Source organism: Microbulbifer maximicatervae (SeqCode), from assembly GCF_052467305.1.
The window spans coordinates 3,228,917-3,277,500 of the sequence record NZ_CP174306.1 but is presented as its reverse complement, the minus strand read 5'-3'; the positions used below and the strand labels follow the sequence as shown (position 1 = coordinate 3,277,500).

Below are 48,584 nucleotides of genomic sequence, written 5' to 3'. Positions count from 1 at the left end.
CCCTCGGGGGTAGAGCACTGTTTGGGCTAGGGGGTCATCCCGACTTACCAACCCCATGCAAACTCCGAATACCGAGGAGTGCAATCGCGGGAGACACACGGCGGGTGCTAACGTCCGTCGTGGAAAGGGAAACAACCCAGACCGCCAGCTAAGGTCCCAAATATCAGTTAAGTGGGAAACGATGTGGGAAGGCCCAGACAGCTAGGAGGTTGGCTTAGAAGCAGCCATCCTTTAAAGAAAGCGTAATAGCTCACTAGTCGAGTCGGCCTGCGCGGAAGATATACCGGGGCTCAAACTGATAACCGAAGCTGCGGATGCTCTTAGGAGCATGGTAGAGGAGCGTTGTGTAAGCCGTTGAAGGTGGATCGGGAGGTCTGCTGGAGGTATCACAAGTGCGAATGCTGACATGAGTAACGATAAGGGAGGTGAAAAACCTCCCCGCCGGAAGACCAAGGGTTCCTGTCCAACGCTAATCGGGACAGGGTTAGTCGACCCCTAAGGCGAGGGCGAAAGCCGTAGTCGATGGGAAACAGGTTAATATTCCTGTACTCGCTATTACTGCGACGGAGTGACGGAGAAGGCTAGGCCAGCATGGCGATTGGTTGTCCATGTTTAAGGTTGTAGGCTGGGGACTTAGGCAAATCCGGGTCCCTAAGGCTGAGAACTGATGACGAAGCCCACTTAGTGGGTGAAGTGGTTGATGCCCTGCTTCCAGGAAAAACTTCTAAGCTTCAGGTAATAGTGAATCGTACTCTAAACCGACACAGGTGGTCAGGTAGAGAATACCAAGGCGCTTGAGAGAACTCTGGTGAAGGAACTAGGCAAAATGGTACCGTAACTTCGGGAGAAGGTACGCCGGTTTTGGTGATGGGACTTGCTCCCTAAGCTGAGGCCGGTCGAAGTGACCAGGTGGCTGCGACTGTTTATTAAAAACATAGCACTCTGCAAACTCGTAAGAGGACGTATAGGGTGTGACGCCTGCCCGGTGCCGGAAGGTTAATTGATGGGGTTAGCTTCGGCGAAGCTCTTGATCGAAGCCCCGGTAAACGGCGGCCGTAACTATAACGGTCCTAAGGTAGCGAAATTCCTTGTCGGGTAAGTTCCGACCTGCACGAATGGCGTAACGATGGCCACGCTGTCTCCACCAGAGACTCAGTGAAATTGAAATCGCTGTTAAGATGCAGTGTACCCGCGGCTAGACGGAAAGACCCCGTGAACCTTTACTACAGCTTTGCACTGAACTTTGAGCCTATTTGTGTAGGATAGGTGGGAGGCTTTGAAGCAGCGACGCTAGTTGTTGTGGAGCCGTCCTTGAAATACCACCCTGGTATGTTTGAGGTTCTAACTCTGGTCCGTTATCCGGATCGAGGACAGTGTATGGTGGGTAGTTTGACTGGGGCGGTCTCCTCCCAAAGAGTAACGGAGGAGTACGAAGGTGCACTCAGCATGGTCGGAAATCATGCAATGAGCATAATGGTATAAGTGCGCTTGACTGCGAGACAGACATGTCGAGCAGGTACGAAAGTAGGTCATAGTGATCCGGTGGTTCTGTATGGAAGGGCCATCGCTCAACGGATAAAAGGTACTCCGGGGATAACAGGCTGATACCGCCCAAGAGTTCACATCGACGGCGGTGTTTGGCACCTCGATGTCGGCTCATCACATCCTGGGGCTGAAGCCGGTCCCAAGGGTATGGCTGTTCGCCATTTAAAGTGGTACGCGAGCTGGGTTTAGAACGTCGTGAGACAGTTCGGTCCCTATCTGCCGTGGGCGTTGGAGATTTGAGAAGAGTTGCTCCTAGTACGAGAGGACCGGAGTGAACGAACCTCTGGTGTTCCGGTTGTCACGCCAGTGGCATTGCCGGGTAGCTATGTTCGGACGGGATAACCGCTGAAAGCATCTAAGCGGGAAGCCTCCTTCAAGATAAGATCTCCCTGAGGCCTTGAGCCTCCTGAAGGGCCGTGGAAGACTACCACGTTGATAGGCTGGGTGTGGAAGCGTTGTGAGGCGTTGAGCTAACCAGTACTAATTGCCCGTGCGGCTTGACCATACAACAGAGATGGTTACTAACGACTAGCTAAGCTAGCGGATTGTGAGTTAGAGACATACGATCGCTTGCGGTGTATTACTACAGATTGTTTTACCGACTTATTTGGGGTTATCGCCGGTCACCAACATGACCGAGGCAAACAGCGATAACACGGCAGGCCAAGCACTTTGCTTATAAGACCAACGCCAACCCAAGCCAGTTTGCCTGACGACAATAGAGTTGTGGAACCACCTGATCCCTTGCCGAACTCAGAAGTGAAACGCAACATCGCCGATGGTAGTGTGGGGCTTCCCCATGTGAGAGTAGGTCATCGTCAGGCTTCTAATCCGAAAAGGGCCACCCAATAGGGTGGCCTTTTTTTTATGTTTAAAAAACAAAGAAAATAGAAAATCCCCGCCCACAACGTGCTGAGTTTTACTCGCTATACAACGTAGATCACGGTACATCCATAACTTATTAAAAACTAAAAAACTCTGACCTGTATCAAGAAAAGTCAGGGGAAAAATTTATAAATCATATTGATTTCTTAGCGGTCAATTTTTTATAGAACAATGGTGCAGGATGGATGTAAAAAACTTGATTTTATTCCATTGATTCTGGATAGTCGCCCGTTGCCTCTTCTTGTCCACTGAGATGATGCTTTTTTTGAGCAGCTCTTACGCTAGACACCATAGATGCGATAGTTGACTTCTGGCTTGGGTGAGTAGTCGACGATAGCTAAAGACGCATTAAGCCGTATCGGGAAAACTATAAACACCCGATTAGGAGATGATGGCTACTGCCGCTGGGCGCTAAAAATATTGAAGGAAATTTAGATGCACATTCTTACGCTGTACCAATCAATTTTGCGATGGTTTTTATTGATGACCGTTGCTGTTTCACTGACCGCTTGTGGTGGCGGTGGTAGTGCCGGCGGTGATGATGATGATGGTGGTGGTGGTGGTGGTGGTGGTGGTGGTGGTGAAGCCACTTATAGTATTGATGTAGAGCTGCAAGATCTTGAGACGGGTGAGGTGGTGCAAACCCCAAACCCCGAGGAGCCTGTACGTGTTCAGGTAACTATTAAGCTTGACGGAGATCCTGTTGCCTCTAGCAATATTTTGGTTACAACGACTTTGGGTGAGTTGGTGCCTGGCAGTGGAGTTGTGACGACTGATGACAGTGGCGTTGCATCTCTAGAGTTGGACCTTGAGGGAGAAGAGGTCGGGAATGCTGGTGAAATTATTGTAGCTTATGACGACATCAGTACTGACCAGGATCCTTACTCACCTCTAGTATTTACTGTTGGAGAGCCCTCTTTGCAGTTAGGTTATTTAGATGGTAATCAACAGTTCGTACCTGGTGAGCTGGAAATTACTGCCCAAGATTTGTCCTCTAGAGGCACTACGCCTATTAGTGTCTACGTACAAGGCCCTGATGGAGATCTCTATGCCAAGCGGATGCAAGTGGAGTTTTCCAGTAATTGCAGCTTGAGCGAGCCAGCCGTTGCTACCCTTGATTCCCCGGTTACGACAACAGAGGGAAAAGCGACATCCACCTATACAGCACTGGGCTGTGTAGGTGAGGATAGCATTTCGGCGGTCCTATCTGATTACCCGAGTATATCAGCCACTGGCCAGCTTACCGTAATGCCTCCAGAAATAGGTTCTATAGAGTTTGTGAGTGCAGAGCCTGAAATCATCAATATTCAAGGTTCTGGTGGTAAGGAAACATCAGAAGTGCGTTTTCAGGTTTTCAGTAAAGATGACCTGCCAATGAGTGGAGTAGAAGTTGGCTTCACTTTGGAAGATGGGGATGGAAACGTAAGCCTTGCTAGCAACTCCGGAACGACTGATGCTGAAGGTGAAGTAATAGCTTTAGTTTCTGCAGGAAGCGTATCGCTACCAATTCGGGTAAAAGCCACAGTCACTGATGAAAATGGGACTTCTTATAGTACTGTATCTAGTGATTTAGTCGTCTCGGCAGGCATTCTTGATCAAGACTCTTTTTCTTTGTCCGCTAGCGTTCTTAGAGTGAATGGTGATGCCTATGACGGTGTTAAGTCTGAAATCACTATTAGGGTCGGTGACGATGACAATACGATTCCTGATGGTACGGCTATCTCTTTTAAAACTGAGTATGGGCGTATTGCCGGCTACTGCACTACTGAAGGTGGGGACTGTTCAGTAGATTGGAATAGCCAGAACCCCCGAGCACCTCTGGAGTATAAATTCCTTGGTGATGACGGTGAGATGCATTCGCTTCGGACTATTAATAATACGAAATGTCCAGTGACTGGCCTAATGGGCTACCCGTGTCCACAGCCGCTGGGCCAGCCTTATGGCGGTCGCTCTACTATTCTCGCCTATGCACTAGGGCAGGAAAGTTTTACTGATGCGAACAGTAATGGACAATATGACACTGGAGAAACGTTTGTAGATTTACCGGAAGCATTTTTGGATCACAATGAAGATGGTGCCTTTGGGAATTCCAAAAGTTCCGGTAGTTGCTACCCCGGTTGCCCAGAAGAGGCCGGTGATGAAGAGGTGTTTATTCCATTAAATGACAATGGAAAATACGACAGCGGTAATGGTATTTATAACGGTCTTAGCTGTTCGGAAGCAGCTGAAGCGGATGGCGCTTGCTCTAAAGAGCTTGTTCATGTAAGAGAGGAGCTCGTAATTCTTGTGGCAGGAGAGGCCCCCCACGGAATATTTCAAACTTTGGATGGTAATTATACTACTAGACCTGAAGTTGAAATTGCATTAGGGGGGGCGACCCATTTTGACTTTTATCTTTCTGACAAATACAACGGGCATTTGCCTGAAGGTACGACAGTGAAGACTATTTCAGAGAATTGTCAGGTTAGTTACGGTTCTGCTGAGATTCCGTTTGGCCCAGAATTGGTTGCATTTACTATCACTGCTCCCAGTGATGCTGATTATGGTTCAGAGTACGTGACAGTTGAGGTCAACGTCCCTGCTCCAGGTGGCGATTCGGGTAGTGGCGTTACTAAGGCCTGGCAGATTAAGTGTACCGTTAAATAACGTATCTTAACCTGGTGAGAGTCAGGATTCTGGTAGCGAATTTGATACTTACCGGGCCGTAGTTACGGCCCGGTATATTTTAAAGAGGCAAACACCTAAATTAGTTGGCTATAACTTTTGTTGCGTGTTTAGTTTGATAGTGATTGCCGTAACTAGCTCAAGTGAGGTCTCGTTGATCTATTTCTGGTTTATCCAGAAGGCCAAACTGGTAGCTAGCCCTTCTTTATGGACTAGCGAGCCCCATTCCTAGAGAATCACCAACCACCCAAATCCCCCCCTCGCCCGCATTTACAGGAAATAATTGCTTCTCCTGCCTCTAGATTGTTGCCTCTGGTGCCAAAAAGCATGTCTAGTTCCCATTTTGTGATTGCAGCAGCGACAAGCCTCGATGTAAGAGGCTGAAATGAGAATTGGGCGGTAAGATTGGTCAAAACCGGTAAAAGGAGAATTGCCAGTGAATGGGCTAGGACGCATTTTAATAATTTTAATGGTTTCCGGGAGTTTGGGTGTAATTAATGGTTGCGCCGAGGACACGAAAGCGATTGCAGAGGGTAGGGTAGCTGATCAGCATGCTGTCGCTGCGAGAATAGGAGGGAGGGAAGTTACTGTACAAGAACTGGACAGAGATCTTCAGTTTGTTTTGTACGATATCGCGGAGATGGAACACAAGCTGCGCCTGAATAAGCTTCATGAATTTATTTCTGAAACCTCAGGGGCTGGTACAGATGTTGAAATTCTTCTGCCTGTTCCTAAGCCGCCGCGCATCGAGCTCTCCTATGGGAACAGGGCTGTACGTGGTAATCCTGAAGCGCCTGTAACAGTAGCCGTTTTTTGTTCTTTTCAGTCCCCTCACTGTAAGTCTTTCCAGCCTGTACTGAGGCAGCTACTAAGTGAATATCCTGGTTGGGTGCGACAGGTTAATTTTGATTTCCCCTTAAAGTTTCACCGCGAGGGCGTTAGGGCGGCTGTTTCCGCTCGATGTGCTGGGGATCAAGATACTTTCTGGGAGTACCACGATGCCCTTTATGCAAGAACCCCAAATTTAGGAGATAGCGCATACATTCAGACGGCCAAGCACTTGTCAGTTGATAGCGCTTACTTTGCAAGTTGTGTAGAGGATGAAAGTTATAGGGCGCTAGTCCTCAAGGATCAAGAAACAGCTTTACAGCTGGGGCTCAAAAACGTACCGGTGGTTTTTATCAATGGACTCTACTTAAAGGGGAAGCGATCCTTTGAGCAGTATTCTTATTGGGTAGAAAGGGAGTTGGCGAAACTTAATATAGATCAAAAACAAAAGCATACCTGGGAGCAACAGAGAAATAGTAAAAATAGACTTCCCGTAACGAATCTTCCTCTTGCTCTAGTGGGTATTAGTGAATCGAGCATAGAAAATAAGTCTAGAGCTCTAGTAGAAGTAGAGGGACAGAAGGCTCGATATTATTCCTTGGGACAGCCTCTTCTCAAAGATGTTTCCTTGAGGCGTTTGGAGGGTAACTATGCTGTTATTAACAATCAGGGCACACTGGAGCGTTTATTGCTTCAAGGTGAGGAAGGTAATACGGTGTCTTTAACTTATTCTCATCAGCACACTGAGGAACTGCGCCAGCGCATTGAACAGCCTCATGGTGAGAAAGGAAAAAAATTAATTGAGCCTGCGGGAGTGTTGACTCTTGGACAAGAGTGGCTATCGAAACAGCTTGAGCAGCGCGAATCCTTAGAGGCCAAGTTTACCAAGGCGGAATTAGAAGTTGAAGGGCACCATTTGATACGTCTGGAGGGTGTGGCTGGCAATGAATTTTTTACTGCGTTGGGGTTTGAGGATAATGATGTGCTATTGAGAGTCAACGATAGTTGGGTTCACAGTGGTCAAAATGGGTTGTGGAGTGCCCTTGCCAGTGGAAAGGTAATAGATGTAGCTTTTATGAGGAAAGGTCTGCCACACCGATTACAGTATGTGGTTGAAGAGCTTGGCTACTTTGAAGAAAAGTCAAAATAGCCAGTTGTACGAGGGGGCGTTGGTCATCACTAGGGTTGTATAAATGGTGATAACGTAGCTAGCAGGACAGTTGTTAAAAGCAGTTCCGCAAGGCCAATACCCCCTTGTCCGGCAAGTTGGAGTGTTTATTTTGGGGGCTTTGATGTTAAAAGAACCATTCAATTAAAAAGCTGCCTAGTTTATCAATGTTGCAGGCTTAAATTTCAGGAGGGTAGTCTAAAAGCAGTTGCTAACTCAATTTGTGTAATAGTGAAACATTGGTGATGATGGTTGAAATAGTGAGAAAAGCTAGTTGGTGCATTTTACGCCAACGTTAAAGCTGTAAACAAAAGACATATCACTATTGCCCAGCTCTTCTTCTAAGGCCGGATCAAATATAAACTTACTTTTAAAAAGATCGGGAATTCTTCTCTTTGTAATAAAGTGGCGCATACATAATATACAGTTTTCATTGCCAGCTGAGTGTATTGAGTTTAGTAGGGAAATGAAGTTTTCTTCGTTGAGATAAGCGGAAACGTCAGAAATCGAAAATTTGTCAATCTTGGTTTCTAGTCGATCTAAATATGTTTCTAGTGGTGATGTTACTGTTTCTATGATGGAGTTATTTAATGCATCCTTTATTGCCGGATAATTTTTTTTCTCTAAATATAAAGGTAGTCCATGTTCTGGGTTATATTTTCCTGTTAATAAGAAAGTCATAAAGAAATTTTCAAGGATCAGGTGGTTCATTAGGGAGTGATCCATCCTGCTTATCAAATACTTGGGAATCGATACTTGTTGAGGGATATGCTGGTAGAATCCGGGGTCTTTCAGGAAAAGCCTGAAGATAGACTCGCTGGTTAGAAAGTGCAAAAAGTGTTTCCAGGCTGGGGTATTCCATTTTTGCTCAACAAATTTACGTTGCTCTTCAATGTTCTTGAATGTGACTAACGTTCTTATCTTGCTTGGGCGAATAGTTTTAATGATGGCACTAATCAATTTAAAGTGTTTCTCAAAGGCTCCTTCGAAGATAGCTCCCCTCTTGATTGTTTTTGTATTTTCTGTCCAAAATGATTCTGCTTCTTTTGAGAGGTGATGTTTTACTTTGTTGTAAGTATGCAATCTTTTATTGCATGGAAGAATCCCTATAAATTTCAGGAAATTCTCATAATTTAACTCCTGTATTCCGGCTTTTTTAAGTTCTAAGAGGTGGTTTTGGCAAGGGTTTAGATCGATTGCGGTTATTTTTTTAGGTTTGTCTAACAAGAGGCTTAATACGCGATCTCCGCCGCCAGTAACACATAAAATATTGTCGTTTTCATTTATATTTAAGGCTTTTAATTCGGATCTGGAGTCTTCATTTGGGCCGGAGTAACTGATTCTGTTTGCGTAAGTGGATTGTAATATGTCATTGGGGCTATTCATGATATGTTTGATTGGGGGGTTGTTTCAATAACTTGTTTGGTTTAAAAAGTAGTCCACAATCTTGGTTAGGTAGCTATTGCTATTGCACCATTGGTTTTGTACCGGGTGGCCTAATACTCTTTGGCTATTTTTACTACAAAATCTAAAGTCACTGTTCAAAAAGGGACCGTTTTGCATTCTATTAATGATCTTAAGTAGGCGCTTTTCCAATTCAGACAAGTTATTTAATGCTGTGTGATCATCTTGGAGCTGTCTTAGGTCTAGATTAAAGTAAATCCGATTAAATTGAACAAAATCATCGATTGTCATTGGCTTGGAATCTGCAATGTTAAAATATTGACTTGCTGTGGTTTCATGGTTGTCTGAGATGTTTAATATCGCATCGCAACAAACATCTACAGGGATAATGTTAATGGGTCGACCTGAAAGATATTTTAAATGAATGGGTAGTTTTACATTTTTTTCTTTTAATCGATTTAGCAGCTTCACATATTCATAGTAGCCGGACTGGGAATTTGTATAACCGGTCACTGAGTCACCTAAAACAATCGTAGGCCTGTAAATCGTATACTGTAGGTTTTTGGATGCCGCGATTAAGTTCTCTGCCATATTTTTAGTGTAATCATAGGCGTTAAAAAACTCTTTTGGCTGATAGAGGGTCTCCTCGATTCTCTCCCCGTTGGCGTAGTCTTTACCACCAATAAAGCTAGTCGATATTTGATTGAGTCGACATCTGGTTGTTACCGCGATGTCAATGAGTCGCTTTACACCATTGACGTTAGTATTCATACTTTGCTGCAGATTGCTAAAGCTGTAACGCATATCTGCTGCACAATTCCATATGGAGTCAATGTGTAAGGAGCATAACTGGCTGTAAGATGTAGAAGACAGCCCCAAGCTGGGTTTGTTCAAGTCACCTGATATGATTGTAAGCCGATTGAAGTCATTCTCTGTGAGCTTATAAATAGGATTGACAGCGCTATTTTTTTGCTTGAGTTGTTCGAGTCGATTGTGGATATCACTTCGAGCAATCAAAACTACATTGAAGCCTTTTCTTAATAATCCCCACGTCAAGTATTGGCCTATAAAGCCAAAGCCGCCGACAATGAGCTGTATTCTTTTTAATTCTATTATTTTAGAAAATTGTTTCAAAAAATATTGATCTTGATTTATTAAATTATGCGAATCAGTCATGAGGTTGAAGTAGGATTTTTCTATAGGCTAAGTAGTATTGCTCTTCCATTAAATTATTTTTGGTTGCTGCTTTTTTCATAAAAAAATACAAAAAATGTACTAAAGCAGATTTTTTCACAAGGACGCCTGTTGCTGAAGTAGCGAAATTGTTCATTCGGTTTCAGAGGTTAATAGGCTGTAGGTAAAATTAGAAAGTAGTATTGAGCGGTAGATACAGCACAACGTGATTGTCCATCGTGATAGTTGTACCACTAACTCCAACTATGGAGTTTCAGTTGGGTATCGTTGAATAATTGTAGTAGATTTGAGTAGATCGTTCATATGTTGACTGCATATCCATTTGTCTCAGCAGTCGAGATCAAGAATAATTCAGGTACTTCTCCTTGAGCCTTGAGTGCATTAACTTCTTGTCCCAATTGCTTATGGAAGGCTTGGTGTTTATTGTAAAAGAAACTTTCGCTAAACCAATTTTCATACTTGATTAATTCGGATAAATAATCTTCTAGGCTCATGATGGCCTGAGTGATTTGTCGAGGTTATAGTATGTGCGAGCTAGTAAAATTTGAATAAACTGGTTTTACGAGATCGCTCTCAATTAGCCTAAGGGACTATTTTCTCTTGTGACTGGAATGAGCTTTGGAGTGCTCTTACCAGTGGAAAAGTAATTGATGTCGCCTTTATGAGAAAGGGTTTGCCGCATAGATTGCAGTATGTGGTTGAAGAGAGTGGTTACTTTGATGAGGATTTAGGTAAGTGAATTGATTAGGGCCCGCGCTACTTTATTGCGGGCCCTGAATTTACCGAGCAGTAAAAGTTACTTATTTATCTGGATTTCCTTGCCACAGCAGGTCAGCGACAATATTTTGTCCTTGAATGCTTGGGTGGAAACAGTCTCCACCATCAATATCATCTTTATTAAACTGAAAAGTCCCGGCATTTAACTGATCCTCACCGGTATATTCAGCAACAACTTCTACCCCATTCATACCGTTGTAACTTTCTGCTTCCTCAACAAGGATTTCGTTATAACGTTGTTGGGCTGCGGCTATTCCGTTATATCGAGTAGCAAAGCTCTCTCCATTCATCGAGCCGCCATTTGTTGCAATTCGGCAGATTCCGAAAGTCGACCAGACACTCTCGCAATCTACGCGGGAATTACCGCTTTGCTTATCCAGACCCGCTGCCCGGAGATCGTGTACTCGTGGTACTGAGCCGAGTACTATCGTTGAACCGTTAGGGAGACCATCGACTAATTTGTCCAGTCCAGCTTGAACTGCCGAGCGCCACTCGCTATCGGTGTAGAGTGGATCGTTACAGTTGGCTGGATCGACGCATTCCCGGTTACAGATGTCATTGCCACCCAATACAACCTCGACATGATCAGGTAAATTACTTTGGGATAGAATCCGATCGGCTTGAGTGGAGAAATTGTCGCCTCCACTACGCATCTCAGCACCGGATTCCGCTGCGCTTTTATTGGCAGCCATATTGGGGTAGTTAACTTTATATTTATCGTGAACACTCTCCACTGAATTGTCGTCGCCGTCAAACCAGGAATGCTCGGGTTGGTCCCCGCCGAGAAGACAAAACAGGTCCCAGAAATACTTATTGCGGGTACAGTCTGCACCGAATGCCATGGTAATACTGTCACCCGCAGCAACAGACTTGGAGGGGGCTGCCATTGCTGGCTGTATCGACAAGATGCTCAAACAGAGCGTTACTAGAACTCCATATTTATTCAACATTATATTTTCTCCCACACCGACTTTCGCCGTAAGTTGTTATCATTTTTTTCACTGCTCCGGTAAACGAGAAGGAGTGTAGGACGCACTCAGATATTGTGAGTGATGAATGCTTGAGACCCTTTGGTCAGTTATCAATAAATTGAAGTCTGTTGGAGTTTTGTCGCCAAGAGCATTGATTACATTATTGGCGTTTCAAAGCTTTACTTTTTCTGGAACAGTTTTATGCCATCTGTTCTTCTTCTGATGCTTCCACTATACTGCGCTCTACTTGTCGGAGTGCCTGTGGGCTGAGATCGCTGTTGCGAGATCCGTTGAACCTGATCGGGGTAACCCCCGCGTAGGGAACAAGATCTGAAGTCGCCTGTTTTGTTACAGTTTGGCGTCTTTTCTCTTTGTATGTGCCCTGGATGCTGCGACCTTTAAATTTCCAAGTTTTAAGGTTACGCATGTCTGAGATCATTGAACAATCCGGTAAAGCCGGAAAGTCCTCCCGCGCTACCAGTCGCGATTCCGCTAAAGAATTTCTTGAGAATCTCACGGTTCAGTCTTTTCCCAACTCGAGCAAGGTGTATTTGCCCGGTGAAACTCCCGACATCCAGGTTGGTGCTCGTCAGATCTGTCTGGGAGATAGTTTGGTAGGGGGGGATGCAGAGAACCCGGTGTTTGAACCCAATGAGCCCCTCACCATTTACGACACTTCGGGCCCCTATTCCGAGCCCAATTTTAAAGTGGACGTACGGGAAGGGCTGCCCAAATTGCGCCAGGGCTGGATAGAGGCCCGCAGAGATACTGAACTGCTGGACTCCCGCCAAGCGGCCTACAGCCAGAAGCGTATGGCGGACCAGGGGTTGGATCATATCCGCTTTGAAAACCTTCCCAGCCCTCGCCGGGCCAAACCGGGACAGAATGTATCGCAGATGCACTATGCCCGCTGCGGCATTATTACCCCAGAGATGGAATTTATCGCAGTACGCGAAAATATGGGGCGAGCCAAGTTGGCAGCGGAAATGAGTGAAAGTGAATACCAGAAGGCACGTGATGGTATTTACATCCCCGAGCAAATTACGCCGGAATTTGTGCGCCGGGAAGTTGCAGAAGGGCGGGCAATTATCCCGGCGAATATTAATCACCCGGAAGTGGAGCCGATGATTATCGGGCGCAACTTCCTGTGCAAGGTGAATGCAAATATTGGTAATTCGGCTGTGACTTCTTCCATTGAAGAGGAAGTGGAGAAACTGGTTTGGTCTACCAAGTGGGGCGCGGACACGGTGATGGATCTGTCTACCGGTGCCAATATCCACGAAACCCGCGAGTGGATTCTGCGCAACTCGCCAGTGCCCATTGGTACTGTGCCGATTTACCAGGCGCTGGAGAAAGTAAACGGAATTGCTGAGGACCTTAACTGGGATGTGTTCCGCGATACCTTGATTGAGCAGGCGGAACAGGGGGTGGATTACTTCACGATTCATGCTGGCGTGCTTTTGCGCTATGTGCCGCTCACTGCCAAACGGATGACCGGGATTGTTTCCCGTGGTGGTTCCATTATGGCCAAGTGGTGCCTCGCCCATCACCAAGAGAATTTCCTCTACACCCACTTTGAGGAAATCTGCGAGATTATGAAGGCTTACGATGTGAGCTTTAGTCTCGGTGATGGCCTGCGCCCGGGCTCCATTGCGGATGCTAACGATGAAGCCCAGTTTGGCGAGCTGCACACGCTTGGCGAGCTGACTGAAATTGCCTGGAAGCACGATGTTCAGACGATGATCGAAGGCCCCGGCCATGTGGCTATCCATAAGATTAAAGAAAATATGGATGAGCAGCTGAAGCGCTGCCACGGCGCACCTTTCTACACTCTAGGTCCATTGACCACGGATATTGCTCCCGGCTACGACCACATTACTTCCGGCATCGGCGCTGCACTTATCGGCACCTACGGTTGCGCCATGCTCTGCTATGTGACCCCCAAAGAGCACCTGGGTCTACCCAATAAAGAGGATGTTAAAGAGGGCCTTATGGCATATAAGATTGCGGCTCATGCCGCAGACTTGGCCAAAGGGCATCCGCGGGCACAGAAGCGCGATGACGCCCTGTCAAAAGCCCGCTTTGAATTCCGTTGGGAAGATCAGTTCAACCTCGGCTTGGATCCGGAGCGGGCACGCACCTATCACGATGAAACCTTGCCAAAGGAATCCGGCAAGGTAGCTCACTTCTGCTCCATGTGCGGCCCGAAATTCTGCTCCATGAAAATCACCCAGGATGTGCGCGATTATGCGGCCAAGCAGGAAGCGGCACAGGGCATGGAGGAAATGTCGATTAAATTTAAGGACATGGGTAGCGAGATTTATCACAAGGGCTGATGAGTATTTTGGGGGAGAGTCCTCTCCCCCAAGAATCGGATAGCAAAAGTACGGCGAGTGCATAGCGCATATCGCTGGGTGTCGATTTGGATTTGCGAAGATAGGTGGTCTGTGACAAGCGAAACCAAAGCCAAAGTAGCTATTGCCGGTGGCGGCCTGTTAGGTCGCTTGCTCGCCTGGCGGCTCTGCCAACGGGAACTGGATATTACCCTGTTTGAAGCGGGTGATCTGTCGGCACCAGTCGGGGGAGCTTGCTGGACGGCAGCGGGAATGATCTCACCACTATCGGAATTGGTGCACAGCGATAAACAGGTTTACAACCTGGGGCTGAAAAGCCTTGAGATTTGGTCTGAGTGGGCTCGGCAGCTGGAGGAGCAGAGCGGGCGGAACGTGGAATACCGCCGAGCGGGCTCAGTCCTGGTTGCTCACGGCAAGGATAAAAGTGAGCTGCTGCAATTCCTGCGGGAGCTGCAGGGCAAGTTGGGCGAGTCTGCCAGGGGGCAGGTGCAGCCCCTCGATTGCAATACTTTAGCGAAATTAGAGCCCTCCTTACACGGCTTTGAACAGGGGCTTTACTTACGAGGTGAGGCGGATATCAATAATCACCGCCTACTGCCCGCGTTACTCAGCGTATTGCGCCGAGGTGCAGTCACTCTGCGAGAGCAAAGCAAGGTAAATTGCGAAGCCGGGTATATCTCTGTGAACTCGGAGTGCGAACAATTTGATTGCGTGATCGACTGCCGTGGTCTCGGTGCCAAGGGGCAGATTGAAGGCTTACGCGGTGTCCGTGGTGAGGTGATGGTGGTGGAATCCCGGGAAGTGGTTTTGCAGCGTCCAGTGCGACTGCTCCACCCGCGCTATAAGCTCTACGCTGTACCACGCAGCGATGGGCGCACAGTAATTGGTGCTACGGAAATTGAGAGCGAAGACCAGTCGCCCATTTCCGTGCGCTCCAGTATGGAATTGTCTTCCGCGCTTTACTCCCTCAACCCGGCTTTTGCCGAGGCTCGTATTGTTGAGACCCGCGTAAATTGTCGCCCCGCCACTATGGATAATATGCCTTATATCCACAGCGAGGATGGGCTGATTAGGGTGAATGGCCTTTACCGTCACGGTTATCTTTTAGCGCCGGCAGTAGTGGAGCAAGTGGAGAATCAAGTGGCACAACAACTGTTACAGGTGGTTTGATGCAGGTACTAATTAATGGGGAAACACAGAGCCTTGAATCCCCGCTAAAACTCTCTGCGCTTTTACAGCAGCTCGGCTATCGCGGAGAAACATTTGCCGTTGCGATCAACGGTGGATTTATTCCCCGTACGGAATATAGCAATACACAGATAAATAACGGCGATAGCCTGGATATTGTTGCTCCGGTAGTGGGGGGGTAAAGGTGAGCGATCTATTAACACTTTACGGAAAAACATTTAACAGCCGGCTTTTGGTGGGCACCGCCCTGTATCCCTCCCCAGCGATTATGCGCGAATCCGTGCAAGCCTCAGCTTCAGAAATTATTACTTTGTCTCTTCGCCGGCAAAATCCGGCACAGCAGCAGGACAATCGATTTTGGGATTATATTCGCGAGTCCGGTTGTCAGTTGTTGCCCAATACCGCCGGTTGTAAATCGCCGCAAGAAGCGGTGGAGCTGGCAAAAATGTCCCAGGAAATTTTCCAGACCGATTGGCTCAAGCTGGAAGTGATTGGCGATGATTACAATTTGCAGCCAGACCCCTTTGGTCTGGTAGAAGCTGCGCGGGAATTAATTCAGTTAGGCTTCAAGGTATTGCCTTATTGCACTGATGACCTGGTTCTGTGTCGAAAACTTTTGGATGTGGGTTGCGAGGTATTAATGCCCTGGGGGGCTCCCATCGGTACCGGGCAGGGACTGCTCAATAAATATAACCTGCAAACACTGCGCGAGCGCCTGAGTGATGTACCGCTTATTATTGACGCCGGAATCGGTGCGCCATCACAGGCGGCAGAAGCACTGGAGATGGGCTTTGATGCGGTGTTATTGAATACCGCGATTGCAAAAGCCCAGGATCCGGTACTGATGGCTAATGCTTTTAAACTGGCTGTGGAATCCGGGCGCGCCGCCTTTAATGCCGGCTTGATGCTCAGGCGTCAAACTGCCAGCCCCAGCACCCCCACCCTGGATATGCCTTTCTGGCAGCAGGCAGAGAGCATATTGCAGGATTAGTATTTTTATGCGCGATCAACTCCAATTGAAAAAGCCAATTGTCTGGACCATTGCCGGCAGTGACTCCGGCGGTAGTGCCGGCATTCAGGCGGACCTGCTGACTTTTGCCGACCTCGGCTGCCATGGTTGCAGTGCTATCACGGCCAATACTGCACAGAATACGGTGGAAGTTACTGCAATTAATGCAGTTTCCCTAGAGGTCTTGGCTTCACAATTACAGGCCTTACAGCGGGATCTATTTCCTGCCGCAATTAAAATCGGTCTGCTAGCGAATGCTGAACAAGTTGTTGCGGTGGCAGATTTCCTGCGCCAGCTGCAAGCGGTGCAGCCGGTTCCGGTTATTTACGACCCGGTTGCTGTTGCTACCAACGGAGCCGGGCTCACCGAAGGGAATATTACCGCAACGGTGTTGGCTAAGTTGATGCCACAGTGTGATCTGGTCACTCCCAATTTACATGAATTGGAATGGCTTACCGGAGCCAGTGTCACGGGTGCGGAATCTATTGTGCAAGCTGCGCGTCAGTTGCACGCCCACGGCGGTACCGCAATTTTAGTTACCGGCGGCCATACGCAATTGCGTGCGGGAGAAGTTGCCGACTTACTGTGGGATGGTGAAAAAGCCGATTGGTTTATTGGACGGGAAGTGTCCAGTACAGGCACACATGGCACTGGCTGCACCCTGTCCTCCGCTATTGCCGCTTGCCGCGCTTTGGGCTACCCGTTGCGAGATGCCTGCGTTGTGGGTAAAGCCTATGTACAGCGGGGCTTGCGCCGGGGAAATAATGCACACATCGGCGCTGGTGCTGGACCTGTAGGCCACTGTGGCTGGCCCCTGGATTTAATCGACTTCCCGGAGATTTTAGTGTCGGGAGAAGAGCGTGCGCTGGATTATGGTTTTGGTGTGGCCCAACCTCTTGTTCATGGGTTTGCCCAAACAGACTCTCAAGCATTGGGTTTATATCCGGTTGTGGATACAGTGGAGTGGTTGCAGCGCCTGGCTGAGCTGGGGGTGCGTACTTTACAGCTGCGAATAAAGAATCCGGGTGAGGACCTGCGCGCACAGATTGAGCGCGCAGTGGCTATTGGCAGGACGTATAACCTGCGCCTGTTTATCAATGATTACTGGCAGTTGGCGATTGAGTGCGGCGCCTACGGCGTGCATTTGGGCCAGGAGGATTTGCAGTCTGCTGATCTGAGGGCAATTCAAGCGGCAGGATTGAAGCTGGGTATCAGTACCCACGGCTTCTATGAATTACTGTTGGCCTACCGTTATCGCCCCAGCTACTTGGCCATTGGTGCAATTTATGCGACCAACACCAAGGATATGTCGGATCAGTTGCAGGGTGTGCATAAACTTGCGCGAATGGCAGCACTATTGCCCGATTATCCACTCGTGGCAATTGGTGGTATTAATATGCAGCGAGCCAGTGAGGTTATCGCTAGCGGCGTTGGCAGTATCGCCGTGGTCAGCGCTATTACTAAAGCGGAAGATTACAAGCAGGTGGTTGCCGATTTTAATGTCCTGTTGAAAGGTAAGCGTGCGGAAGTAGAGCCATGTTAAGTAGTAAGGAATTACAGCGTTACAGTCGCCAGATAATGTTGCCCCAGGTGGGTGAAGAGGGGCAGAAAAAACTGTCTTCTGCGCGAATTCTGATTGTTGGCTTAGGTGGGCTCGGCAGCCCGGCAGCGATGTATCTGGCCGCAGCCGGTATTGGAGAGTTGCATCTGGTGGATGGTGATCATATCGATCTCTCCAATTTACAGCGCCAGGTTTTGTACAAAACCAATCACCAGGGAAAATCCAAAGCCATGGTGGCTGCACAACAATTGGCTGCGGCCAATCCAACTATTCGCATTCACCCCCACAGCCAAATGGCGAATGAATCCTGGCTGCGTGAGCAGGTAAAACAGGTGGATCTGGTGTTGGACTGCACCGATAACCTGGAAATCCGCCATACGATCAACCGGGTTTGTTATCAGGTAGGGTGTCCGGTGGTAATGGCATCGGTGCAGGGGTTTTCCGGCCAGCTGATTAGTTTTGATTTTTCTGAAGGTAAAGGTCCCTGTTATGCCTGCCTGTTTCCGCCCCAGGAGCAGGCTGAAGTCCAGAACTGCTCTACAGTAGGTGTGATCGGTCCGGCGCTGGGTGTGGTTGGCAGCATGCAGGCTCTGGAGGCCATGAAATACCTGATGGATTTGCCGGTATCGAGCTTGAATAAATTGCACTTAATCGAGACGGAAACCTTAGCTCTGCAAACTTTGCAGCTGCCGAGCCATAGTAATTGCCCGGTTTGTAGTGCCTGACTTCTTGTGTTTTCAGCGGGGGTCTCGATAAATAGTTTTATTTGGAGAGTCCCTTATTGGCAATGTCTTGTCGCAAAATTTTCTTTCAATAGCCGGGTTAAAATTCACGCCATTTTTGTACCTTATAAATCTTACTTGTCTATATAAATAAGCTATTGGCTCGATAGCTTGTGAGAAGTGAATAAAGGTACCAAAATGGCCTTATAACCATTTCGGTGACAACAGTTTTTGGAAGAGGGATTTGTATTATGAAAAAAATCGATATTGGTATCAGTGAAAAGGATCGGGAAAAGATTGCTGCCGGTTTGAAACATTTGTTGGCAGATAGCTACACCCTTTACCTGCAAACCCACAACTTCCACTGGAATGTTACTGGGCCTCTGTTCCGCGAATTACACCTGATGTTTGAAGAGCATTACACCGAGCTGGCCACTGCGGTGGATGATATTGCCGAGCGCATTCGCACCCTCGGGGTTTCCGCTCCCGGTACTTACCAGGCTTTTGCTCAACTCAGCTCCATCAAAGAAGTTGTTGAGGTACCACCGGCGGAAGAAATGGTAAAAATTCTCACTAAAGGGCATGAACAGGTGATCAAAACCTGTCGTGAAGTTTTAAAAGATGCCCAGGCGGGAGAAGATGAATCCACAGTTGCCCTGGTATCTGATCGTATGAGAGTTCACGAGAAAACGGCTTGGATGCTGCGCGCAACTAGCAGTCACTAGTCGCTCAAATAAGTAGAGGCACTTTTATAGACCTCAACCAGTAATCGCGGATAAAAACGCGGTTGCTGGTGCCGACAAGGTGCCTCGGCTCTTTAATAATATCCCCACCTCCTGGCTCACTACTGGTGCCGATAGTGGCAGGCATTCCAGCCCATATTCCCGAACCTGTGTTTCGCACAAGCTCGGCACTGCACTAATCCCCATTCCCGCACGTACTAACTGGCCGATTGTGCTTAATTGATTAGCTTCGCAGATATAGTGAACGCCTTTGCCACTTTGCCCGAAGGCCTCATCGGTCCAGCGCCTCACCGCTGAGCCGCGGTTCATAGCAATAAAAGGAAAACTGGCCAGGTCACTCCAGCGCACTTTTCCTTTTTCGCTGAGGGGGTGCTGGGATGGTATGACTGCGATAAAACGATCCCTGTGTAGGGGCACAAACTCAAGCCCGCCTAAATCCTCGGGGCGAAAACTGATGCCCAGCTCCGCCCGGCCATCCTGCACCGCTTGGGTTACTCGTTCCATCACCACATCTTCCAACAGGATATTGATTTGTGGGTGTTGGCGGTGAAAATTGGCTAATAATTGGGGGAGTTGGTTTAGTGCATAGGCGGGAATTACTGCCAGGCGCAACTGCCCACGCTCCAGGCGAAAGGCCTGCTGTACCGCATCCAGGGATTGATCCCAGTTGTGCAGTAGTTGTTCGGCGCGGGAGAGAAATTCTTCGCCCTCCGGGGTGAGAGTGAGTTGGCGGGCTTCTCGACTGAAAAGCGGGCCGCCAGTCGCATCCTCCAGGTTGCGGATGGCAATGGACAGGGCTGGCTGGGAAGTGTGCAACTGAGCGCTGGCCTGGGCCAGGCTGCGGCTGCGGGCCACTGTGACAAAGGCGCGTAGTTGTTTGATCGTGGCACTCACAGCGGCAGGTTCCTGGGGAATTGATAGATTTGGCTATGTTAACTTTTATTTAACAAATCTAAAAAAGATTAAAATAGTTTTAAGTGGTGGGGCAGGGCATGATTGCTCCCCTTGTGCCCGAGAGGGCGATTTGAAAACACAATAATGAGCCACAAGGTCTGTTGAAATGAAGGACAACTCCCAACCGCTCTGGCAACCCAGCGCAGAGGCTATTGCCGCCACTCAGATGGATGAATTTCGTCGCAGGGTCAACCAGCAATACCAGCTGGATCTCAATGATTATGCGGCTTTATACCAGTGGTCAGTAGATAATCGCGAAGCTTTCTGGCGGGAGTTGTGGGATTACACCGGAGTTATTGCTGCAGATAAGGGTGATGAGACACTCGGTAACGATTCCATGCCCGGTGCGCAGTGGTTTCCACAGGCACGCCTGAACTTTGCTGAGAACCTGCTGCGATATCGCGATGACAAGGCTGCCCTGGTCGAGCGCCTGGAGAACGGTAGCCGCCGCGAGCTGAGCTACAAGGAGCTGTACGATCGGGTGGAGCGCCTGTCAGCGGCCCTCGTTGCCCAAGGCGTTGTTGAGGGAGATCGGGTAGCGGGCTTTATGCCCAATGTGATCGATACCGTAGTAGCCATGTTGGCCACCACGAGCCTCGGTGCTATCTGGACCTCCTGCTCACCAGACTTTGGTATCAATGGAGTATTTGACCGCTTTGGCCAGGTGCAGCCGAAAGTGCTATTTGCCTGTGAAGGATACTTCTATAACGGTAAGGTTATTGATTCATTGCCGCGTCTGCGCGAGATCATGCAGCGAATCGAATCCATAGAAACTTTGGTAGTGGTACCGGTTGCGCGCTCAGAAGAGGAAACTGCTCAGGTACTAGCGGCAGAGCCGCTGGGTAAGGCGGTACTACTGCAAGCTTTTGAAGCTGCGGCGCCCGCTCGCGAACTCTCCTTTGTACAAACAGAATTTAATCACCCCCTGTACATCATGTACTCCTCAGGTACTACTGGTGTACCCAAGTGCATCGTCCACGGAGTGGGGGGCACTTTGCTCCAGCACCTGAAGGAGCATTGCTTGCATGGCGATCTGCGCCGTGAGGATGCACTTTTCTACTTCACCACCTGTGGCTGGATGATGTGGAACTGGCTGGTGAGTGGCCTGGCTTGTGGGGCGACTCTGGTGCTGTTTGATGGCTCACCTTTCTACCCTTCATCCCAAAGTCTATGGGATATGACCGATGAAGAGGGAATCAGTGTGTTTGGCACCAGTGCCAAATATATTGCTGCGCTGGAGAAGAGTGGCTGCAAACCCCGGGAGACCCACAAGCTGGAGAAATTGCGTGCGGTGCTCTCCACAGGCTCTCCGCTGGCCCACGAAGGCTTCCGCTATGTCTACAGAGATATAAAAGCAGATCTCTGCTTATCCTCTATTTCCGGCGGCACCGATATTGTGTCTTGCTTTGCCCTTGGCAACCCAACTTTACCGGTCTATGCCGGTGAATTGCAGTGTCGCGGCTTGGGTATGGAGGTGGAAGTCTGGAATGATACAGGCAGTGCAGTGGTTGAAGAGAAAGGGGAGCTGGTTTGCTCCAAATCCTTCCCTTGTATGCCGATTGGCTTCTGGAACGATCCAGATGGAGCCAAGTACCGCGGTGCTTACTTTGAAAATTGGCCTGGTGTGTGGGCGCATGGGGACTATGCCGAGATTACGGCACACGGTGGTGTTGTGATCTATGGCCGCTCCGATGCAGTACTTAATCCCGGCGGTGTGCGTATCGGAACCGCAGAGATTTACCGCCAGGTGGAGAAAGTCGAGGAGGTGCTCGATAGTATCTGTATTGGGCAGCCCTGGCACGACGATGTACGGGTAGTGCTGTTTGTGGTTTTGCGAGAGGGTATTGTGCTGGATGAGGATTTGACCCAGAAAATCCGCTCCACGATTCGCGCCAATACCACGCCTCGCCATGTCCCGGCGAAGGTGATCCAGGTGGCGGATATTCCTAAAACTATCAGCGGTAAGATTGTGGAACTGGCTGTGCGCAATGTGGTGGAGGGTAAACCGGTTAAAAATAAGGAGGCCCTGGCCAACCCTGAAGCCTTATCGCTATTTGAAAAGCTGCCGGAGTTGGCAGAGGAGTAAGTTAGGGAGCCTCTGAACAACTCCGTGATACCTCTGGCATGCAGAGCGGTTCACAATCAAGGCGCGGCTTCGCAGGAATGTCTAGACCTTTCAAGAGGTCGCAACGCGGAGTGTGGATCGCTCTGCATGCCCCGAAGGGCGGGCCTTGAAGGCCACAGCTGCTGCGTTGCAGCTCTTGCAAAGGGCTACGGCCATTCGCGGCGAGCTGCGCCTAACATCTGCAATCTTCAAGGCCCGCAGAGGCATTACGGAGTTATTCAGAGGCTCCTTAGGAGTAAGGGAGCGTAACCCGGCGCCATTTAGTTTGCTGCGGTTCTGCGCTACCCTTCACTTTATAAACACCAATAATTTAGGGTAGAAAAACAGTCATGGTTACTTATTTGTACTGGGCAGCGGTGATTGCCCTTGTTATTGCTTCTCTTTTTATCGGCAGCCGCCTGGGCAGCCTTAAGATCGGCGCAATCGTGGCTGCGGTTTTCTTTGTTGGCGGCTGGCTTGCCTACTACTTTCACTATGAGCAGGTTTTCGTGAAGCGTTTTGGCGGGGTCATGCGTATCTCTGTGCCCGATGGGTACCGCCATATCGGCGCCACCTGGAAAGAAGATAATTTGTGGATCGAGAATTATAACCCCAAGACTAACCAGTGTATTTTCACGGAGTATTCCAAAGGAAATATTCTGGAAGGGCGGGTGATTATCCAGGATTGTAATCCCTTAATGCCCAGCCAAGGCACACAGCCATAGAAGTCCCAAACGCCGAATCGGCTTATTGGCTGCTCAATAAGTCGATTTAATTATCCCAGCTGTTGTCATCAGCTGGATATTCCAGCCTACGGAGGGAACGGATACCCGGATTTTTTGCGGAGTAGCCGCTACTGACATTGGATAAAGATCTTGCGAATTCTCTTTGTCACCCTACTTATTGTCCTTCTAGCGCTGCCAATGCAGCTGGCAGCAGCCATCCCATTTTTTGATCGCTTGCCGGGTTTTACCCTGCTGGTGCAGGGCGATCCCCAGCTGCAGGAAAAATTGACCTCCGAACTCAACGAGTTGCGCAAGAACAGTAGTGCGCTGGAAAACTACGATGATCCGGCGGATATTGCGCACTATGAGCGGGGTAACCTGGAAAAATTACTGCGTGCGCAGGGATATTATGATGCCACTGTGTATGAGTCTGTTTCTGGCAACCAAATTTTCTATAGTGTCACTCCCGGCCCCCAGTACCATATCAAGAGCCTGGATATTAATATGCCGGCCGGTTTGCGGGCAGGCTTTAGCGGCTTACCTATCCATGTTGGAGATCCCCTGATTGCCAGCAAGGTACTTGAGGGCGTAGAAAAAATTACCAAGTACCTCAATGAAAATGCCTGTCTGCTGAATGTGGATGTCAGCTACCAGGCAACGGTGATTCACCGGGAAGCTGCTGCGAGACTGGAATATCGGGTGGCCCCCAGTCCCGAAGTCCATGTTGGCCAAGTCCGCATTGAAGGAGTCACCTCTATCGAAGAGGACTACCTGTTGGATAAGGTCAAGATTAAATCCGGAGATTGCTTCAGTCGCAGTAAACTGGATGCTGCGCAGTTGCGTCTACTGCGCACCAACTTAATTGCCAATGTAAACACTGAAGTTTCTGAACCCTATGATGGGTTGGTGGATGTTACTTTTGTTATTCAGGAGCGCAATCACCGCACCATAACCTTGGGGGTAGGGTACACCTCCGATGAGGGAGCCGGTATTTCAGCAGCCTGGGAACATCGCAATGTTTTCCATCGTGGGGAAAAAATTGAAGTCGAAAGTAAGCTGAACGAGGTAAAGCAAACCCTGGAAGGCAAGCTCACTATTCCCCGTTTCTTCCATGACAAGCAACGCTTGACCGCCAGTATTGCTTTGGAAGGAGAGGATGTTGATTCCTACCGTTCAGAGTCCCTGACATTCAGTGCACTGGTATCGAGAAAAATCAGTAAGCATCGCACGCTGAGTGGTGGCGCCGAGCTGAAATTCAGTGAAGTGGACGAGAAGGTGGAAGGGGCAGTTGAAGCAGATGATCCCGATGAAAACTACACACTGTTAGCTTTCCCCCTGGGCTTTAAATTAAACACGACAGACAAACCCCTGGATGCCCGTCGTGGCGCCACTTCTGCGTTGGAAGTAAAACCCTATATTGATCTTAGAAATACCAATACGACCTTTGTTAAAAATACCCTACAGCTCACTGCGTATAAAACAGCCGATGACTGGCGTTATAAGCCCACCTTGGCAATAAGGTTGAAAGCCGGGGCAATTACAGGAGAGTCGAACCTTGAGCTGCCTGCGGATGAGCGCTTTTATGCCGGTGGTGGTGGCTCCGTGCGGGGTTATGGTTACCAGGAGTTGGGTCCGCGACTTATTGAGATTAATGATGAGGGTGAGGAAACCCTCTCCGATGCTATCGGTGGTCGGGGACTCAGCGAGATTTCTTTTGAGGGCCGTTTTCGTTTTACGGATACCTGGGGAGGTGTGATTTTTCTCGATGGCGGCAATGCCTATGAGGACGCAGCGCCCAAGTTTTCCGACCTGTTTTGGGGAACGGGTTTTGGCGTGCGCTATATCACCTCCTTTGCCCCCATCCGCATGGACATCGCCTTTCCCCTCGATCGCCGTGAGGGCATCGATGATCGCTATCAGGTGTATGTGAGCTTGGGGCAGGCATTCTGATGCGCTGGTTGGGCCTGTTTGCGCTGGGCGTTGCCCACTGGGTGGGTGCTTTCCTGCGTGGGCTCTGGCGCTCTCTGGGTGCTGGGGGTTCCCTGGTAACAGGCATTTGTCTGTTCCTCCTGATGTCCGCTATCTATTTCCTCTGCACGGAACCGGGGCGCGTCGGCCTTACTCGTGGGGCTTTTTACGCTGCCGAGCAATTGGTGGACGACCTCGAAATTGAGGCAGAAGGAATTCGCAGTGAAAAATTAGGATTTTGGTTTTTCGAGCAGCTGAGAATTGACTATCGAGCTAGTACGCTTGCCGAAGCCCAGGACTTGGCGGTTAATCTCAACAGCTTGTCCCGAGATCCCATCGATATCGAGCGAGTGGGGGCCAAAGATTTACTGCTCAACCTAAATATCCTCAATGAACTTCTCTCTGCGCTGGCAGATTCTGGCGAAGAGGAGGTTGAAGTTGTCAGTGAAGAGCAGCCGTCGACTACTTGGGAGTTGCTAGTTCCCGGGTTTCGCTTGGCGCAACTGGATATAGCTCGCCTGCAATTGGTGGACAGCCGGTTGACGGGGATTCCCCCTGTTGCTATTCAGGCTAACGCCCAATACCGCTGGCAGGATAAACCGGCGCAGCTATTTATCGAAGTGAGTGAGCTGAGTGGTTCCGAGTTTAATCTCACTGTAAATGGCCGTATGCAGGGCGAGCGCTTTGTAATCGATTTCACTACCAGTGAGATGGGCCAGGGGTTTGTCAGCCGACAGCTGCATCTGCCGGAAAATCAGGTATTGGATGCTCGCGGCGAACTATCCCTGCGCAAACAGGGTGAAAAACTGCTGCTGGATATTAATTCGATCGCAGCTCCTCTAGCAGAACATCAGCTGGATCTGACAGGGAGTATCGAAGCCGATATTAACCCCTGGCGCTTATCTTCAACGGGGATTTGGCTGCGAGTGGATGAGCGGCGCAGTACGATTAAAGGCAACATTAGCGCGGACGGTGTCAATGGGACAGTTAACCTCAATCAAATCCCGCTAACGCTTTCCCGCCCTTGGCAGGATATCCTGGACAGTGGTTGGCTCAGCGCAGATTTTTCGGTGCAGGGCTCCCTGCAACAGCCGAATATTAATGGCAGCTTACAAGTGGAAAGCAGCTATCGGCAGCAGCCCCTGCAATTGGAGGGCCGGGTCGATACCCAGGCAGGTGTGATTGACTTGCAAGCCTTATCTTTGCACTTTGCCGGTGCACGGATCGAGGTGCTCGGTACTGTAGATACGAATTTGAAAGCACTGGATTTGGTGGGAGAGATTGATGAGTTGGGTGTTGAAGAAATTCGCCGGCTTGCAGCTTCGCTACCCCAGGCTGATAGGGTAGATATCCCCACTGCTTTATCCGGCACCTTGCACCAGTTGCGTGTGGAGGCCATCGGCTCATGGAAAAACCCAAACCTCAATTTGTCTCTGAGTGCAGTGAGTACTTACCACGACTTACAGGGTGAGTTGACGGCGGCGATAAGTGGAAACCTGCACGCGCTGACTATTGATGAATTGGTATTTACCGGTGAGAAGCTCAATCTGGAAGTAATCGGTCAGCTTGATATTGAACAGAAGCAGTTGGATTTACACGGGCAGATCGATGGCAAAAATATTAGCTTGCGCGATGACCTTGGAGTTACCGAGGCAGAGGGGGTAAGTCTAGGGGGGACTTCCGAAGTAACAGTCCGGGGAGAGTGGAGTAATCCCCAGGTAAGTATTTTACTGGATTCCAATGGCGTCGCGCAGGATTACCCCTTTAACTTAAAAGGGGAAGCCAGTGGCGATATGGACCTGATAGAGGTCAGTGACCTGCGATTGGAGTTATTTACCAACGGTAATGGCAACCAGTTTGGTTCATCCTCAAGCAGAGGCCCTCAGTCCCCCGTGGTTGCCTCAGGTTTTGATAAAGGGGATCCGGAGCCCCTACAGAGCCAAAGCCGCCTGACAGCCCTCGCTGAAGATGCCCAGCAGTTGGGTCGGGTGGGGGTGGCATTGTTGCAGGCCGATGGCTCTATCGAACCTAGGCAAGACCGATTACAAATTGATATGGGCGCGCGCAATCTACCGCTGTTCCTGGTAGATCTCGTCGGTCTCTCTCTCCCTAACTCCCTTGAAGGGGAGTTGAGCTTGGATGGCAGGGTTGATGGGGCTATTTCAAACCCGCAGATTAAAACCAACCTGATCGCCCAGGGAGAGTTTCATCTGGAGCCCTGGCATTTACAGGGTACTTTGGACTATGCAGACAGGAGTCTGGTAACTGATGGTATCGAGCTGCTCTGGGCGGGTCGCAACCAATTATCAATACTGGGTAGCTTGAATGCAGAGCGACTGGATTTAGAGTTGCGCGGCCAAGGTGATCTATCGGATTTGGCGAATAGTTTTTCCAGCGGTAGGGCGGGTAATGGTGATGTCAGCCTTTATGCCAGTATTGGTGGAAGCCCCAGGCAGCCTGAATTCCAAGGGGAGTTGCGCGCTACTGGAGAAGCCCTGGGGCGAGGGCAGCGCGGAATCCAGGTTCAACCGCTTTCGATAGTGTTGGATTGGCAGACAGAGAATGGAGAGCTGGATGCATCCCTGATTGCCCAACACGGCGGTAGCAACGCAGTAAATAGCCAAGTAAGTGTATTGATTGCGCCGATCTTCGAACAATTATTTGCTGATAATAATCAAACTGGTGGCCTGCGAAATGTGCCCTTTCAATTGCAGGGGCGCGGTACGGCCGATTTGTCAGTGATTGCCGAATATATTGATCCCCGTGTCCACCGTATGCGCGGCTTGCTCAGTTTCAACGTTGACGGTACCGGGAATTGGCAGCGTCCTCTATTAACCGGTGATATCGAATTGAGTAATGGCCGCTATGAGCACCGACCGAGCCATACTCGCATTGCGGATATTAACTTCTACGCACAGCTGTCTCCTGAGGAGTGGCGGATTGTACGAGGAAGCGCTACCGATGGTGATGGTGGGCGGATAAACCTGGGAGGGGCGGTCTTTTTACCTCCGGATAGCTCGCCCAGTTTTGACATCGTATTAAGCCTCAGTCGGGCCCACTTGCTGAACTCACCGGGAGTACGCGGTGCAATATCCGGTGATGCCCGTTTGTCGGGCTCAACCCAGGATGCAGAAATTACCGGGCGATTCACTTTGAAGCCGCTGGCCTTACAGATTGAGCAATGGATTGGCAGCAGTGTTCCGGAAATCCAGGTGGTGGAAGTTCAGGTTGATGGCCCACAGGTGCAGCGATCTTCTCCCCTGTTTAGCAAAATCGGATTGGATGTAGAGATTGTTTTGGATCAGCAATCCTATGTGCGCGGACTTGGCTTAAATTCTCAATTGCGCGGCGTGGTGGATATTCGAGGCACCGCAGATAAGCCAAAAGCCTCCGGCGAATTAACAATTGTTCGCGGCAGCTTTGATTTATTCGGTAAGAAATTTGATCTGGAAGATGGCGAAATTCGCTTCGAGAATAATGAGGTCGCTATCCTGGTTGAAGGTGTCTATGAATATAGCGATGGAGAAATAACCGCGCAGATATCAGGCACTGCTGCGGACTTGGATATTACATTTACCTCTGACCCCTCGGCCTCTCAGGATGAAATTCTGGCGCAGTTGCTTTTTGGGAAGTCATTATCAGATATTTCACCTTTACAAGCTGTTCGTTTGGTTAGTGTCGTACGCAGTTTGCAGTCGGGTCGAGCGGTATTGGATCCTATCGCCAAGACACGCGAGCTGTTGCACCTGGATACACTCAATATTGAGCAGGAGGAGGGAGATGAAGGTGATGAGTACGCATTGAGCTTGGGCAAATATATTACCAATCGAATTTATGTGGAATTACAGAGAAGTACCGATCCTCTCAGTCCATGGCAGGCAGAGATGCAAATAGAACTTAGGGATAACCTCAACCTGGAGTTTAAAAGTGCCGATGACGGTGACAGCGGTTCCGGTAGTGTAGAGTTACAGTGGAAAAAAGATTATTAGGGTTTTCGCCACTAACCCCCTATCGTTGTAAGAAGCATCGCTAATATTTGCTGATCAGCATATCCGTTATTTTTAACGTGCAACCTGGCTGGGGTGGATTGTTGACGCCCCAGTTGTCGATCACGATCATCATGGATTCATCAAAAATTGCAGGCCCCTTTTCCCGGTAGGCATGCCAAAGCTGATTTGAATCATCGCACTTAGACGCAGATGCTCCACACACTCTTATATCCCATTGATAGGTTCCACTAGCTTCACCCGAAATGATTTTCCGGGATGTAAAAGTTATATGCTGTTGGGCACCACTCTTCACCTGTAGGGGACCTGTTTGGCTTGTCCACGCCGCCTGTTTGGGAAGCCCTCCCCAATTGGAAGCGAAACCTCCCGGACCATTGGAGCCTATTGTTTCTACAAAATCGACTTCCCGCTGCCCCCCGGCCCAACATCCACCGGGTTGTTCACACCAGGGAAACATATAAACGGCAATCCACTCTTTAGCACCACACTTACCTGGAGGCACGTCAACCTTAAAGTCAATTGCAGAAATATCTTTCATTCTAATCTCGGTATTCCCGCACTTAACCGCAGATGTATAAGCGCAGGAGCCTTTGGTATCGCCATCCATAATAATAACAGCAGATCCTTCCGTATTGCTTGGTTGAAAGCTGATTTTAGTGCAGCGATTGTTCTTGGCCACTTTGTCATCTTGATGATTGAATATGGGCTTACATGTTGTTGCTGATGCCAGATTTAAGGAGGATAGGGCAGCAAAGATCAGGAAGAGTCGGGTTGCTTGTAGCATGGTGTGGAGCTTGCAAACTATAAAACTCAATAAATTATAGTTTGTGTCTTGATGATCAGGCTTTAGTAGAAATGTTTAGCCTGTCAATAAGATCAATTTTGGCTGGTAGCACAAAGGTCACTTTCACTTATCTAGAAGGTAACCTTTTTATAGATGAAATCCAATGATCATTGAGTGCTTACAAATGATTCTGAACGTAACTTAAAACATCTGTTGGAGTGCAATTGTCCATAAATCTATCTTGCAGGCTGTAGGCCATTTTTTCCAGAGGTGCACCGTTGTAGCCGTAGGTCTGAATTTCACTGATATAACGTTTGATAAATGACTCTGCTCCCAAGAGAGACCATTGGTGGACATGGACTAACTCATGGAAATGGAGGGAAATGTCCGCAGCAAAAGGTGTTTTGACAAAGTAGGTATCTTTGTAAGTGATACCGGCTACTTCCATGTCGACAAAGCCACCCAGACCAGCCTGGTAGAGCTCGGGAAACCTCGGTTTTGGAATATTATCAACCACTACAAAGTAGCTTTTGCTAAGAAATTCTTCCGTATAATACCCTGAAAACTTCTCTGTGAACCTCGCGCAAGATTGTCTCTCTTCTTTGAAGTCTATCAGTGTTTGATCAATCCAATGGTCTATTTTTTGCAACATCTATATCGTCCTGATTGGGAGGCAACTCTGGGGCTTTGCTCACCCCAGAACAGAATTTTTAATATGCGAAATAAAGTTGTGCTGAGAGTTATACGTAGGAGTATATCACCGATCCACTTTCTTTTTTCTTTTGAAGATATTTCTTGCAGGGATAGTAAAGTATCGCAATCAGAGCAATCCAGTAGGCATAGGTTCTCAGTAAATTAGGTGTGTAGCCCTCAGGCCATACTTTGGAGCCGTTGAAGAAGTTGGTTGCTACTCCAAACTCTAAGTAGCTCCATAGATGTGCGGACAGATTGATCACTGGGACATGGAGTAAATAGAAGAACAATGAGGCCTGCCCAAAGAAGAGCAATACATCCAGTATTCGGTTTTGCCGATTTTCAACGATAGCCATGATCAAGAAAACTATACTCATTGTCATAAGGATATAGCTGAACGACATTGGGTATTTGGCGGTGTTGATAAAGCCCAGAAGCCCCTGCTGTGAATTCCAATCATTGGGATCGCCAAAGCCTATTAGTCTAACCGCAATAAATATAATCGATAGTGCAGTTGCTGTTGTTATTAGTAGACGCACTCGTTGCTTGTTTGCCATCTCGTAAAGAGGCCCAAATACATAACCAAGGTACATAAGAGCAAAGAGGGGAATAATATTGTAAGCAGCAAAAATCCCGGTGTTAAACTCGAAAAGTCTAAAACTAGTGCGTACATGCGCAAGAATCCAAAGCCATTCATAGCCACCTAATAGCTGGCGCATGAAGTCATCATTCAGGTATCCATGTAAGGATATTACGGCCAGGCAAACGATAGTGGTCCATATCATTGGCAAATAGATTAAGCCCGCCAGTATGATCATGGATACGCCCAGTGCCCAAATTACCTGTACAAAAGCGTAATTATAAGCAAACTGCCAAGAGAGGTTTACCAAAGTTAGTTCGAGGATAACTAGTACTAACCCTCGAAGTATTAAGAATTTTGCCAACTCCGGCTTGGAGTTAAGTTTTTTACCGTGAAAGTAGGCACTCAATCCTGTAAGAAATATAAATCCAGGGGCACATATATGCGTGATCCAACGAGTTAAAAACAAAGCGATGGAGGATTGGGATAGGTCCAATGGGTCAAACTGGGTCGAAGTCCAATAATCTCGAGTATGATCGAGGGCCATAATAATTACTAATATACCTCTAGTGATGTCTATTGCTGGATATCGCAATTTGTTATCTCCAAAGTTAGTGAGTTCTATAGCGTTTTCTCTCTAAGGGTTCTTGTTACCATGAGGTTGGAATGTAGAGGCGGTTAAAGAGAGCTATAAATGATGTCTCTTGGTCTTTGTTTGTTGTTGTTTGGAGGCAGGTGGGAGCTGTCTGCCTTTCATATTGTACATATATTCTTCAAGCAACCAATTGCTTTTTAATTGTGTGATATGTAGGTGGAGGGACGATAGTGTAGGAATTTTTGGTTCTGGCAAGGCCAAGAAATTTTGCCTATCTAATAATCAATATTATTTAATTTGTTTGGTTTTGCTTTTAGCCTAGGGGCAGCTAGAGGCCGGATTATGGATTTGAAAGTAAAGCAAAATCAGTGATCGCGGCCTGTTCCCAGTGAATATATTTTCCTGTGGTTAAAAGAGGGGTTTTATCAATAACGGCTTCAAAATTATTAAGCTACAGGTGGAGCATATCAGTTTACTTCGATATTACCGTGCTTCGCCTGAGTCACTACGGTATACGGTAAAACAACGGTATCAGCGGCTACAGAAAAAACAGCATCTATAGCTACCAGTGGAACACGGTTGATAGTTGATCCAGTATTTACAGTCTGACTGGGTTCGCTATTTAGCAAGCAAAAGGAGTAAGAGGTTCCGCTATAAACTCTTGGAATACTTTCGCAATAGCTTTTGTGGCCTCTATGAGTAATATCTACCTGATTATTCTTAGGGTTAACTGTCTTCACTGTGGCGCATGAGACACAAACTAGAGAGGCTGATACTAAAGAAATAATACGTTTCACAAACTAATCCTTGCTGATGTGATCTTTTGCGGGGCTATAGAGTAGTGTTTTCTAAATTGGTTCCAGATTTTGTGTGTACTATAAGTATTATCTGTACTCAATTGGAAGTGAAGAAAGTCAAAATTTTCACATCTGAGGTTTACTTTGTCGCTGTTTGGCGGTATCTCAAATTTAGAACATTAGTTTCAAGTAATGGGCAGGCTGATATACGATATTGGTTGGAATTTAAATATTTTTTACCTGATGGTAATTTTTTAGAGTTATACCCATTTGGCCTCTATGCCTTTTCTTTTGAAATCTTCTAAAACTTCTGGATTTTCTTCATTGTAGAAAAGTATGAGCTTTTTCAGGTTTGGTAGGAGGTTTGTGTCTTCGGTGGAATGGATATCAAAGTCGTCAGTAGTTCCACACCAGAAGGGAATGATTTGTAACCAGATATGGCCACCCCCATCCTGATGAAGGTCAGTAATATCGTTTAGCCATTCTTTCTTAATTGGAATGGACCGGAAGTGGTCGAGAGCTTCGGGGATAGGCTCGTACCCTTCTTCTTCTATATCTATATTTCTTTTGGTGTAACTATCGGCAAACTGAAAAATATCGAATTCAGGCTGTATTACCTTATAATGGTACATTAACTTATCCAAGACTAATAACCTGAAGTTTTCATCCTTGAATTCCGCATATTCACTCATTTTTAAGTCTACCTTTACTTTCCATATAAGTATTGTGAGATCCATTTTTTTCATTGTCTACAATATATTTCGCAATAGGGGAAGTTCTTTCGGCTTGAGAGAATAAAAGTAGTTTTTACTAGGTCAATCAAGAATTTTAGGTATATCTTTGGCGGTTAAGTAATGCCGATAAGTTAGAGAATTTGAGTTATCGTACTAATTGCGAATATTGCTTGTTTCAAATGCCCGCCAAAACTCCCGTTCATAGGCTTGGATTAACCGCACGCGAATGGCAATATCATTTTCTCGAACACCTGAAGCTAGTCCTCTTGCAATTATATCGATAGCCTGTTCCCTGAATCCTTCTGGAAGTTGGCTAAAAGTCATTAAGAAACTGAGCTGTTCATTGGTAAAGCGTTTATTTTGTTTGAGAGCTTTTGCAACGCGCTCAGCATTTTTGCCAAAGCTCTGAAAGTTGATTAACAGGGCAGCGGCAATTTCGGCGGGTGTAGCGTAGTTGGCTAGCCAGGTAGTGTAGGCTGGGTAGGCTTGGGCACCTGCGAGTGGTTGGTATTGTGCGATCTGCTCGGGTGAGATACCCAATGCTTGAATCAGGTTAGGTAACAGGGTATTAGCTTGAATTTCTGCTGTCGTAATTCGAGTAAAAAATGCTCTCGTACTATGTCCCGGTAAGCCACCAAAACGATGCAGAGATAGCGCATTACTTCTCAAGTCCGATAAGTTAATAAGGCGTTGCTCCATTGCAAAAGCCTGTAACTTAGCGTCCGGAAGAGTATTTTTTTCCAGCTGTAGAACAAAGACAGGAGTAGGGCCCTTGAGATACAGTTTTTCAAGGCGCTCTATCAGAGCCTTTGCATCCTGTTGGTTTGTGGCGATATCTGCTGTGGCCGGTTGAGTCATGGCCAAAAGAACAACCAGTCCCACAAGAGCGAATCTTAAACAATGCGTATTGGCCACTATTCCAACTCCGCTGGTGCACGAAATAAGCATAGCAGGAAGACAGAAACCGGACTGGTAGCGTATTTGTCAGGCCACAGTACTTTTTCCGCGTATTAATTCGGCGGGATCAATTCGATAGAAATGACTTAACTCCTTATAGAGTTCCGGGTGTAAGGCGTGCATAGCCGTTGGGATCGTATAGAAACTTTCTGTTGCTACAGCAAAGAACTCAGCGGGAGACTGGGCGCCGTATAAATCGAGCACAGAGGGTGTATCACCAGGAAACTCACCGAATTCAGCTCTTTGTCTCAAACGGTGGAATTCCCGGCTCATAACCTCAGCCCAGGTGGCCCCTTCATCACTGCTTTCAAATAGAGGGCGGCCATCAAAGTAACCATCCTCTTCATCGACTTTGTGGGCGAACTCGTGCAGGGCGACATTGTGGCCCCGTTCAGGCGATTGTAAATCTTTCTCCAGGTCACCCCAGGAGAGGACTACGGGTCCACGATAATGTGCCTCCCCTTCACGGGCACTGTGCCTGGCTGTTTCTATATAGCCTTCCCGACGTGTTTCGTGAGCGACATAGGTGTCCGGGTAGAGCAACAGGCTGTAAAGGTTGGGGTAGCATTCATTCTTGCGGCCCAATAGGAGTAGGCAGGCATGGGCAGCGATGGCCACCTTCATGCGTTCATTGACCTGAAGCCCCTCGCAACCGACAAACTCTTTGCCGTGGAGAAATAGGGCGATATTACTGCATAACTCTTTCTGTTGATTGGAGTTAAGGTAGTGATAGAGAGGAAGATTTTCCCTAATGAGTTGTAGCTGTTCCCGTGTTAAGGGTTGTGAGCGGAGGTAAAAAATGCGCCACTGTCGGTAGAAGTGGGGAACCAGCCATATCGCCAGGGCCAGCAGGATAATTGCGATAAAAGCACTCACAGCTTAAACGCCGGTTGTTTGCGTGAGATATTATCTTCCAGCTTAAATTCTTGGCAGGGAGTCCCCTGGTGAAATTTCATTTGCCACTGCCCTTTACTTCTAACCCAAATAGATGATCGCTTACAAAACCCCTTGTACTCCCCTTGCTGGCTTCGCCGTGCAGATTTATACAACAGCATAATGACTGTGTCAGAGAGAGGAATGCATTCATAGTTTTGGCTGTGAATTTCCCAGCCCGTATTTTCCTCCTGTTGCATTGATCGCACTATTGCCTTGAAATCAAAGGTCCGCCCGGATTTCCCTACCTCTATAAAATCAGGGCTTAGTAGCTTGCTAATGACTTCAGGGTCTTTGCGCATCTCGAACTGATGCAGCTTTGTTTCATTCTCAATCAGAATATCGGCAATCTCATGTATCACTGTTTTACCCGGTATGGCCCAGTTGCGACAAATTACTATTTGCCTGATTTTAGAATGGGGAGTTTACTGCCGAATTCAAGGTTTCGGATGGATACAGTTATGCGGAAGCGAAGCTTGATAAATGGGGGATGTCTGCCAACACTTAGAGCGTCTGGGTGATTTTCCTGTCACTGTGGAGAAGCTTATGCGTTCGCTATTGGCCTTTCTTGTCTTGATGTTTGGAGTCTGCACCCAGGTGCTGGCCCAGTCGGGTGAAACCCCGTTAAAAGTAGCGATCGCAGGGGATGCACCACCCTATGTGATTGACGGTGCGACCAGTGGTTTGGAAATAGATATCGTTCGGCAAGCTCTCCCTGGCTATAAGTTGGAGTTCGTACAGATGGGGTTTGCGGAGACGGCCCCGGCACTTGAGCAGGGTATGGTTCAGGCAGCGGTGAATGTACTCAAGAAGAGTGATGGCCTATTTTACTCGAACAATATGATCAGCTTCGCCAATTACGCTATTGCTAAAGCCAGCGCAGAAATGAAGATTGGCAGTATTGCAGATCTCGCGGGTAAGAAAGTGATCACTTGGCAGGGAGCTCCTATGGATCTTGGGCCCGAATTTGAAAAAATGTTTGGGCCCAATGGCACCCAGAAACAAAATGTTATGCAGGCGCCAACAGCTCGTGACTTGGTTGCCCAATTCTGGAAAATGCCAGATGTGGTCGCCGTGGTGGATATGGAGCTATTTAAGTACTACAGCAATAAAATGGGCCATACCATGGCTCAGGTTGACCTATTCCAGATATTCCCGATGATGACAGACTTTCGAGTCGGTTTCCGCGATGAAAAAGTGCGGGATGACTTTAATCGCGGGCTGGCAGAGCTGTGCAGCAGTGGCCGCTACAAAGCCCTACTGCAGAAATATGATGTGGTGCAGAAGCAGGATATTTGTAAATGACCCCCTGTTACTGATTACCGATAAGACTGTACTGCATTAGGAGAGCCGAGTTTCCCTCGGCTCTTTTTTACTTGAAGAGTTCAGTGTCAGGTTGCCACGCTTGGCTTTACATTCCACTCAAAGGTCCAGCAGGATTTTTCCTGCTGAAGTACATGAAGGATTTGTCTGGATAAGGCCGCTTGATCGATAAAGTGCTCATTTCCCAGGTCTTCATTCCCCGGAAAATTACGACTTCGAGTATTATCAAGGATACCTTCAATTAATAAGTGAGATACATGTACTCCCTTTGCCCCAAGTTCTGCAGCCAGGGACTGGGACATCATTCGTAGAGCTCCCTTGGCAGCAGCGAAGGAAAAAACATGAGCAAAGCTATCTACCGAAGCTGAAGCGCCAATATTCATAATGGCTAAGGGTGGCTGTCCATCCAGCTTCCATATCGAGAGAACTTCTTGGGTGATATGGAAAGCGGTTTTAAAATTTAGGGTAATCGATCGGTCGAAGTCCTGCTCGCTGATATTGGTTACTGTATCTCCACCTGTCCAGGTTCCGGCATTATTTACCAGTGCAGAGATGCCACCGAATTTGCTGCGAATAGCTGCGACCGCTTCCTTTGTGGCTTTGGGGTTAGTGATATCAACTTGCAAAGCTAGCACTCTTGAGGGATCGTCAAATTGCTCGGAAACTTTCTGAAGGTCCTGTGAATTGCGGGCCAATAGGGCAACGGGGAAGCCTTGTCGGTAAGCCTCTGCAGCGATATCCACTCCCAGCCCACGACTTGCACCGGTAACTATAAGGGCATTTTTTTTCTGGAACATAGTAAAACTCCTAATGTGAATTTCTTTTTTCTTGCGGTTTATACTGGTGAGGAGGCTTCCGCAGTGAATGTGGGATAGTCGATATAGCCTTCAGGGCCATTGGTGTAGTAAGTGGATCTGTTCCCGGTGTTGATTGGCCAGCCATGGCGAAATCGCTCAACCAGATCCGGGTTGGCGATAAAGGGTTTTCCGAAAGAAACAGCATCAGAGCCATCATTGAGAATCATTTGCTTGGCTGAGGCGGCACTGTGACCGCCGTTTGAAATTAGAATGCCGTTATATATCTGACGTAGATTTGGGGTTTGGTAATCGATAGTTTGAATATCATGACCTGAGTCAGGACGAGGTTCGAGTAAGTGCAGATAGGCTAGGTCGAGAGGATTAAGTAGCTCTACTGCTCGCGCGTAGGTGTCCCGGTACTGGCTGTCTTTCACTTGCCAGATCTCATTGCTCGGAGATAGCCGAATACCGACCTTGCCACTTCCGATAGCATCGCAAACAGCGTCAGTAACTTCGCTAAGAAACCGTAGGCGTTTGTCGATAGATCCACCGTATTCATCAGTACGCAGATTGCTGCCATCTCGCGTGAATTGATCGATCAGGAAGCTGTTTGCGGCATGTAGTTCGATGCCGTCGAGCCCTGCAGCAATGGCGTTCTTTGCTGCCTGGGCAAATTCAGCAATTATTTTTCGAATTTCTGTTTTGCTGAGGGAACGTGCTTGCTTGAAAGGGCGGTCGCGCCCAATGGGGGTCGGAAGTGTGCCTTCAAGGGTAATCTGTGAGGCTGAAACCGGTTTGTTCCCGCCAAGAAAATCTGGGTGCACAGCGGCACCCATATGCCATAGCTGTACAAAGATAACTCCTTCATCTCTGTGGACTTCTTCACTGATTTGCTGCCAGCCTGCTATTTGTTCTCGAGTGTAGATACCAGGCCCGTTGATCCAGCCGCGTCCAGTTGGGGATGTTGCTGTAGCCTCAGCGATGATCAGCCCCGCACTCGCTCTCTGCCGATAATACTGAGCAGATATGGGTTGGGGGACGCCATTACTGTTGGCGCGGCTGCGGCTCAGTGGAGCCATGACTACTCGGTTTTTAAGGGTGTAATCACCCAAGGATAAAGGGGTAAACAGGTCGGGCATGGGAGTCTCCTCGCCGTGTTGTATTTGGTACAGCGCAGAGGTTATCCAGCTCAAGTCTGATAATAAATAATCGATTCTTAACAGCCTTTGTGCAAATATGCACAGAAATAAGAAAGAGTGGACGAGAGAAGAGGCAAAATGACTAATTGGGATGATATCCGCTACTTCCTTGCACTTGCGCGCAATGGCACGGTGTCTGCGGCTGCCAAGGTGTTAGATGTTAATCACGCTACGGTTTCCCGGCGTATTCAATCTCTGGAGCAGTCTCATGGTGTGCTTTTATTTCATCGCACGCCGAGGGGCTATGCCCTTACAGAGGCGGCAGAGGCAATTTTGCCGATAGCCGAGAAATTGGAGGTTCAAAACTTAATGCTGGAAGAGCGGATCAGTGGGGCGGATAGCCGCATGGCAGGTCCCCTTGTTCTTACGTTACCCCATGATTTACTCAACCAGTTACTGCTAGAGGATCTGTGCCAGTTCCAGGCTGATCATCCAGACATATCCCTGAGGGTTTTGGCTTCCAGTAGCTTGAAGGACCTGGCAAATATCGAGGCAGACGTCGCTCTAAGATTTACGCCTGAGCCACCTGACCTTCTTACTGGTATTCAGTTTGCCCAGCTGGAAATGGGAGTTTACGCTCATCGTTCACTGGTCATCAGCAACAAAGTTAAAGCAGTACTTTGGTCGGCGGAAGAGCAGTTGCCAAGGTGGTGTGATGATCTTCCCAAGTGCAGTGCGGGATTAAGAGTGGATGACCTGCATGCCATGTTTCTGGCGGTAAAGAATGGATTTGGGGTGGCTCGAATGCCCTGCTGGTTTGTCAATGCGATAGGGCACCCTTCGGTGATTCAGCTTCCCCTACGTCAAACTCCCTCCTCTTGGGCTTTGTGGTTATTAAGTCGCACTGACTCACGGCATATGGTGAGAGCAAATAAGTTAAAAGAATTCCTGCGGGAAAGATTGGAAGAAAAGCGAGCTTTATTTGAAAACCCCTTTCCAGTTCAATCTTAAACCGTTTTGAACTGGCTCCATTCGGGCTTGGATAGGGCTCCAGAAAAATAGAAGAGACTATTTCCTGTGATATAAGGCCTTCTTATGTGGATTGCCCGGGAAAGTTCGAACCTCCAATTGCCTGGCCCGTTGCCAGCAAATTGAAATTTATTGTTTATTAAATTTCAGTGGCGTAACTCGCTGTATTTGTCACTACCTGGGCGCGCTGTTTAGCAGTGAAAAACGCAAATGGATTACTTAGGGTTGGCAAGTTTTTCTGTGCGGGCGTGTTTGCGGGTAGTGGAAAGGTCCGTACTTCGTAAATATTTTTCACTCTATGGTGACTGTTCAAACTGCTACCTGAGTAAACGGTAAATCTCACCAGCATTAGGCTTTAGTTTCTGAGTGCTCATAACCTCTGGCCAGTTTGATAAAAGCGCTCAGGTATTCAACTTCGCTATCGTCTTCACGAGTCCCTAAGAAAATCTGTTTGGCAATACCTTGTCGCCCGAGGCGCACCACCGATAGTGCCAGCTTGGTGGAGTACTCCTCTGCAAGCCAGCGAGGCAGGGCTGCGACCCCGCGGCCGCTGGCCACCATCTGTAGCATGATATCGGTAGTTTCACTGGTCTTGTGGCGCAGTGGCACCACGCCCGCAGGGTTGAGAAACTGGGTATAGATATCCAGGCGGTCCGGCGGCACGGGGTAAGTTAACAACACCTGATCCCGTAGGTCTTCTGCTGTCAGGTACTTTCGCTTTGCCATCGGGTGATCTCGAGGGACTACCAGCACCTGCTCGTAATCAAATACGGGATCGAAGCGCAGTCCGGCTTTATAGAAAGGGTCAGGGGTAACTAGCAGGTCGATCTCGTAACCCAGTAAAGCGCCGAGACCTCCAAACTGAAATTTCTGCTTAACATCCACATCCACGTCCGGCCAATCTTCCAGAAATGGCGACACTACTTTCAGTAACCACTGATAGCAGGGGTGGCATTCCATACCGATACGCAGGGTACCGCGCTCACCTTGAGCCATTTGCTTTAGCTTGCTCTCAGCATGTTCCAGTTGTGGCAGGACACGGTTGGCCAATCCAAGCAGATACTCACCGGTCTGGGTCAAGCGCAAGCTGCGGCCCTCACGCAACCAGATAGGGGCCCCGAGGTTCTGTTCCAACTTGCGCACAGTATGGCTCAGCGCCGACTGGGTTAGGCAAAGGTGCTTGGCCGCTGCGGTTAGCGAACCGTGATGGTCTACGGCCTGGATTATTGTTAAGTGCGTGCGCTCTAGCATAGCTGTAACCGAGCAATCCATGAATAAATTTAATGGATAGTTGAAAATATACCATTTTTGTTCATTTATAAAGAAGCTTATCCTGCCTGGCAATGTCAATCACCAAGCAAAGAACTCAGTTTTTGCCTTAGGAATCAGGATACCAGGCCGCAATGAATAAAGAGTTTGCATTCAGCATCAAGAACTTACGCTTTGATGAAAACTATCGTCCAGCGGATAGCACGCGGATCACCACCAATTTTGCGAACTTGGCGAGAGGGGAGAGCCGTCGGGATAACTTGCTCAACACCTTGAGAATGATTGATCGTCGTTTCAATGCCTTGGCGCATTGGGACAACCCTAGTGCAGATCGTTACTCTGTAGAGCTGGATATTATTTCCGTTGATATTGATATTGAAGGCAACGGAGAAGCCTTTCCTACCATTGAAGTATTGAAGACGAATATTGTTGATCATAAAAACAATCAACGGATTGAGGGCATAGTAGGAAACAACTTTTCTTCATATGTGCGGGATTATGATTTCAGCGTGTTGTTGTTGGAGCATAACAAGAAGCAAGACAAGTTTAGCCTTCCTGAAGGTTATGGTGATCTTCACGGGAAAATTTTTCAATCGTTCCTGAATTCAAGTGCCTACAAGGATAACTTCAGCAAGCCCCCTGTTATTTGTCTGAGTGTATCGAGCAGTAAGACTTATCATCGAACTGAAAATCAGCACCCCGTGCTGGGTGTTGAGTATCGGCAGGACGAATACTCTTTAACTGACGAGTATTTTGAGAAAATGGGTTTGCAGGTTCGCTATTTTATGCCGCCGGATAGTGTTGCCCCTTTGGCTTTTTACTTTCAAGGTGATTTGCTTGGTGATTATACGAATCTTGAGCTTATCGGCACTATCAGCACGATGGAGACCTTCCAAAAGATATATCGGCCTGAAATATACAATGCAAATTCTGTAGCGGGGACCTGCTATCAGCCCAGTTTGAAGCACCAAGATTATTCACTGACTAAAATTGTTTATGACCGGGAAGAGCGTAGCCAGCTGGCTATAAAGCAAGGAAAATTTACTGAAGAACAATTTATCAAGCCATACAGAAGCATCCTTGATCAGTGGGCCGCTAATTACGCGCTTTAATTAACAAATACAGATAAGATTATTTTTCATGAATCGCCTATTGCCAACTTCAAGCGCTGGAAGCTTGCCTAAACCATCCTGGCTCGCAGAGTCCGAAAAACTTTGGTCTCCCTGGAAATTACAGGGGGATCAATTACAAGAAGGTAAACAGGATGCCTTGCGCCTGACATTACAAGAGCAACAACAAGCCGGTATCGATATCGTTAGTGACGGGGAACAGACCCGCCAACATTTTGTGACTACATTTATTGAGCACCTCAACGGCGTTGACTTCGAGAAGCGGGAAACCGTTAAAATCCGCAATCGCTATGAAGCGAGCGTGCCGTCAGTTGTTGGCGAAGTATCTAGGCAACAACCAGTATTTGTTCAAGATGCCAGGTTTTTGCGCAAGCAAACCAGTCAAGCTATTAAGTGGGCATTACCTGGCCCCATGACAATGATTGATACTCTCTACGATAGCCACTACAAAAGCCGCGAAAAGCTCGCCTGGGAATTTGCCAAAATTCTCAATCAGGAAGCGCGTGAGTTAGAGGCTGCGGGTGTTGATATTATTCAATTTGATGAGCCTGCATTTAATGTTTTTTTTGATGAGGTGAATGACTGGGGGATTGCCACTTTAGAAAAAGCCATCGAGGGGCTGAAATGCCAAACTGCCGTACATATTTGCTATGGCTACGGTATCAAAGCCAATACAGACTGGAAGAAAACTCTGGGGTCAGAATGGAGACAATATGAAGAAGCGTTTCCAAAACTGCAAAAATCCAATATTGATCTAATTTCGCTCGAATGCCACAACTCCCATGTTCCAATGGATCTCCTTGAGCTTATTCGTGGTAAAAAAGTGATGGTGGGCGCTATTGATGTGGCAAGCAACACGATTGAAACACCGGAGGAAGTCGCCGATACCTTGCGAAAAACACTCAAGTATGTGGATGCTAAGGATCTCTATCCCTGTACGAACTGTGGTATGGCGCCTCTATCCCGTCAAGTTGCGAACCGTAAGCTCAATGCGTTAAGTGCAGGTGCAGAAATTGTTCGAAGAGAGCTCTCGGTTTAGCTGTCTACAATATTTAGGTGCTCCCATGTCACTTTCCAGTACAGCCATAGAACCGTTGCGCTTTCGCGAGGCACTGGGGCATTACGCTTCCGGTATTACCGTGATCGCATCGCGCCGTGAGGGTGAGCCGATAGGCTTTACCTGCCAGTCGTTTTATAGCGTATCGACGAGCCCGCCATTAGTGTCGTTCAGCGTTATGTCGAGTTCGTATAGCTATCCCAAAATTCGTCAGGCAGGTCGATTTTCGGTCAATATCCTGTCGGATGATCAGGTTACGATTTCCAACCAGTTTGCTCGTCAAGGCGCGGACAAATGGAGCGAAGTCGAATGGCAGGAATCGCCGCTGGGGAATCCCATTATCGCCGGCAGCTTACACTGGCTTGATTGTGAAATTCATGCTGAACACGCCGCCGGAGATCACCTGATCGTGATTGGTGAGGTAAAGGCGTTAAACCTACAAAAAGCTGCTGCAAGGCAGCCACTTCTGTATTTCAAAGGCCAATATCGCAACCTTACTGCGGTGTCCCCAGCCGGGTAATACATGTGAGCAACGGGTTGCGGACTTGCAGCCCCATCGCCTGCTTCTAGAAGAAACCCGCATGAATTAGTTCGAGGGATTTATGGAATTTCTACTCTACCTGCTGCTAGGAGCTGTGGCTGGGGTGCTGGCCGGCTTGTTTGGCGTTGGTGGTGGCATCATTATCGTACCCGTGCTGGTATTCAGTTTTACTGCCCAGGGTATCGATCCGCATGTGCTGACCCACTTGGCGGTGGGCACTTCGCTAGCGACTATTGTCTTTACTTCGATTAACTCGGTTCTGGAGCATCAGCGCAAAGGCGCGGTGCTATGGCCGACTTTTGCCTGGATGAGCCTGGGTATTCTTCTCGGTGCAAGTCTTGGCTCCTTCACAGCGGCAGCTATCCAGGGGCCGATGCTACAAAAGGTTATTGGTGTATTTGCTATCACCATTGCCATTCAAATGGCACTGGAACTCAAGCCCAAGGCCAGCCGCGCTGTTCCCGGCAAGTTGGGGCTGACAGCGGCCGGCGGGGTAACAGGCTGGGCCTCTGCCATCTTTGGCATCGGCGGTGGCACACTGACGGTTCCCTTTCTGACCTGGCGCAGCGTGCCGATGCAGCAAGCAGTGGCAACTTCCTCAGCCTGTGGTTTGCCGATTGCTGCCGTCGGCGCTCTGAGCTTTATGGTTATTGGTTGGCAGCAACCTGAACTGCCCCAGTGGAGTTTTGGTTTTATCTACCTGCCAGCCATGGTCGGTATCGCCATCACCAGCATGTTTTTCGCCCGTTTTGGAGCGCGACTGGCCCACAAGTTATCTCCGCGATTGCTCAAGCGTTTGTTTGCCCTGCTGTTGCTCTGCGTGGGTGGAAGTTTTCTTCTCTGAGGCATCAATGAATTGCAGTCTATCGATTGTTATCTCGGTATAGGTGCAGCTGCAAAAGTGGAAGGGGGCTTCAATCCTTTTCCAAGTGCGATCGGGCCCAAGTGAAGAGTATTAACTCCTAACTTTCTTTTGTGTGTCGAAATCTCTGGTCGAGCACAGGACCCTAGTGAGATGAAAATGGATTAACGTATCTGGAGGTTGCACAGTTGGTGCAATTGCTCCCGCTGACTGATGTGCGTATATCTATCCGCTGTATGAAACGAATGAAGAGATTGCTTCTAACCCTGTTGGGTCATTCAAGCTGTTTGTGATTGCTTAAAGTGAATAGGAGTTGCTGGGGGGGCGAGGCCGCGAAGAATAAATTGTGCAAAGAGCAGTTTGGCATTAGCTACTCTGCAACAAAAAAGGGCTTACGTCGTGAGACGTAAGCCCTTTTCTTTGTATGGCGCGCTCGGGAGGATTCGAACCTCCGACCGCCTGGTTCGTAGCCAGGTACTCTATCCAGCTGAGCTACGAGCGCGTCGTTATGGGTGCGAACTATAGAGAGTTGATTCGTTGCCGTCAACCTCTTTTTGGAAAAAATCCTTAAAAATCCGCAACTTATCGAGTTTCTGGGCCCCTCTGGGAGCGGTCGACCAGTCTCGACAGGGCGCGAATTCTGCCGTGCCTCTCCTCAATTTGCAAGCCTTACTTTGAAAAATACTGCCTTGAGTACCGATTGCGCCAGTTATCCAGGGGCGAGGCATTAAATTCCTCGGTGTGATTGGCGGCGAACTATACTCATTACTCTACCGGGATTCCGATGATTCGCACCTTTTCCATTGCCCATTGCCAGGTCCGGCCTATCTTCCGGCGGCAGGCTTCTCCAGAGATATAGTGAGAATATATGGCGGACGAGCAGGACCAAGAGCGAAAGCTGCCGCAGGGGGAGTCTCCTTCACCGCCATCGGGAAAGCCGGTTCCGCAAGGGCCGCTGAATTGGCTCCAGTACTTCCTGTGGATTTTCCTTTTAATACTGACTGTACAGTACTGCACTAACGGGCAGCTTTCCGGTAAGCGGACTGAGTTAGCTTACAGTGACTTCAAGAAAGAAGTCGCCGAAGGCAAAGTTGCCAGCGTGGTTATCGAGGGGGATAGAGTCAGCGGCACTTTTAAGCCGGAGGCGGGCAAGCTGCCGGCGTCAAACACTGGCGAGAAAGAAAAAAAGGCTCCACCGCCGGAGCACTTCACAACCATTTTACCTTCCGTTCAAGACCCCGAACTGCTGCCCCTTCTGGAAAAGGAGAAGGTGGAAATCCTGGCGGAGTCCCCGGGAGGGGGCTTTATGCAGCGAATGTTGATTCTGCTTCTGCCCTGGATACTGATTATTGGGCTCCTGGTTTGGATGGGGCGGCGAATGCAGGAAAAGATGGCCAGTGGGGCTCCCGGCAGTCCCTTCGGTTTTGCTCGATCACCAGCAAAGCGGTTTGAGCGCAGTGAGTCTCAAGTGACTTTCGATGATGTGGCCGGGTTGGCAAATGCGAAGAAAGACCTGCAAGAAGTGGCGGGGTACCTCAAGAACCCGGAGCACTATCGCAAGCTCGGAGCGAAGATCCCCCGGGGAATTTTGCTAATGGGGCCCCCCGGTACGGGTAAAACCCTGATGGCGAAAGCGCTGGCCGGTGAGAGTGAAGCGCCATTTTTCAGTATTAGTGGCTCTGAGTTTATTGAGATGTTTGTAGGAGTGGGGGCTTCCCGTGTGCGGGATATGTTTGCCGAAGCCAAGAAAGATGCCCCTTCAATTATTTTTATCGATGAGATTGACTCCGTCGGTCGGGCGAGGGGGACGGGTGTTGGTGGCGGACACGATGAGCGGGAGCAGACGCTCAATCAGATCCTTGGTGAGATGGACGGCTTTGACCCCCAGGAGGCGGTGGTGGTAGTTGCGGCAACCAACAGGCCCGACGTTCTCGATGCGGCGCTGCTAAGACCGGGGCGCTTTGACCGAAAAATTACTCTGGACCTTCCAGACAAGGCCGCACGCAAGGAAATTCTTGAGATTCATTCCCGCGATGTCCCATTGCACGGCAAGGTGGATCTGGAGCGGCTCGCGGCTCTTACTGCAGGTTTTGCCGGAGCGGATCTGGAAAACCTGATTAATGAGGCCGCATTGTTGGCGGGGCGAGAAGATAAGTCCGCAGTGGATATGGATTGTTTATTGAGGGCGAGGGATAAAGTGGTTCTCGGTGGCGAGCGCGAAATGGTTATCAGTGAAGAGGACAAGCGGATTATCGCCTACCACGAAGCGGGACACGCGTTGGTAGCAACGCTATTACCCAATGCAGACCCCTTGGAGAAGGCGACTATTATCCCCAGGGGGCACAGTCTCGGCGCTACCGAGCAGATTCCCACCGAAGAGCATCACAGTATGCAGGTCAGTTATCTCCGCGATCGTATCGGCGTAATGCTTGGAGGGAGGGTCGCTGAGCGGGTGGTATTCAAGGAGGTGAGCACTGGTGCAGAGGCAGATTTAAAGCAGGCGACGCGACTGGCCCGTCACATGGTGACGCATTGGGGGATGAGTGAAAAATTAGGCCCCGTTGCTTTCCGCCGGGGAGAGGAGCATATATTCCTGGGGCGCGAGATGGCCCAGCAGAAGGACTTCAGCGAACACACCTCAGAGATTATTGATGACGAAATTATTGCTTTGATCAGCGGTATTGAGATGAAAGTAGATCAGTTGCTGACAAAAAATCGCAAAAAATTAGATGCATTGGCTGGGGCTCTTTTGGAAAAAGAAACCCTCGATGCAGCCGAAATAAATGAAATACTTTCCCATGTGGCTGCAGGTGGTGATGACACATCTATTGCGCCGAAATAGCTCCTAGCTTTAATGGAAATTTATTTTTCAGGCGGACCCATTGGTCAAATTTAATGTGTTTGAATGTACCAGGTTAGTTGAGTTTATTAGTTTTGAATTGCCGGTAACCTGAAATATCGAAGGGCATTTTCAGGCTGAACTAAAAGAGCTGAGAGTGTAATAATTTAAAATAGACAAAAAGTTTTGTGTTTTTGGGGTGGTTTAGATACATATTGTCATTGGCTTTTTTGAAAATAATCAATTTTCTATGTAATAGGGCAACTTAGGGTATCGCCCTTAAACAGTGCATAATTTTATTTTTTCCATTCCCTTTAATTTTTTTCTTCAAGTTGAAAGAACTTTCCAGACTAATTGAGTTATTTTTACAGACATTTACGTTAAATAGACTTCCACACACGGTTGTGAGCCTGTAACCTGTCCATGTCACAGATTCACTACGAAATCTGTGCCTCTTTATCAGCGCGGTCTTGAATCGGAGCTTCACTTAGTCGGAGCCTCTTAATAGAGGTAGAGCGGTGGAGCCAGGCAGTACCGATTGCGATAAGTCCGTTGTTGTACATAAAAAAAATAAAACAATGGAGAGAAAACATGGGAAGTCCGTCAAAACCCAAGCAGCACTCTGCTCTGCTTTCCGCCTGTTCCGTAGCAACTCTTTGGTTAGCCAGTGGTATTAGCCCCAGTTATGCCGCAGAGGGAGCAGTCGGCACCCTTATGGAAGAAGTGCAGGTAACAGCCCGTAAGCGTGCAGACGCAGAATTACTTCAGGATGTTCCGGTAGCGGCAACCGCCTATTCCGGTGACCAACTGGAGGCTCTACAAACTAGGGATTTACAAAGCCTTTCTTTCAAAATGCCCAATGTCCAGCTGGAGGATGTGGGTACCGTAAAAAATACGGCAAACTTCACTGTGCGCGGTCTTGGAGTGAATAGCTCTATTCCGTCAATTGATCCCACAGTAGGGGTCTTTGTCGATGGTATGTACCTCGGTGTGAATGCGGGTGTTGTTACCGATGTGTTTGACCTGGAGGGTATCGAAGTTCTCCGTGGTCCGCAGGGCCTGCTCTTTGGTCGTAATGTTACCGGTGGTGCTGTCGTAGTTAAAACAGCGCGCCCAACTGATGAATTCTCTGCTCGCGTCAAGGTGTCCACAACGGATAATCTGGATGTGGTGACTGCGGGTTCAATTAATGGTGCCATCTCTGAAGATGTTAACGGCCGCCTGACCGTTTACTACAACGATGACCGCGGCTGGTTCGAAAATGTTGCCACCGGCAATGATAATGCCGGTGCCTCTGACAGCTGGTTTATTCGCCCAAGCTTTAGTATTCAGCTCAATGAAACCGCAGAGCTGCTTGTGCGAATGGAGCATGGGCGCATGGACTCCGATGGAGTGGTTGCGCAAAACCGTGGTAATGAAGCTTATGTAGTTGATACTGGTAACGGTATTATTGCCTATCCCAGTGCAACCCAGATTGCTGAGGCTTACGGTATTCCTGATTGGGACAATAGTGAAGACTCTTTTGAGGTAGCCCAGGACGAAGAGGGTTATCAAAAAGATGAGTGGACCCAGATCATTACTGAGCTTAATAAAGATGTTGAATTTGGTGATGGCACCATCACAAATATTCTGGCTTGGCGTGAATATGAGGCGCGGGGCTTAGGGGATATTGACTCCCTGCCTTTTGTTGGTTTCCATGCGGACTCAAGCGTGGACCAGAGCCAGTTAAGTAACGAGTTGCGCTATGCCGGCCG

36 protein-coding genes, 1 tRNA gene, 2 rRNA genes and 1 riboswitch (2 of these 40 running past the window's edge) are annotated in these 48,584 nt (G+C 48.4%); of the genes, 23 read left to right on the top strand and 16 right to left on the bottom strand.

From position 1 onward, the window contains the following. From ACJJI4_RS14365 to ACJJI4_RS14350, 4 genes are all read left to right on the top strand, one after another. Positions 1–2,050, top strand: a 23S ribosomal RNA gene (locus tag ACJJI4_RS14365) (it extends 832 nt beyond the left edge of the window). Between the two features lie 203 nt (positions 2,051–2,253). Beyond that, positions 2,254–2,369 (top strand): 5S ribosomal RNA (rrf, locus tag ACJJI4_RS14360). A 496-nt stretch (positions 2,370–2,865) separates the two neighbouring features. After that, positions 2,866–5,076, top strand: coding sequence for a hypothetical protein (locus ACJJI4_RS14355; RefSeq protein ID WP_444925594.1), 2,211 nt, complete (start codon positions 2,866–2,868; stop codon positions 5,074–5,076). Positions 5,077–5,530: 454 nt separating this feature from the next. Further along, positions 5,531–7,072, top strand: coding sequence for a thioredoxin domain-containing protein (locus ACJJI4_RS14350; protein ID WP_444925593.1), 1,542 nt, complete (start codon positions 5,531–5,533; stop codon positions 7,070–7,072). A 288-nt stretch (positions 7,073–7,360) separates the two neighbouring features. Here the strand turns inward: ACJJI4_RS14350 and ACJJI4_RS14345 are convergent, their stop codons facing one another. From ACJJI4_RS14345 to ACJJI4_RS14335, 3 genes are all read right to left on the bottom strand, one after another. After that, entirely contained in the window at positions 7,361–8,476 is a 1,116-nt protein-coding gene (locus ACJJI4_RS14345) for a DUF3419 family protein (protein WP_444925592.1), read from the bottom strand. A 24-nt stretch (positions 8,477–8,500) separates the two neighbouring features. Continuing rightward, positions 8,501–9,628, bottom strand: a complete 1,128-nt coding sequence (locus ACJJI4_RS14340) for an SDR family oxidoreductase (RefSeq protein WP_444925591.1) — start codon at positions 9,626–9,628, stop codon at positions 8,501–8,503. Between the two features lie 860 nt (positions 9,629–10,488). Then, complete coding sequence (locus ACJJI4_RS14335; protein WP_444925590.1) at positions 10,489–11,415, bottom strand: SGNH/GDSL hydrolase family protein; 927 nt, start codon at positions 11,413–11,415, stop codon at positions 10,489–10,491. 262 nt (positions 11,416–11,677) lie between these two features. Continuing rightward, positions 11,678–11,776, top strand: a riboswitch (TPP riboswitch). Positions 11,777–11,861: 85 nt separating this feature from the next. On the opposite strand from ACJJI4_RS14335, the gene thiC reads away from it, so the two are divergent. The 7 genes from thiC to ACJJI4_RS14300 all read left to right on the top strand — a co-directional run bounded on the left by thiC (position 11,862) and on the right by ACJJI4_RS14300 (position 18,995). Further along, positions 11,862–13,772, top strand: coding sequence for a phosphomethylpyrimidine synthase ThiC (thiC, locus tag ACJJI4_RS14330; RefSeq protein WP_444925589.1), 1,911 nt, complete (start codon positions 11,862–11,864; stop codon positions 13,770–13,772). A 111-nt stretch (positions 13,773–13,883) separates the two neighbouring features. Then, positions 13,884–14,960, top strand: a complete 1,077-nt coding sequence (gene thiO / locus ACJJI4_RS14325) for a glycine oxidase ThiO (RefSeq protein WP_444925588.1) — start codon at positions 13,884–13,886, stop codon at positions 14,958–14,960. Further along, positions 14,960–15,160 carry a sulfur carrier protein ThiS gene (gene thiS / locus ACJJI4_RS14320; protein ID WP_108734077.1) on the top strand — a complete coding sequence of 67 codons (201 nt, stop codon included), beginning with the start codon at positions 14,960–14,962 and terminating at the stop codon, positions 15,158–15,160. Before thiO ends, thiS begins: the two co-directional genes overlap by 1 nt. A 2-nt stretch (positions 15,161–15,162) precedes the next feature. Next, positions 15,163–15,969, top strand: coding sequence for a thiazole synthase (locus ACJJI4_RS14315; protein WP_444925587.1), 807 nt, complete (start codon positions 15,163–15,165; stop codon positions 15,967–15,969). A 7-nt stretch (positions 15,970–15,976) separates the two neighbouring features. Next, positions 15,977–17,530, top strand: a complete 1,554-nt coding sequence (gene thiE / locus ACJJI4_RS14310; protein ID WP_444925586.1) for a thiamine phosphate synthase — start codon at positions 15,977–15,979, stop codon at positions 17,528–17,530. Continuing rightward, the gene (locus ACJJI4_RS14305) at positions 17,524–18,273 is read left to right on the top strand and encodes a HesA/MoeB/ThiF family protein (protein ID WP_444925585.1); all 750 of its coding nucleotides are present in this window, start codon (positions 17,524–17,526) and stop codon (positions 18,271–18,273) included. The genes thiE and ACJJI4_RS14305 overlap by 7 nt, the downstream gene beginning before the upstream one ends. Positions 18,274–18,521: 248 nt before the next feature. Continuing rightward, on the top strand, positions 18,522–18,995 hold the full coding sequence (locus ACJJI4_RS14300; RefSeq protein WP_108734073.1) for a Dps family protein: 474 nt from the start codon (positions 18,522–18,524) through the stop codon (positions 18,993–18,995). Between the two features lie 33 nt (positions 18,996–19,028). Here ACJJI4_RS14300 and ACJJI4_RS14295 read toward each other — a convergent pair whose 3' ends face one another. Further along, on the bottom strand, positions 19,029–19,907 hold the full coding sequence (locus tag ACJJI4_RS14295; protein WP_444925584.1) for a LysR family transcriptional regulator: 879 nt from the start codon (positions 19,905–19,907) through the stop codon (positions 19,029–19,031). A gap of 166 nt (positions 19,908–20,073) precedes the next feature. Here ACJJI4_RS14295 and ACJJI4_RS14290 point away from each other — a divergent pair, with 166 nt between their 5' ends. The 4 genes from ACJJI4_RS14290 to ACJJI4_RS14275 all read left to right on the top strand — a co-directional run bounded on the left by ACJJI4_RS14290 (position 20,074) and on the right by ACJJI4_RS14275 (position 28,753). Next, complete coding sequence (locus tag ACJJI4_RS14290; protein ID WP_444925583.1) at positions 20,074–22,053, top strand: acetoacetate--CoA ligase; 1,980 nt, start codon at positions 20,074–20,076, stop codon at positions 22,051–22,053. Positions 22,054–22,421: 368 nt separating this feature from the next. Then, positions 22,422–22,796, top strand: a complete 375-nt coding sequence (locus tag ACJJI4_RS14285) for a hypothetical protein (protein ID WP_108734070.1) — start codon at positions 22,422–22,424, stop codon at positions 22,794–22,796. Positions 22,797–22,946: 150 nt separating this feature from the next. Continuing rightward, entirely contained in the window at positions 22,947–24,746 is a 1,800-nt protein-coding gene (locus ACJJI4_RS14280) for an autotransporter assembly complex protein TamA (protein ID WP_444925582.1), read from the top strand. After that, on the top strand, positions 24,746–28,753 hold the full coding sequence (locus ACJJI4_RS14275) for a translocation/assembly module TamB domain-containing protein (RefSeq protein WP_444925581.1): 4,008 nt from the start codon (positions 24,746–24,748) through the stop codon (positions 28,751–28,753). Before ACJJI4_RS14280 ends, ACJJI4_RS14275 begins: the two co-directional genes overlap by 1 nt. A 40-nt stretch (positions 28,754–28,793) precedes the next feature. On the opposite strand, the gene ACJJI4_RS14270 is transcribed toward ACJJI4_RS14275, so the two are convergent. The 8 genes from ACJJI4_RS14270 to ACJJI4_RS14235 form a co-directional block, all read right to left on the bottom strand. After that, the gene (locus tag ACJJI4_RS14270) at positions 28,794–29,555 is read right to left on the bottom strand and encodes a hypothetical protein (RefSeq protein WP_444917855.1); all 762 of its coding nucleotides are present in this window, start codon (positions 29,553–29,555) and stop codon (positions 28,794–28,796) included. Between the two features lie 178 nt (positions 29,556–29,733). Beyond that, entirely contained in the window at positions 29,734–30,207 is a 474-nt protein-coding gene (locus tag ACJJI4_RS14265; protein WP_444925580.1) for a hypothetical protein, read from the bottom strand. Between the two features lie 88 nt (positions 30,208–30,295). After that, positions 30,296–31,423 carry an acetyltransferase domain-containing protein gene (locus ACJJI4_RS14260; RefSeq protein WP_444925579.1) on the bottom strand — a complete coding sequence of 376 codons (1,128 nt, stop codon included), beginning with the start codon at positions 31,421–31,423 and terminating at the stop codon, positions 30,296–30,298. Between the two features lie 467 nt (positions 31,424–31,890). Continuing rightward, positions 31,891–32,220: a YceK/YidQ family lipoprotein gene (locus ACJJI4_RS14255; RefSeq protein ID WP_413662864.1), complete on the bottom strand. Its 330-nt coding sequence runs from the start codon at positions 32,218–32,220 to the stop codon at positions 31,891–31,893. Between the two features lie 260 nt (positions 32,221–32,480). Continuing rightward, positions 32,481–32,966: a DUF6892 domain-containing protein gene (locus ACJJI4_RS14250; protein ID WP_444925578.1), complete on the bottom strand. Its 486-nt coding sequence runs from the start codon at positions 32,964–32,966 to the stop codon at positions 32,481–32,483. A gap of 141 nt (positions 32,967–33,107) precedes the next feature. Beyond that, positions 33,108–33,836, bottom strand: coding sequence for a thiaminase II/PqqC family protein (locus ACJJI4_RS14245; RefSeq protein ID WP_413662862.1), 729 nt, complete (start codon positions 33,834–33,836; stop codon positions 33,108–33,110). A 102-nt stretch (positions 33,837–33,938) separates the two neighbouring features. Further along, positions 33,939–34,787 (bottom strand): M90 family metallopeptidase, encoded by an 849-nt coding sequence (locus ACJJI4_RS14240; RefSeq protein ID WP_444925577.1) that lies wholly within the window; start codon positions 34,785–34,787, stop codon positions 33,939–33,941. Continuing rightward, entirely contained in the window at positions 34,784–35,206 is a 423-nt protein-coding gene (locus ACJJI4_RS14235) for a nuclear transport factor 2 family protein (protein ID WP_444925576.1), read from the bottom strand. Before ACJJI4_RS14235 ends, ACJJI4_RS14240 begins: the two co-directional genes overlap by 4 nt. Before the next feature lie 184 nt (positions 35,207–35,390). On the opposite strand from ACJJI4_RS14235, the gene ACJJI4_RS14230 reads away from it, so the two are divergent. Then, a complete protein-coding gene (locus ACJJI4_RS14230; RefSeq protein WP_444917848.1) occupies positions 35,391–36,149 on the top strand; it encodes a substrate-binding periplasmic protein in 759 nt (252 codons plus the stop codon). 86 nt (positions 36,150–36,235) lie between these two features. Here ACJJI4_RS14230 and ACJJI4_RS14225 read toward each other — a convergent pair whose 3' ends face one another. Further along, positions 36,236–36,964 carry an SDR family oxidoreductase gene (locus tag ACJJI4_RS14225; RefSeq protein ID WP_444917847.1) on the bottom strand — a complete coding sequence of 243 codons (729 nt, stop codon included), beginning with the start codon at positions 36,962–36,964 and terminating at the stop codon, positions 36,236–36,238. Between the two features lie 38 nt (positions 36,965–37,002). After that, positions 37,003–38,103, bottom strand: coding sequence for an alkene reductase (locus tag ACJJI4_RS14220; protein WP_444917846.1), 1,101 nt, complete (start codon positions 38,101–38,103; stop codon positions 37,003–37,005). A gap of 138 nt (positions 38,104–38,241) precedes the next feature. On the opposite strand from ACJJI4_RS14220, the gene ACJJI4_RS14215 reads away from it, so the two are divergent. Beyond that, positions 38,242–39,114 (top strand): LysR family transcriptional regulator, encoded by an 873-nt coding sequence (locus tag ACJJI4_RS14215; protein WP_444917845.1) that lies wholly within the window; start codon positions 38,242–38,244, stop codon positions 39,112–39,114. Positions 39,115–39,480: 366 nt separating this feature from the next. Here the strand turns inward: ACJJI4_RS14215 and ACJJI4_RS14210 are convergent, their stop codons facing one another. After that, a complete protein-coding gene (locus ACJJI4_RS14210) occupies positions 39,481–40,383 on the bottom strand; it encodes a LysR family transcriptional regulator (protein WP_444893151.1) in 903 nt (300 codons plus the stop codon). Positions 40,384–40,535: 152 nt separating this feature from the next. Between ACJJI4_RS14210 and ACJJI4_RS14205 the strand changes: the two genes are divergently transcribed. From ACJJI4_RS14205 to ACJJI4_RS14190, 4 genes are all read left to right on the top strand, one after another. After that, positions 40,536–41,513 (top strand): DUF1852 domain-containing protein, encoded by a 978-nt coding sequence (locus tag ACJJI4_RS14205; protein WP_444896507.1) that lies wholly within the window; start codon positions 40,536–40,538, stop codon positions 41,511–41,513. A 28-nt stretch (positions 41,514–41,541) separates the two neighbouring features. Further along, on the top strand, positions 41,542–42,570 hold the full coding sequence (locus ACJJI4_RS14200; RefSeq protein ID WP_444917844.1) for a methionine synthase: 1,029 nt from the start codon (positions 41,542–41,544) through the stop codon (positions 42,568–42,570). A 25-nt stretch (positions 42,571–42,595) separates the two neighbouring features. After that, positions 42,596–43,108 carry a flavin reductase family protein gene (locus ACJJI4_RS14195; RefSeq protein WP_444925575.1) on the top strand — a complete coding sequence of 171 codons (513 nt, stop codon included), beginning with the start codon at positions 42,596–42,598 and terminating at the stop codon, positions 43,106–43,108. 82 nt (positions 43,109–43,190) lie between these two features. After that, positions 43,191–43,973 (top strand): sulfite exporter TauE/SafE family protein, encoded by a 783-nt coding sequence (locus ACJJI4_RS14190; protein ID WP_444925574.1) that lies wholly within the window; start codon positions 43,191–43,193, stop codon positions 43,971–43,973. A gap of 443 nt (positions 43,974–44,416) precedes the next feature. Here ACJJI4_RS14190 and ACJJI4_RS14185 read toward each other — a convergent pair. Beyond that, a tRNA-Arg gene (locus tag ACJJI4_RS14185) sits at positions 44,417–44,493 on the bottom strand. 366 nt (positions 44,494–44,859) lie between these two features. Between ACJJI4_RS14185 and ftsH the strand changes: the two genes are divergently transcribed. Next, complete coding sequence (ftsH, locus tag ACJJI4_RS14180) at positions 44,860–46,833, top strand: ATP-dependent zinc metalloprotease FtsH (protein WP_444925573.1); 1,974 nt, start codon at positions 44,860–44,862, stop codon at positions 46,831–46,833. Positions 46,834–47,421: 588 nt separating this feature from the next. After that, a protein-coding gene (locus tag ACJJI4_RS14175) for a TonB-dependent receptor (RefSeq protein WP_444925572.1) crosses the window boundary here: on the top strand, positions 47,422–48,584 show its 5' portion. The gene runs 1,117 nt beyond the window's last position; only the first 1,163 of its 2,280 coding nucleotides appear in the window; it begins with the start codon at positions 47,422–47,424; its stop codon lies beyond the right edge, outside the window.

Coding starts and splice junctions, on each gene's coding strand:
- ACJJI4_RS14355 (WP_444925594.1), top strand. CDS start 2,866: ATGCACATTCTTACGCTGTACCAATCAATTTTGCGATGGTTTTTATTG.
- ACJJI4_RS14345 (WP_444925592.1), bottom strand. CDS start 8,476: ATGAATAGCCCCAATGACATATTACAATCCACTTACGCAAACAGAATC.
- ACJJI4_RS14335 (WP_444925590.1), bottom strand. CDS start 11,415: ATGTTGAATAAATATGGAGTTCTAGTAACGCTCTGTTTGAGCATCTTG.
- thiC (WP_444925589.1), top strand. CDS start 11,862: ATGTCTGAGATCATTGAACAATCCGGTAAAGCCGGAAAGTCCTCCCGC.
- thiS (WP_108734077.1), top strand. CDS start 14,960: ATGCAGGTACTAATTAATGGGGAAACACAGAGCCTTGAATCCCCGCTA.
- thiE (WP_444925586.1), top strand. CDS start 15,977: ATGCGCGATCAACTCCAATTGAAAAAGCCAATTGTCTGGACCATTGCC.
- ACJJI4_RS14305 (WP_444925585.1), top strand. CDS start 17,524: ATGTTAAGTAGTAAGGAATTACAGCGTTACAGTCGCCAGATAATGTTG.
- ACJJI4_RS14300 (WP_108734073.1), top strand. CDS start 18,522: ATGAAAAAAATCGATATTGGTATCAGTGAAAAGGATCGGGAAAAGATT.
- ACJJI4_RS14290 (WP_444925583.1), top strand. CDS start 20,074: ATGAAGGACAACTCCCAACCGCTCTGGCAACCCAGCGCAGAGGCTATT.
- ACJJI4_RS14285 (WP_108734070.1), top strand. CDS start 22,422: ATGGTTACTTATTTGTACTGGGCAGCGGTGATTGCCCTTGTTATTGCT.
- ACJJI4_RS14275 (WP_444925581.1), top strand. CDS start 24,746: ATGCGCTGGTTGGGCCTGTTTGCGCTGGGCGTTGCCCACTGGGTGGGT.
- ACJJI4_RS14270 (WP_444917855.1), bottom strand. CDS start 29,555: ATGCTACAAGCAACCCGACTCTTCCTGATCTTTGCTGCCCTATCCTCC.
- ACJJI4_RS14265 (WP_444925580.1), bottom strand. CDS start 30,207: ATGTTGCAAAAAATAGACCATTGGATTGATCAAACACTGATAGACTTC.
- ACJJI4_RS14250 (WP_444925578.1), bottom strand. CDS start 32,966: ATGAAAAAAATGGATCTCACAATACTTATATGGAAAGTAAAGGTAGAC.
- ACJJI4_RS14230 (WP_444917848.1), top strand. CDS start 35,391: ATGCGTTCGCTATTGGCCTTTCTTGTCTTGATGTTTGGAGTCTGCACC.
- ACJJI4_RS14225 (WP_444917847.1), bottom strand. CDS start 36,964: ATGTTCCAGAAAAAAAATGCCCTTATAGTTACCGGTGCAAGTCGTGGG.
- ACJJI4_RS14220 (WP_444917846.1), bottom strand. CDS start 38,103: ATGCCCGACCTGTTTACCCCTTTATCCTTGGGTGATTACACCCTTAAA.
- ACJJI4_RS14215 (WP_444917845.1), top strand. CDS start 38,242: ATGACTAATTGGGATGATATCCGCTACTTCCTTGCACTTGCGCGCAAT.
- ACJJI4_RS14210 (WP_444893151.1), bottom strand. CDS start 40,383: ATGCTAGAGCGCACGCACTTAACAATAATCCAGGCCGTAGACCATCAC.
- ACJJI4_RS14205 (WP_444896507.1), top strand. CDS start 40,536: ATGAATAAAGAGTTTGCATTCAGCATCAAGAACTTACGCTTTGATGAA.
- ACJJI4_RS14200 (WP_444917844.1), top strand. CDS start 41,542: ATGAATCGCCTATTGCCAACTTCAAGCGCTGGAAGCTTGCCTAAACCA.
- ACJJI4_RS14195 (WP_444925575.1), top strand. CDS start 42,596: ATGTCACTTTCCAGTACAGCCATAGAACCGTTGCGCTTTCGCGAGGCA.
- ACJJI4_RS14190 (WP_444925574.1), top strand. CDS start 43,191: ATGGAATTTCTACTCTACCTGCTGCTAGGAGCTGTGGCTGGGGTGCTG.
- ftsH (WP_444925573.1), top strand. CDS start 44,860: ATGGCGGACGAGCAGGACCAAGAGCGAAAGCTGCCGCAGGGGGAGTCT.